At 64.2% G+C, this 57,671-nt stretch carries 47 protein-coding genes and 1 pseudogene (2 of these 48 running past the window's edge); 25 read left to right on the top strand and 23 right to left on the bottom strand.

Translation table 11 applies throughout. From position 1 onward, the window contains the following. From AB4Y92_RS02385 to AB4Y92_RS02375, 3 genes are all read right to left on the bottom strand, one after another. Positions 1-288, bottom strand: partial view of an acetyl/propionyl/methylcrotonyl-CoA carboxylase subunit alpha gene (locus AB4Y92_RS02385; RefSeq protein ID WP_441818187.1) — the beginning only. Its footprint begins 1,731 nt before the window's first position; 288 of the gene's 2,019 nt are visible here — the first part of the coding sequence; the start codon lies at positions 286-288; its stop codon lies off the left edge, out of view. A gap of 241 nt (positions 289-529) precedes the next feature. Next, the gene (locus AB4Y92_RS02380; RefSeq protein ID WP_441818186.1) at positions 530-919 is read right to left on the bottom strand and encodes a VOC family protein; all 390 of its coding nucleotides are present in this window, start codon (positions 917-919) and stop codon (positions 530-532) included. 220 nt (positions 920-1,139) lie between these two features. Further along, the gene (locus AB4Y92_RS02375) at positions 1,140-1,922 is read right to left on the bottom strand and encodes an enoyl-CoA hydratase-related protein (RefSeq protein ID WP_441818271.1); all 783 of its coding nucleotides are present in this window, start codon (positions 1,920-1,922) and stop codon (positions 1,140-1,142) included. Positions 1,923-2,053: 131 nt separating this feature from the next. Here AB4Y92_RS02375 and AB4Y92_RS02370 point away from each other — a divergent pair, with 131 nt between their 5' ends. The 3 genes from AB4Y92_RS02370 to AB4Y92_RS02360 are packed head-to-tail and all read left to right on the top strand — an operon-like array spanning position 2,054 to position 4,510. After that, positions 2,054-2,302: a FeoA family protein gene (locus AB4Y92_RS02370; RefSeq protein ID WP_441818185.1), complete on the top strand. Its 249-nt coding sequence runs from the start codon at positions 2,054-2,056 to the stop codon at positions 2,300-2,302. Positions 2,303-2,361: 59 nt separating this feature from the next. Next, on the top strand, positions 2,362-4,263 hold the full coding sequence (gene feoB / locus AB4Y92_RS02365) for a ferrous iron transporter B (RefSeq protein WP_441818270.1): 1,902 nt from the start codon (positions 2,362-2,364) through the stop codon (positions 4,261-4,263). Positions 4,264-4,267: 4 nt separating this feature from the next. Continuing rightward, complete coding sequence (locus tag AB4Y92_RS02360; protein WP_441818184.1) at positions 4,268-4,510, top strand: DUF6587 family protein; 243 nt, start codon at positions 4,268-4,270, stop codon at positions 4,508-4,510. 72 nt (positions 4,511-4,582) lie between these two features. Here AB4Y92_RS02360 and AB4Y92_RS02355 read toward each other — a convergent pair whose 3' ends face one another. The 10 genes from AB4Y92_RS02355 to AB4Y92_RS02310 all read right to left on the bottom strand — a co-directional run bounded on the left by AB4Y92_RS02355 (position 4,583) and on the right by AB4Y92_RS02310 (position 14,827). Next, a complete protein-coding gene (locus AB4Y92_RS02355) occupies positions 4,583-5,122 on the bottom strand; it encodes a hypothetical protein (protein ID WP_441818183.1) in 540 nt (179 codons plus the stop codon). A gap of 40 nt (positions 5,123-5,162) precedes the next feature. Next, positions 5,163-5,537 carry a hypothetical protein gene (locus tag AB4Y92_RS02350; protein WP_441818182.1) on the bottom strand — a complete coding sequence of 125 codons (375 nt, stop codon included), beginning with the start codon at positions 5,535-5,537 and terminating at the stop codon, positions 5,163-5,165. Continuing rightward, positions 5,534-6,160 (bottom strand): bactofilin family protein, encoded by a 627-nt coding sequence (locus AB4Y92_RS02345; protein ID WP_441818181.1) that lies wholly within the window; start codon positions 6,158-6,160, stop codon positions 5,534-5,536. The genes AB4Y92_RS02350 and AB4Y92_RS02345 overlap by 4 nt, the downstream gene beginning before the upstream one ends. A gap of 282 nt (positions 6,161-6,442) precedes the next feature. Next, positions 6,443-8,008 (bottom strand): hypothetical protein, encoded by a 1,566-nt coding sequence (locus AB4Y92_RS02340; protein WP_441818180.1) that lies wholly within the window; start codon positions 8,006-8,008, stop codon positions 6,443-6,445. Further along, positions 8,005-8,823 (bottom strand): J domain-containing protein, encoded by an 819-nt coding sequence (locus AB4Y92_RS02335; protein WP_441818179.1) that lies wholly within the window; start codon positions 8,821-8,823, stop codon positions 8,005-8,007. Before AB4Y92_RS02335 ends, AB4Y92_RS02340 begins: the two co-directional genes overlap by 4 nt. Beyond that, a complete protein-coding gene (locus tag AB4Y92_RS02330) occupies positions 8,820-10,511 on the bottom strand; it encodes an Hsp70 family protein (protein ID WP_441818178.1) in 1,692 nt (563 codons plus the stop codon). Before AB4Y92_RS02330 ends, AB4Y92_RS02335 begins: the two co-directional genes overlap by 4 nt. 35 nt (positions 10,512-10,546) lie before the next feature. Further along, positions 10,547-12,157 (bottom strand): carboxyl transferase domain-containing protein, encoded by a 1,611-nt coding sequence (locus tag AB4Y92_RS02325; RefSeq protein WP_441818177.1) that lies wholly within the window; start codon positions 12,155-12,157, stop codon positions 10,547-10,549. A gap of 373 nt (positions 12,158-12,530) precedes the next feature. Continuing rightward, positions 12,531-12,959, bottom strand: coding sequence for a hypothetical protein (locus AB4Y92_RS02320; protein ID WP_441818176.1), 429 nt, complete (start codon positions 12,957-12,959; stop codon positions 12,531-12,533). A 192-nt stretch (positions 12,960-13,151) separates the two neighbouring features. After that, the gene (locus AB4Y92_RS02315) at positions 13,152-13,529 is read right to left on the bottom strand and encodes a hypothetical protein (RefSeq protein WP_441818175.1); all 378 of its coding nucleotides are present in this window, start codon (positions 13,527-13,529) and stop codon (positions 13,152-13,154) included. Between the two features lie 122 nt (positions 13,530-13,651). Further along, on the bottom strand, positions 13,652-14,827 hold the full coding sequence (locus AB4Y92_RS02310; protein WP_441818174.1) for a thiolase family protein: 1,176 nt from the start codon (positions 14,825-14,827) through the stop codon (positions 13,652-13,654). A 579-nt stretch (positions 14,828-15,406) separates the two neighbouring features. Here AB4Y92_RS02310 and AB4Y92_RS02305 point away from each other — a divergent pair. Next, a complete protein-coding gene (locus AB4Y92_RS02305) occupies positions 15,407-18,208 on the top strand; it encodes a S8 family serine peptidase (RefSeq protein ID WP_441818173.1) in 2,802 nt (933 codons plus the stop codon). A gap of 280 nt (positions 18,209-18,488) precedes the next feature. Here the strand turns inward: AB4Y92_RS02305 and AB4Y92_RS02300 are convergent, their stop codons facing one another. The 3 genes from AB4Y92_RS02300 to AB4Y92_RS02290 all read right to left on the bottom strand — a co-directional run bounded on the left by AB4Y92_RS02300 (position 18,489) and on the right by AB4Y92_RS02290 (position 21,657). Further along, entirely contained in the window at positions 18,489-19,646 is a 1,158-nt protein-coding gene (locus tag AB4Y92_RS02300; RefSeq protein ID WP_057942584.1) for an isovaleryl-CoA dehydrogenase, read from the bottom strand. 1 nt (position 19,647) lies between these two features. Then, entirely contained in the window at positions 19,648-20,400 is a 753-nt protein-coding gene (locus AB4Y92_RS02295) for a carbonic anhydrase (protein WP_441818172.1), read from the bottom strand. 153 nt (positions 20,401-20,553) lie between these two features. Continuing rightward, on the bottom strand, positions 20,554-21,657 hold the full coding sequence (locus tag AB4Y92_RS02290) for a Glu/Leu/Phe/Val dehydrogenase dimerization domain-containing protein (protein ID WP_057942586.1): 1,104 nt from the start codon (positions 21,655-21,657) through the stop codon (positions 20,554-20,556). A 424-nt stretch (positions 21,658-22,081) separates the two neighbouring features. Here AB4Y92_RS02290 and AB4Y92_RS02285 point away from each other — a divergent pair, with 424 nt between their 5' ends. Continuing rightward, positions 22,082-24,250, top strand: a complete 2,169-nt coding sequence (locus AB4Y92_RS02285; RefSeq protein ID WP_441818171.1) for a C1 family peptidase — start codon at positions 22,082-22,084, stop codon at positions 24,248-24,250. A gap of 241 nt (positions 24,251-24,491) precedes the next feature. On the opposite strand, the gene AB4Y92_RS02280 is transcribed toward AB4Y92_RS02285, so the two are convergent. Then, positions 24,492-24,809: a YXWGXW repeat-containing protein gene (locus AB4Y92_RS02280; RefSeq protein WP_057942587.1), complete on the bottom strand. Its 318-nt coding sequence runs from the start codon at positions 24,807-24,809 to the stop codon at positions 24,492-24,494. A gap of 527 nt (positions 24,810-25,336) precedes the next feature. Here AB4Y92_RS02280 and AB4Y92_RS02275 point away from each other — a divergent pair. The 14 genes and pseudogenes from AB4Y92_RS02275 to AB4Y92_RS02210 all read left to right on the top strand — a co-directional run bounded on the left by AB4Y92_RS02275 (position 25,337) and on the right by AB4Y92_RS02210 (position 43,714). After that, complete coding sequence (locus AB4Y92_RS02275) at positions 25,337-28,897, top strand: methylmalonyl-CoA mutase family protein (RefSeq protein ID WP_441818170.1); 3,561 nt, start codon at positions 25,337-25,339, stop codon at positions 28,895-28,897. 256 nt (positions 28,898-29,153) lie between these two features. After that, positions 29,154-31,286: a phosphocholine-specific phospholipase C gene (locus tag AB4Y92_RS02270; protein WP_441818169.1), complete on the top strand. Its 2,133-nt coding sequence runs from the start codon at positions 29,154-29,156 to the stop codon at positions 31,284-31,286. 346 nt (positions 31,287-31,632) lie between these two features. Continuing rightward, on the top strand, positions 31,633-33,411 hold the full coding sequence (locus AB4Y92_RS02265) for a proprotein convertase P-domain-containing protein (protein WP_441818168.1): 1,779 nt from the start codon (positions 31,633-31,635) through the stop codon (positions 33,409-33,411). A gap of 445 nt (positions 33,412-33,856) precedes the next feature. Continuing rightward, the gene (locus AB4Y92_RS02260) at positions 33,857-34,249 is read left to right on the top strand and encodes a hypothetical protein (protein WP_441818167.1); all 393 of its coding nucleotides are present in this window, start codon (positions 33,857-33,859) and stop codon (positions 34,247-34,249) included. 38 nt (positions 34,250-34,287) lie between these two features. Continuing rightward, positions 34,288-35,058 (top strand): zeta toxin family protein, encoded by a 771-nt coding sequence (locus AB4Y92_RS02255; protein ID WP_441818166.1) that lies wholly within the window; start codon positions 34,288-34,290, stop codon positions 35,056-35,058. Between the two features lie 126 nt (positions 35,059-35,184). Then, entirely contained in the window at positions 35,185-35,532 is a 348-nt protein-coding gene (locus AB4Y92_RS02250) for a hypothetical protein (RefSeq protein ID WP_441818165.1), read from the top strand. A gap of 93 nt (positions 35,533-35,625) precedes the next feature. Next, entirely contained in the window at positions 35,626-35,979 is a 354-nt protein-coding gene (locus AB4Y92_RS02245) for a hypothetical protein (protein ID WP_441818164.1), read from the top strand. Beyond that, positions 35,976-38,417 carry a zeta toxin family protein gene (locus AB4Y92_RS02240; RefSeq protein WP_441818163.1) on the top strand — a complete coding sequence of 814 codons (2,442 nt, stop codon included), beginning with the start codon at positions 35,976-35,978 and terminating at the stop codon, positions 38,415-38,417. The genes AB4Y92_RS02245 and AB4Y92_RS02240 overlap by 4 nt, the downstream gene beginning before the upstream one ends. Positions 38,418-38,621: 204 nt before the next feature. Beyond that, on the top strand, positions 38,622-39,179 hold the full coding sequence (locus AB4Y92_RS02235) for a DUF3228 family protein (RefSeq protein ID WP_441818162.1): 558 nt from the start codon (positions 38,622-38,624) through the stop codon (positions 39,177-39,179). A gap of 134 nt (positions 39,180-39,313) precedes the next feature. Further along, the gene (locus AB4Y92_RS02230; protein ID WP_441818161.1) at positions 39,314-40,312 is read left to right on the top strand and encodes a hypothetical protein; all 999 of its coding nucleotides are present in this window, start codon (positions 39,314-39,316) and stop codon (positions 40,310-40,312) included. A 4-nt stretch (positions 40,313-40,316) separates the two neighbouring features. After that, positions 40,317-40,485 (top strand): annotated as a pseudogene (locus AB4Y92_RS02225) (DUF3228 family protein); the annotation flags it as partial. A 591-nt stretch (positions 40,486-41,076) separates the two neighbouring features. Next, the gene (locus tag AB4Y92_RS02220; protein ID WP_441818160.1) at positions 41,077-42,435 is read left to right on the top strand and encodes an AAA family ATPase; all 1,359 of its coding nucleotides are present in this window, start codon (positions 41,077-41,079) and stop codon (positions 42,433-42,435) included. A 155-nt stretch (positions 42,436-42,590) separates the two neighbouring features. Next, on the top strand, positions 42,591-43,289 hold the full coding sequence (locus tag AB4Y92_RS02215) for a DUF4435 domain-containing protein (RefSeq protein WP_441818159.1): 699 nt from the start codon (positions 42,591-42,593) through the stop codon (positions 43,287-43,289). Beyond that, on the top strand, positions 43,289-43,714 hold the full coding sequence (locus AB4Y92_RS02210) for an XAC0095 family protein (RefSeq protein ID WP_441818158.1): 426 nt from the start codon (positions 43,289-43,291) through the stop codon (positions 43,712-43,714). The genes AB4Y92_RS02215 and AB4Y92_RS02210 overlap by 1 nt, the downstream gene beginning before the upstream one ends. A 240-nt stretch (positions 43,715-43,954) precedes the next feature. Here the strand turns inward: AB4Y92_RS02210 and AB4Y92_RS02205 are convergent, their stop codons facing one another. The 3 genes from AB4Y92_RS02205 to AB4Y92_RS02195 all read right to left on the bottom strand — a co-directional run bounded on the left by AB4Y92_RS02205 (position 43,955) and on the right by AB4Y92_RS02195 (position 47,219). After that, entirely contained in the window at positions 43,955-44,653 is a 699-nt protein-coding gene (locus AB4Y92_RS02205; protein ID WP_441818157.1) for a hypothetical protein, read from the bottom strand. Positions 44,654-44,937: 284 nt separating this feature from the next. Next, positions 44,938-46,152, bottom strand: a complete 1,215-nt coding sequence (locus tag AB4Y92_RS02200) for a S1 family peptidase (protein WP_441818156.1) — start codon at positions 46,150-46,152, stop codon at positions 44,938-44,940. Between the two features lie 527 nt (positions 46,153-46,679). Beyond that, entirely contained in the window at positions 46,680-47,219 is a 540-nt protein-coding gene (locus AB4Y92_RS02195) for a hypothetical protein (protein ID WP_441818155.1), read from the bottom strand. A 321-nt stretch (positions 47,220-47,540) separates the two neighbouring features. Here AB4Y92_RS02195 and AB4Y92_RS02190 point away from each other — a divergent pair, with 321 nt between their 5' ends. Both AB4Y92_RS02190 and AB4Y92_RS02185 read left to right on the top strand, forming a co-directional pair. Next, positions 47,541-47,753 carry a hypothetical protein gene (locus AB4Y92_RS02190; protein ID WP_441818154.1) on the top strand — a complete coding sequence of 71 codons (213 nt, stop codon included), beginning with the start codon at positions 47,541-47,543 and terminating at the stop codon, positions 47,751-47,753. 152 nt (positions 47,754-47,905) lie between these two features. After that, on the top strand, positions 47,906-49,165 hold the full coding sequence (locus AB4Y92_RS02185; RefSeq protein WP_441818153.1) for a glycosyltransferase: 1,260 nt from the start codon (positions 47,906-47,908) through the stop codon (positions 49,163-49,165). Between the two features lie 88 nt (positions 49,166-49,253). On the opposite strand, the gene AB4Y92_RS02180 is transcribed toward AB4Y92_RS02185, so the two are convergent. After that, positions 49,254-50,279, bottom strand: a complete 1,026-nt coding sequence (locus AB4Y92_RS02180) for a VOC family protein (protein WP_441818152.1) — start codon at positions 50,277-50,279, stop codon at positions 49,254-49,256. A gap of 274 nt (positions 50,280-50,553) precedes the next feature. Between AB4Y92_RS02180 and AB4Y92_RS02175 the strand changes: the two genes are divergently transcribed. After that, positions 50,554-50,805, top strand: a complete 252-nt coding sequence (locus AB4Y92_RS02175) for a hypothetical protein (RefSeq protein ID WP_441818151.1) — start codon at positions 50,554-50,556, stop codon at positions 50,803-50,805. Positions 50,806-50,846: 41 nt separating this feature from the next. Here the strand turns inward: AB4Y92_RS02175 and AB4Y92_RS02170 are convergent, their stop codons facing one another. Beyond that, positions 50,847-51,689, bottom strand: a complete 843-nt coding sequence (locus AB4Y92_RS02170; protein WP_441818150.1) for a class I SAM-dependent methyltransferase — start codon at positions 51,687-51,689, stop codon at positions 50,847-50,849. A 449-nt stretch (positions 51,690-52,138) separates the two neighbouring features. On the opposite strand from AB4Y92_RS02170, the gene AB4Y92_RS02165 reads away from it, so the two are divergent. The 3 genes from AB4Y92_RS02165 (at position 52,139) to AB4Y92_RS02155 (ending at position 57,232) form a co-directional block, all read left to right on the top strand. After that, entirely contained in the window at positions 52,139-53,608 is a 1,470-nt protein-coding gene (locus AB4Y92_RS02165; RefSeq protein ID WP_441818149.1) for a trypsin-like serine peptidase, read from the top strand. Between the two features lie 358 nt (positions 53,609-53,966). Continuing rightward, a complete protein-coding gene (locus AB4Y92_RS02160) occupies positions 53,967-56,027 on the top strand; it encodes a M13 family metallopeptidase (protein WP_441818148.1) in 2,061 nt (686 codons plus the stop codon). Positions 56,028-56,311: 284 nt separating this feature from the next. Further along, positions 56,312-57,232, top strand: coding sequence for a M14 family metallopeptidase (locus AB4Y92_RS02155; protein ID WP_441818147.1), 921 nt, complete (start codon positions 56,312-56,314; stop codon positions 57,230-57,232). A 174-nt stretch (positions 57,233-57,406) separates the two neighbouring features. On the opposite strand, the gene AB4Y92_RS02150 is transcribed toward AB4Y92_RS02155, so the two are convergent. Next, on the bottom strand, positions 57,407-57,671 hold the 3' end of the coding sequence (locus AB4Y92_RS02150; RefSeq protein WP_441818146.1) for a peptidoglycan-binding protein. Its footprint extends 1,343 nt past the window's final position; 265 of the gene's 1,608 nt are visible here — the last part of the coding sequence; its start codon lies off the right edge, out of view — the gene reads right to left on this strand; the stop codon is at positions 57,407-57,409.

Here is a 57,671-nt window from a genome sequence, read left to right as displayed (position 1 = left end):
TTCCACCGCGTCGGCGAAATCCGCGTTCTCGCTGAGGAAGCCGTAACCCGGATGGATCGCCTGCGCGCCGCAGCGGCGCGCCACTTCGATGATCGCGTCGCCGCGCAGATAACTGTCGGCCGGACGCGGGCCGCCGATCGGATAGGCCTCATCGGCCTGGCGCACGTGCTGGGCGTCGGCATCGGCGTCGGAATACACCGCGACGGTGCGGATGCCGAGCTTGCGGCAGGTGCGGATGACGCGACAGGCGATTTCGCCGCGGTTGGCGATCAGGATCTTTTCGAACATGGCGTGCATCGCAAGTCGGGGCGCGTGTGCGCATGGAAAGAAAGACGGTCGGAACCGGTGACTACGCCGGCCAGCCGACGCGATGCGGGGATTTTCGCCGATTAGCGGGCGTCGTGTCGCCTGATCGGACGGGCGAAAACGCGACGTAGCGCGACGATGCACGCGTTTGCGTGATCTGGTGGTGCCGGCGCTCGCCCATACGCCGAGGTGTTGATGACCATCGCCCGGTCGCTGCCGCGGCTCACTGCGCGGGTATGCGGCAGACCGCTTCGATGTTGTTGCCGTCGGGATCGAACACGAACGCGCCGTAGTAATCGGGCGAGTAGTGCGGACGGATGCCCGGCGCGCCGTTGTCGCGTCCGCCGGCGGCCAGCGCGGCGGCGTGGAAGGCATCGACCTGCTCGCGCGATTTGGCTTTTATCGCCACGTGCAGGCCGCTGGAGGTGCGCTCGCCGGTGCCGATCCAGAACGCGGGCTCATGCTGCGGGCCGAAGGCGTGGCCTTCGTAGCCGCCGGTCTGTTCCTTGCTGAGCGACATCACCAGGCCGTAGCCCAGCGGCGCCAGCGCGCGCAGGTAGAAGTCGTGGCTGCGGCGCAGATCGGAAACGGCGAAACCCAGGTGATCGAACATGGCGGACTCCAGGGCGGAAGTGGGGCGGGCGGTGAGGTTGGGTTCGGGATGCGGGATCGCCTAGGCCTGACGCGCGGCTGTTGCCGGGACGACGGGCTTGGGTTTATGCGGGGCGGTTGAGGCCGGCAGGTTGTGGGGTCTGCCGGGGTGAGGGGTTTGGGTTTACGCGGTACTGCGGGGGCCGGTCGATTGCGGCTTCGGCCGGAGCGACGGGCCTGATTTACGCGATCCAGTTTGGCTTTCGCTTATCCAGAAACGCCGACAACCCTTCCTGACCTTCGGCCGATACTCGCAGCCCGGCGATCAAGGCCGCGTTGTCGGCGTCCAGGCGGGCGCCGTCGCGTTCGCCGGCGACCCGGCGCACCAGCGCCTTGGCCTGCGCGGCCGCATGCGGGCCGGCCTTGAGCAGCAACGCGATCTGCTGGTCGATCGCCGCGTCGAGCTGATCGGCCGCGACCACCTCGTGCAGCAGGCCGATGCGCAGCGCGGTGGCGGCGTCGAAGATCTCCGCGCTGGCGAACCAGCGCCGCGACTGGCGCGCGCCGATGGCTTCGATGACATATGGCGAGATCACCGCCGGCAGCAGGCCGAGCTTGCTTTCGGTCAGGCCGAACTTGGCCTGCGGCGCGGCGATGGCGATGTCGCAGCAGGCGACCAGGCCGACGCCGCCGCCGAAGGCCGCGCCCTGGACCCGGGCCAGGGTCGGCTTGGGCAGTTCGTTGAGGGTGCGCATCAGCCGGGCCAGGGCCAGCGCGTCCTCGCGGTTCTCCGCTTCGCCGGCCGCGGCCATGCCGCGCATCCAGTTGAGGTCGGCGCCGGCCGAGAACGAAGCGCCTTCGCCCTCGATCACCACCACCCGCACGCCGTCGTCGGCGCCGACCGCCTCCAGCGCGCCGGTCAGGGCCGCGATCAGGATGGCGTCGAACGCGTTGTGCAGCTCGGGACGATTCAGGCGCAGGCGGGCGACAGGGCCCTCGCGCAGGCTCAGCAGCGGGTGGCTCATCGGCATGGGGAGAGTTTGTGGGAGTTGGCGAATGATACCGTTCAGCTTGCCGCATCCGCCCCTGTACGGCGGTCGGTGCTAGAATGAGAACAATTCCCATTTGGGACGCCACCCTCCGTGGAAGCCACCTCTTGAAGCTGTCCGAACTGCCGCATCGAACCGCGGCCACGGTCGAATCCGTCGATGACCACACGCCCAACGACACCATTGCCAGACGCCTGCGCGAATTGGGTTTCGTCAGCGGCGAGCGGGTCGAAGTGATGGCCGCCGGACCGGTCGCCGCCGAGCCGCTGCTGGTGCAGATCGGCTACACCCGTTTCGCCCTGCGCCGCAGCGAGGCCGCGCGGGTTCGGGTCAGCGTGCTGGAGAACCAGGCATGAGCGCCGCCGCGCCCGTCGCACCCGCCGTCGCCGCGCCGCACGAGGACACCGCGCAGACCATGCGCGTGGCCCTGGTCGGCAATCCGAACTGCGGCAAGACTGCGTTGTTCAACCTGTTGACCGGCAGCCGGCAGAAGGTCGCCAACTACGCCGGCGTTACCGTCGAGCGCAAGGAAGGCCGCCTGCACGCGCCTTCGGGCCGCCACTACGCGGTGCTCGACTTGCCCGGCGCCTACAGCCTCAGCGCCGCCAGCCTGGACGAAGCGGTGACGCGCGACGTGCTGCGCGGCTTCTATCCCGGCGAACGCGCGCCCGACGTGCTGCTGTGCGTGGTCGATGCGACCAATCTGCGCCTGCACCTGCGCTTCGCCCTGGAACTGCGCGAACTCGGCCGGCCGATGGTGATCGCGGTCAACATGATGGACGCGGCCAAGCGCCGCGGCATCGACATCGATCTGGTCGCGCTGGAGCGCGAACTGGGCGTGCCGGTGGTGCCGACCGTCGCGGTCAAGCGCCATGGCGCGCGCGATCTGGTGGCGATGCTCGACCGCATCGCGGTCGCGCCGCGCGAACCGCACGAGCCGCGCGCGCATCTGCCCGAAGGCGCCGATCTGCACGCCGAAACGCGGCGCCTGCTGGAACTGACGGTGAGCATGCCGACCCGCACCGCCAAGATCGACGATGCGCTCGATCGCTGGCTGCTGCATCCGGTGCTCGGCCTGATGTCGCTGGCGCTGGTGATGTTCCTGATCTTCCAGGCCGTGTACGCCTGGGCGACGCCGTTGATGGACGCGATCGAGGCCGGCACCGCCTGGGTCGGCGGCAGCGTCAACACGTTGATGTCGATGGACGGTCCGCTGCGCGGATGGGTCTCGCAGGAAACATTGCGCAGCTTATCGGAAGGTCCGGTGCGCAGCCTGCTGGTGGACGGCATCATCGCCGGCCTGGGCGGGGTGATCGTGTTCCTGCCGCAGATCCTGATCCTGTTCGCCTTCATCCTGGCGCTGGAAGAGTCCGGTTATCTGCCGCGCGCGGCGTTCCTGCTCGACCGGATGATGGCCGGCGCCGGCTTGTCGGGCCGCTCGTTCATTCCGCTGCTGTCGAGTTTCGCCTGCGCGATTCCCGGGATCATGGCCACGCGCTCGATCCAGGACCCGCGCGACCGCCTCGCCACCATCATCGTCGCGCCGCTGATGACCTGCTCGGCGCGCCTGCCGGTGTATGCGTTGCTGATCGGCGCGTTCATTCCGCAGCAGAAGATCTGGGGCGTGTTGAACCTGCAGGGGCTGGTGCTGTTCGGCCTGTACATGGCCGGCATCCTCAGCGCGCTGGTGGTGTCGTGGGTGATGAAGAAATGGCGCCGCGACAAGAGCGAGCACGCCCTGCTGCTGGAGCTGCCGTCGTACCGCATTCCGCATCCGCGCGATCTGCTGATCGGTTTGTGGGAACGCGCGTGGATCTTCCTGCGCCGGGTCGGCGGCATCATTCTGTCGCTGACTGTGCTGCTGTGGTTCCTGCTGTCGTTCCCCGGCCCGCCGGACGGCGCCACCATGCCTGCGATCGACTACAGCTTCGCCGGACGCATCGGCCATGCCCTGACCACGGTGTTCGCGCCGATCGGCTTCAACTGGCAGATCTGCATCGCCCTGATTCCGGGCCTGGCCGCGCGCGAAGTGGCGGTGTCCTCGCTGGCGACGGTGTACGCGCTGTCGGCCGCCGACGACGATGCCGCCGCGCAGGCGCTGACGCCGATCATCACCGACAGTTGGTCGCTGGCGACGGCCTTGTCGCTGCTGGTGTGGTTCATCTATGCGCCGCAGTGCATCTCCACTTTGGCCACGATCAAGCGCGAAACCGGCTCGTGGAAGCAGGTGGCGATCAGCGCCGGTTATCTGTTCGCATTGGCCTATCTGGCCTCGCTGTTGACCTATCAGGTCGCGGTCGCGCTGGGAGCGGGGTGAGCCGATGAGCGCCGGACTGTTCGCACAATACGTGGTGATCGCGATCGCGGTGCTGATCAGCGCCGTGGTCGTCGCGCGTAAGCAGTTCCCAGGCGGTGTGCGCCGCTTGCGCATCGCCTGCGCCTTGCCGCTGGTGCGCGACGGACGCCCGCAATGGATGCGCAACCTCGGCAAGCGCATCGCGCCGGCGCCGAGCGCGTCCGGGCCGAACTGCGCGGGATGCGACAATTGCGGGCCTTCGGACTGAGGCGGCGATAACGCGCGCGCCGTGCCAATCAGGCGCGGCGTGGATTCACATTGGATCGGACCGGCGCGCGGCTCAGCCGGTGCGGTCGCGCATATAACTTAGCGCCTCGCGCAGATAACCGCCGGCCTCCTGCAGATGCGCGGGCGGGCAGTCCTCGACGAAGCGGCTGGCGCCGTCGCGCAGCTGCAGATATGCGCTGATGTCGCCCTCGTCCCAGAGGAAATCGAAGATCACGATGAAATCGTCCGCGCCCGGATCGTTGTAGGCGCTGGCGCCGCGCAACGGCGTCAGCAGCCGCAGCATCTCGTGGAAGTTCTCCGAGGCCTGCAGCATGGCGATGCGCAAGGTGCGCTTGATCTCGTCGTATTCCACCGGCGGCGTGCCGGTCCAGTCGTCCTCGCGCCAGGCCTTGATGACGTCGGCCACGCGGGCCGCGTCCAGGTCGCCCAGCAGCGCCGCGGGCACGCGGTTGTCGCCGGCCATGGGGTGGCGGTCGAACCAGGATTGCCAATCGCCGAACGACGCCGGACGCGCCGGCGTGGAGTTCATGAAGGCCTCGTACTGCTCGTGGCTCAGGGTGAAGCGCGCATACAACGAAGCGGGTTCCGACATCGAGGGGGATCCTTTCCTTCTGATACCGGCGCGCCGCCGCTCAGCGGCGCAACCGGCCCTTGTTCGCGGCCTTGTAACCGACCGCTTCGAACGCTTCGACCGAGAGAGTGAAAGTGCGCTCATCCCCGGGGAACAGCGCGCCCACGCCGACGACCTGGCGGGTGATTTCCTCGCCACGATCGTTCTTGATCGACAAGACCATCGAGTATTCCCAGGCACCATCGCTGGGTGGGTGGCGAATGGTGCCTTCTACGTGCAGCGGCGAAAATCGTTTCGCCGCTTGCGCGTTTGCGTCGGAATCGAATCGCAGATGATGCCGGCACGCAGGGCAGACGCTCGCGGTTTCGAGAATCGTCGCCTTGCAGTGCGGACAGACGCGTGTCGCCCCGGGCATGCCCTGGCGAACAGCGCTCATGAGTCGGCGCCGGTCTCCGTCTTGGCGCCGTTCTTCTCGCCCTTGTCGTTCTTGTCGGCGTTGCGGTCGGACTTGCCGGCGTCGTTGCGGGCGACCGACTTGCCGCTGTCTTCCCAGCCGAACTCGACCTGGCCGCGAACGCGCGCGCCGGCGGCGACGGTGACCACGCCGGCCTTGACGTCGCCGATCATCACGCCGCTTTCCAGCAGTTCAACCCGCTGCGCGGCTTCGATGTTGCCTTCCAGTTCGCCGGCGATGACGACCTTGCGCGCGCGCACGCCGCCGTTGAGCTTGGCGCCGAGTTCGACGGTGAGATCGCCGTCCACTTGCACGTCGCCCTTGAAGCGGCCGGCGATGCGGATGTGGCCGGCGCCGTGGATCTTGCCTTCGATCGACAGGTCCGAGGCGATCAGCGATTCCTTGACGACCGGCTGCTCGGCCTGACGCGGCGCGGGGGCCGGAGTCGGGGCGGGCGCGGCGATCGGGGCCGGCGCCGGCGTGGACGGCTGGCCGAAGGAGAATTCGTTTGCGGTATCGGGCTCACGCTTGAGCGCGGTTTCCGGCTGCAGCGGCGGAACCGGATTGTCGCGCTTGGGCGGGGCGGGCTGGTTGAAGATTGCCATGACGCGGTGTTCCTCAGGTCGGGGGATCAGGTGATGACACGCGTGAACTTTGGAGCCTAACACGCTGATACGAAGCGCCCACTGTGATGCATCTCACCAATCCGAGTTACGGGAAAAGGCGACTCCAGTTCAGTTTTCGCAGGCAGCGGCGCGATTGAGAAACAGCCTGATCCGGCGCGCATTCATGCAAGCGCGCCGCTTCCTTGATGGCAAAAATAATTCAGAAGTCTTTCAGGACGATGAATGGGGTGGGCCGATGTGACCGAGCGCGCAACGAGGGTGTCAGCCCGTCACCATGGCGCTCACCACCAAAGCCACCACCGCCGCGATCATCGCCGGCCACAGCCATGCGGCCTGTTCGCGGGCGGCCCGCAGGCTGATGCGGTGACGCCTGGCGTGGTGCAGATCCTGCAGCACTGGCGTGGTCACGCCGATCAGCACGAAGAACGGCATCCACGCGCCTGGTAAATCGGTATCGCCACGTACGCCGAGCAGGGCGTCGATGCAGGAGGGCAGGTAGGAGGCGACAAGTGCGCCCGACAGCATCGCGACGAAGGTGCGCCCCATCAGCCGCCGGCCGCGCGCGATCAGCCAGATCAGGCCCATCACCGACACGATCAGCAAGGCGAACTGGCTGGCGGCCGGTATCAGCAACAGCGCCGCGACTGCCAGCGCAGCGAACAGCCACAGCGGCCCGTCCCGGTCGATAGGCAAGGGTGGCTCGCGATTGGCCGGCCTGGGCCGCCGTGCCCGCCGATACAGCCATGCCTGCACTATGGTTACCGACAGCCATGACGCGGCGGCGACCCACCAGATCCTGGGCAAGCCGCCGAGCACGTCGGTGCGTTGCCCCAGCGCCGCGATCGCGCCCAGCAGGAGCGAGGGATACAGCACGATGCGCGCCAGTACTACGAAGGCGCGGCGCCAATGCAGCCGGCTGTGGTCGCAGATCTGATGCCAGAACTCGATGGTGCCCAGGTTCAGCCGCTCCGCCGCCAGTTGCGGATCGAGCTGGCGCAGCGTGCTCGCCATCTCCATCAATCGCGTCGGCAGGCCAGCGACCAGTGCAATGATCAGGCGCCGGCCCAGTTGCGGAGATTCCAGCAATTCGCGCAACAGCAAACGATCGACCGGCCGCGTCTGCGGCGACTGCAACTGCACCAGCGCCTGTTCGAACGCGCGTGTGGATTCGGCGCGCAACTGCGCTTGATGAGCCTGTTCCAGCAGCCAGCCGTCGTTCGGGCCGACGACGTTGAGGGCGAAGAAGTCGAACACCGTCGCCAGTGCCTGCGGCGACAACGCCGGTTCGGCCTGGCTCGCGGTCTGCGCCACCGGCCCGCGCAGCGCGCGGGTGAGGTCGAGCGAGTACAGTGGCTCCAGGCCGAGCAGCCAACGCTTGAGCTCCGCCGGCGATTGGGTGCGCGCGCGTTGCAGCAGTTCGTCCAGGAAGGCGTGCAGGTCGAAGGACCGCGAGGTTTGCTCGGTCGGCTCGGACGCCGCGGCTGCCGGTTGGTATCGCGAGGTGGCTTCGGGTGTGGATTCGACCGCGGCCGAGGCCTGCGGTGCGCGATCGCCGCGCGACTGCCATGCAGTATCGAGGTCGTCTTCGTTTTCGTCCGCGACCTCGGCGAGTTCGTCATCGCCGCTCGCATCGGTGCCGTCATCGAGCGAAGCCTGCTCACGCCGATACTCGGCATAAGCCAGACACTGCTGATAGGCCTCGTTGAGCGCCTGGAATCCGGCCGGGTCTTCGTCCGGACGCGTGCGCCTGAGCTCGCGCGCATTGGCCCGCTTGATCTCGCGCTCATCCGCCGTCGGTTCCAGGCCCAGCCGTTCGAATGCGGTCATAAGGTGGAGTTGAAACCCTTGAACGCCCGCATCACCGTCATGCACACGAACAGCAGCACCAGCAGCCACATCCACGGCGGCTCTTCGCTGCTGCGCTGGGGAGCCGGTTGGGCGAAGCGCAACTCGCTGAAGTCCGTGCCGGTCGAACGCGCGCGTTCGCGCAATTCATCGACGGCCGCGTGCATCCACGGCCGGCCGGGGTGCAGGCCATCCAGTTCGAAGAAACGCAGGATCACTTCCAGCGGCCGCATGTACAAGGTCGGCCCGTCGCAGAGATACTCCAGGACATGCCGGCCCACCGCTTCCTTGCGTTCCAGGTTGTACAGCGCCGGATGCGCGCGCAGCCATGTATCCAGCTGCTCGGGCGAGTGCCGGGCCTGATAGCGGAACAGCTCGCGGGTGAATTGATCGAGGTCGAAGGCGGTCTCGTCTTCGGCCGGCGCCTGCGCGATGTCGATCGCCGGCGCCGGCCAGTGCGGCGGCTCGTGGGTTTCGCTGCGATGGCTGTAGCGCCACAGCGTCGACGGCGCCGCCGCCGGCCAGCGGGGATCGATCGCGTCCAGCGGCTGCAACGCCGGCGCATCGAATTGCAGCGTTACATCGTCGAAAGCGGCGACAGGCGCGTCGGCGTCGCTGAAGTCGGCGGCATCCTCCGGCGCCGCCAGTTCCAGGCATCGCAGATACGCCTCATGCAATTGCTGGAACGCCTGCGGGTCTTCGTCGGGCCGCGCCAGCCGCAGCTCGCGCGCGTAGGCGCGCTTGATCTGCGCCTGGTCCGCATCCTCGGACAGGCCCAGCCGCGCGAACGGGCTCACGTATAGCCTTGGGCTTCGATCGCGTCGAGAAAGCGCGCGAACTCGCCGCGGTGTTCGGCGATCAGATCGCGGTCCTGCAGATCGAGCACGCCGCGGAACCGCACCAGCGCGCCTTGCAGGTCTTCGCGCGCCCACAGCAGTTCTTCGTACAGGCGCTCGGCGCGCGCGACCAGGACGATGTTCTCCTGCTGCTCGCGCGGATGCACCTTGATCGCCGACAGCGCGGCCAGGCGTTCGCGGATCTGCTCCTGGGTCATGACGCCGGGGTTCTTCTCCAGCACCACTTCGCGCTTGAGCCCCGTCGACAGCGCGACCGCTTCGACCTGCAGCAGGCCGTTGATGTCGTAGGTGAAACGCACGTCGATCGGATTTTCGTCGCGGCGCTTGGGCGGCAGGTCGATCGAGATCATCCCCAGGCGCACGTTGTTTTCCACGCGCGGGCTTTCGCCCTGGTAGATCTCGATTTCGACCGCGCGCTGCTGGTCCTGGGTGGGGTAGTAGCGCTCGACCCGGCTCACCGGCACGGTGCTGTTGCGGTGGATGATCGGCGAGAACACGCCGCTGGTGTAGCCGTGCTGCGATTCGCGGCTGGTGTTGACGCCCAGGGTGTGCGGGCACACGTCGGTGAGGATGATTTCCTCCAGCGACTGATCGCGCGCCTTCATTCCGGCGGCGACGCAGGCGCCGAAGCCGATGGCTTCGTCCGGATTGACGTGGCGCAGTGGCAGCCGGCCGAACATGCGCGAGACCAGCCGTGCGCACAGCGGCATGCGCGAGGCGCCGCCGACCAGGACGATCTCGTTGAGCTGGCCCGGGCTGAGCTTGGCGTCGCGCATCGCCCGTTCCAGCGGCGCGCGCAGACGCTGCACCAGCGGTTCGCACAACTGTGCGAAGCCGGCTTCGTCCAGGCGCCAGGCGCGGTTCTGCCCGGCCAGCGGCAGTTCCAGGGCGATTTCGCCGCCGCGCGCCAGCTCATGCTTGAACAGCTCGATGCGGCGTTCCAAGGTCGCCAACTCGCCCAGCGACAATTGGCTGGCGCTGAGCGAGTGCTCGTTCAAGAACGCGTTGAGCAAGGCCGCGGAGAAATCTTCGCCGCCGAGAAAGTTGTCGCCGGCGCTGGCGTGCACTTCCATCACGCCTTCGAACAACTCCAGGATCGACACGTCGAAGGTGCCGCCGCCCAGATCGAACACCAGATAACGGCCGCCGCCGTCGCGTTGCTGCAGGCCGTAGGCCAGCGCCGCGGCGGTGGGTTCGTTGATCAGCCGCTCGACCTTGATCCCGGCCAGCTCGCCGGCGATGCGCGTGGCCTTGCGCTGGCTGTCGGAGAAATACGCCGGCACGCTGATCACCGCTTCCTGGACTTTTTCGCCCAGGTCGGCTTCCGCGTCGGCGATCAGCGATTTGAGGATCAGCGCCGACAATTCCTCGGGCCGGAACCGGTGCGAGCCCAGCGCGGTGATGCGCTCGCTGCCCATCCAGCGCTTGAACGCGGCGACGCTGCGCTGCGGATGCGAGACCAGACGCTCGCGCGCGGCGCGGCCGACGATGACGCGTTCGTCGTCGCCGACGCTGACCACCGACGGCGTCAGCGATTCGCCCAGGGCGTTGCGGATCAGGCGCGGACCGTCGGCGCCGTAGACGCCGATCAGCGAATGGGTGGTGCCGAGGTCGATGCCGACGATCATGGCGTAACGACAATCCGTTGCGGTTGGCCGAAAGCTTACATGCGGAACACGCCGAAGCGGGTTCGCTCCTCGATCGGCGCGTTGAGGCTGGCCGACAGCGCCAGACCGAGCACGCGGCGGGTGTCGGCCGGATCGATGATGCCGTCGTCCCACAGCCGCGCGCTGGCGTAGTAGGGATTGCCCTGGCTTTCGTATTGGTCGCGGATCGGCGCCTTGAAGGTTTCTTCTTCCTCCGGCGTCCACACCTTGCCGGCGGCCTCGATGCCGTCGCGGCGCACGGTGGCGAGCACCGATGCGGCCTGTTCGCCGCCCATCACGCTGATGCGCGCGTTCGGCCACATCCACAGGAAACGCGCGCCATAAGCGCGGCCGCACATGGCGTAGTTGCCGGCGCCGAAGCTGCCGCCGATGACCACGGTGAACTTGGGCACGTGCGAGCAGGCCACCGCGGTGACCATCTTGGCCCCGTCCTTGGCGATGCCGGCGTTCTCGTACTTCTTGCCGACCATGAAGCCGGTGATGTTCTGCAGGAACACCAGCGGAATGCCGCGCTGGTTGCACAGCTCGATGAAGTGCGCGCCCTTGAGCGCGCTCTCGGCGAACAAGATGCCGTTGTTGGCGACGATGCCGACCGGATAACCGTGGACGTGGGCGAAACCGGTGATCAAGGTCTTGGCGTAGCGCGCCTTGAATTCCTGCAGATCGCTGCCGTCGACGATGCGCGCGATGACTTCGCGGATGTCGAACGGGCGGCGCGTGTCCTTGGGCACGATGCCGTACAGCTCGTTGGCTGCGTACAGCGGCTCGCGCGAGGGCTGCGCGGCGACTGGCAGCACCTTGCGGCGATTGAGATTGCCGACGATCTCGCGCGCGATCTGCAGCGCATGGCGGTCGTCTTCGGCGAAGTGATCGGCCACGCCGGACACGGTGGTGTGCACTTCGGCGCCGCCGAGCGCTTCGGCGTCGACGACTTCGCCGGTCGCGGCCTTCACCAGCGGCGGGCCGCCGAGGAAGATCGTGCCTTGTTCCTTGACGATGATCGACTCATCGCACATCGCCGGCACATAAGCGCCGCCGGCGGTGCAACTGCCCATGACCACGGCGATCTGCGGAATGTTTTCCGCGCTCAGCCGGGCCTGGTTGTAGAAGATGCGGCCGAAATGTTCGCGATCGGGGAAGACTTCGTCCTGCAGCGGCAGGAACGCGCCGCCCGAATCGACTAGGTAGATGCACGGCAGGCGGTTCTCGCGGGCGATTTCCTGCGCGCGCAGATGCTTTTTGACCGTCATCGGGAAGTAGGTGCCGCCCTTGACGGTGGCGTCGTTGGCGACGATCACCACTTCCAGGCCTTGCACGCGGCCGATGCCGGCGACCATGCCGGCGCCCGGCGCGGCGTCCTCGTACATGCCTTCGGCGGCGAGCGGGGCGATTTCCAGGAACGGCGAGCCCGGATCGAGCAGGGCGGCGATGCGGTCGCGCGCCAGTAGCTTGCCGCGTTCGGTGTGCTTGGCCCGGGCCTTGTCGCCGCCGCCGTGCGCCGCGCGCGCCAGGCGCGCGTCGAGTTCTTCGACCAGGGCCTGGTGATAGGCGACGTTGTCGCGGAAATCTTGCGAGCGCGGGTCGAGCTGGGAAGTGATCGCGGGCATTGCTGGGACGGCCGGATGCTTGGACGCGGCATCAAAGCATAAAGCGCCGGGGCCGGCCAATCACTTTTGGCGGCGGTGTGGCAACGAACGCAGGCGTATGCGCACAAAACTGACATTGTTTGAGTGATTGCGATGAAATCTGAGTGTCGTGGCGCCGATAAACATCGGTGGCCCGGCAATTCAGGAGCGTTCGCAACCGTTCCCTCTCCCGCTTGCGGGAGAGGGCTAGGGTGAGGGCGTCACGGCGAGGCATCCCCTCCATCGCGCGAAAATCAGGCCCGCAAAAAAACAAAACCCGCACAAGCGGGCAGGCACCACACAAAAAGAAAGGCCCGCAGATGCGGGCCTCTCAGTGAACGATAGCGCAAGCCGATTAGTGCTTGGCTTCTTCCTTCTTGGCTTCGGCGGCAGCGGCGTCGGCCTTGTCGGCAACCTTCTGCGCAGCGTCGGCGGTCGCGTTGGCGGCCTTGGCGGCGGCGTCGGTGGCGCCAGCAGCGGCGGCATCGGCGGCGTTGCCGGCAGCAGCAGCGGCCGAATCGGCAGCGGCGGCGGCGGAGTCGGCAGCCTTGCCGGCGGCGTCGCCAGCAGCGGCGGCGGCGTCGGTGGTCGCGGCAGCGGCGGCGTCGGCGCCAGCGGCGGCGGCGGTGCCGGCGGCGTCAGCGGCCTTGGCAGCGGCGTCGCCAGCCTGCTCGGCGGCGGCCGAAGCTTCGGCAGCGGCGTCCTTGGCTTCTTCCGACTTCTGGGCGCAGGCCGACAGTGCCAGGACGGCGGCGGCGAGCAGGACGTAGAGATGGGTCTTCATGAGCTGTCTCCTGAGGAGTTGTCTGAGAATGAAACGTGTGGTGGATCTGTCAGGCAACGCCAGTGCTCGCAGCGGTCCGGCAAGCCGGCTTCGATCGTTCACTGACCTTACGGAAAAAGCCGCCGGAAATCCGGCGGCTTTCCCGTTCGACGCGAGATTCGCGTCGGAACTAGCAGTATCGCTTGCGCGATATTACTTCTTCGCTTCTTCCTTGGCAGCTTCCGCCGGAGCGGCAGCGTCCTTGGCGGCGCCAGCGGCGTCCTTGGCAGCGTCGGCAGCGCCGGCGGCAGCGTCGGCAGCGGCGTCGGCAGCAGCCGGGGTCGCAGCGTTGGCAGCGGCGTCGGCCGAGGTAGCGGCAGCGTCGGCAGCGGTAGCAGCGGCGTCAGCCGAAGCAGCAGCGGCGTCGGCGCTGGCGGCGTCGCCGGCGGCAGCGGCGGTGTCAGCAGCGGCCTGAGCTTCGGTCGAAGCGGCAGCGGCGTCGGCGGAAGCTTGTTCGGCCTGCTTCTGGTTCGAGCAAGCGGCCAGGGCCAGGCCCAGAGCCAGGGCGATCAGCGCCTTGTTGAAATTCATGATTCGGTGTCCTCGTCGATTAGTTAGGCAACGCGCAGTTGCGCGCCGATAACATGATGACAAGCCGGTGACGTGTGTCAAGCGGCATGCCGGTTTTTTTTGTGCAACGCGTTTTTAACTTTTTACACTAATTCGATCGCAATCGCGGTGGCTTCGCCGCCGCCGATGCACAAAGACGCGACGCCGCGCTTGCCGCCGCGAACGCGCAGGGCGTTGATCAGGGTGACCACCAGGCGGGCGCCGCTGGCGCCGATCGGATGGCCCAGCGCGACCGCGCCGCCGTGCACGTTGATCTTCTCGTGCGCGATGCCCAGGTCCTTCATCGGCGCCATGGCGACCACCGAGAACGCCTCGTTGACCTCGAACAGATCGACGTCCCCGACCGTCCAGCCGGCCTTTTCGAGCACGTTTGAAATCGCTTTCACCGGCGCGGTGGTGAACCATTCCGGGGCCTGCGCGTGGCCGGCGTGGGCGACGATGCGCGCCAGCGGCTTGAGCCCGCGCGCGGCGGCTTCCTCGGCCGACATCAGCACCGTGGCGGCGGCGCCGTCGGAAATCTTCGAGGACGCGGCCGCGGTCAGCACGCCGTCCTTGCCGAACGCCGGGCGCAGGCCCGGGATCTTGCTGACGTCGATCTTGCCCGGCTCTTCGTCGGCGTCCACGACCACATCGCCCTTGCGGCCCTTGACCGTCACGGAAACGATTTCAGCCTTGAAGTGGCCGGCGGCCTGCGCGGCCTGGGCGCGCTTGACGCTTTCTTCCGAATACGCGTCGATTGCAGCGCGATCGAAGCCGTATTGCGCGCAGGTGGCGTCGCCGAATACGCCCATCGCCTTGCCGTCGTAGGGGTTGGTCAGGCCGTCCCAGGCCATGTGGTCGAGCATCTCGGCGCTGCCGTAGCGGATGCCGGTGCGCGAGTTGTTGAGCAGGTGCGGGGCGTTGGTCATCGACTCCATGCCGCCGGCGACGACCAGCTTGGCCGAGCCGGCCTTGATCAGGTCGTGGCCCAGCATGATCGCCTTCATGCCCGAACCGCAGACCTTGTTGATGGTGGTGCAGCCGGCCGAGGTCGGCAGGTTGGCGCCGAGCGCGGCCTGGCGCGCCGGGGCCTGGCCGAGGCCGGCCGGAAGCACGCAGCCCATGATCACTTCGTCGATCTGATCGGCGGCGACGCCGGCCTGTTCGAGCGCGCCGGTGATCGCTGCGCTGCCCAGGGTCGGGGTCGGGACGCCGGTGAATTGGCCAAGGAAGGAACCGATGGCGGTGCGCTTGGCACCGACGATGACGACATCGCTCATGGAGGAACTCCGAAAACTGTGGCGTTGTATGGGCCGGTGGCCGGCGCGGCCGGGACCGGAACCCATCGATTATGCGGCGGCATGCTGCGGTGCCGCAAACATGCGCCGCGGGATGGGACGCGATGCCGGCCGGGCTAACGAAAATTGAACGAATCGGAGGCGATATCGGGCCGGCAAACCGGCGCGCAACTGAATGCCCGCGGCGGGGGTTTGGTCGGGAAACCGATTACATGCGCGAAGGCTCCGGCCCGGGCGGCGGGATTATCGGGGTCGAAATTCGCCCGATCCGGGGGCTGAGTATCGAATCGCGCCGAACAGGCATTGCGGGTCGGTCGGCGCGGCGGCTCCGGGGTCGGCCGATTTTCCGTCAGCGGTTTCAGCCGGCCTCAATCCCGATTCCGCACCGAACTTCGGCCCAAACCCGCCGCCGAGCGCGCCCTGCATCTTGTTTCCTCCAGATTTGCGTAATAACTCCACGAATCGATTGTCGGTTCACAAGGCTTGGATTAAAACGAATCTAAAGGTGCGATCGATCCGCTGGGGAGCGGCGACGCATCGTCCCGCAGCGGGGTTAAGGCCATGAAACGTTTCGAATCGGCAGTCCGTCGTAATTCGCGGCTGGTCCTTTGCGCGCTGAGCGTCGCCATCCTGACCGCCTGCGGCGGAGGCGGTGGAGGCGGCGGCAACGTCAAGCCCACGCCGCCGCCGACCAATAACCCGCCGCCACCGCCGAGCACGCCGCAGCCGCCGATCGGTGCGCATCTGGATCTGACCAACACCCGCGCGGCGCAGGCGCTGGGACTCACCGGCGCCGGCATCCGCATCGGTGTGGTCGACAGCGGCGTGCGCCGCGATCATCCCGCGCTCAACGGCCGGGTCGGGCCGCACCTGATCTACACCGATCCGCGCACCAACAACCATCGCGTGGACGATGTGCTCGGCCACGGCACCTACGTTTCGCAAATCATCGCCGGCACGCCGGTCGGCGCTTGGCCGGGCGGCATCGCCCAGGGCGCGACCATCGTTTCCGCGCGCATCCTCGCCGACACCCGTCCAGCCGACGACGGCTCGGGCATGGGCAACGAAGCGCGCGACAACGGCGGACTGGACATCGTCAGCCGCGATCTCATGAACGCCGGCGTGCGGATCATGAACAACTCCTGGGGCGGCCTGTACTGGACCGGCGACAACGTCACGCAGAGTTTCATCGCCGCGTACCAGCCCTTCATCGACAACGGCGGACTGGTGGTGTTCGCGACCGGCAACGAATCCAAGCCGCAGCCGTCCGACAACGCCTCCTTGCCGAGCCAGGGCGCGGGCGCGAACGTGCTCGAACGCGGCTGGATCGCGGCGGCGGCGCTGGACACCAACAATCCGACGCAACTGGCGAGTTATTCCAACGCCTGCGGCATCGCGATGAACTACTGTTTGGTCGCGCCCGGCGACGTGCAGGCCACCGGCGTCAACGATGCGGTCGGCAGCCCCAGTTACTGGATCGTGCGCGGCACCTCGTTCGCCGCGCCGCAGATTTCAGGCGCGGCCGCGCTGGTGTGGCAGGCGTTCCCGTACTTCAACAACGATCTGGTCCGGCAGGCCTTGCTCGGCAACGCCAAGGACCTGGGCGCGCCCGGAGTCGATCCGGTGTTCGGCCAGGGCCTGCTCGATGTCGGCGCGGCGGTGCGCGGTTTGCGCCGGCTGGATTGGGGCGATGTGCGGGTCAACTTCGACGGCGCTTCGACCTGGAGCAATCCGATCAGCGGCGCCGGCGGCCTGATCAAGGAAGGCACCGGCACGCTGCGCCTGGATGCGACCAGCGCCAACACCTACACCGGCGCGACCGATGTCGCCGGCGGCACCTTGCGCTTGAACGACAACGGCAGCCTGGCCTCGCCGGTCACCGTGCGCGCGGGCGCGATCTTCGCCGGCGGCAACGGCGCCAAGGTCGCCAATCGCGTTGATAACCAGGGCGCGGTGCGGGTGGAAGGCGCGAGTCTGCGCATCGACGGCAACTACGCGCAGTCCGCGGCCGGGCAGTTGCAGTTCTTCATCGGCTCCAAGCTGGATGTCGGCGGCAGCGCGAGTCTGGCCGGCGATGCGCGCGTGCTCGGCCAGTTGCCGGGCTATGTGCGTTCCAATCGCGAAGTGTTCCTCAACGCCGGCAGCGTGAGCGGGCAGTTCGCCAGCCTGTCTACCGCGCCGGGCGTGTTCCTCACCGCCACCCTGGGCTACAGCACGACCCAGGCCTGGCTCGACATCTCCGCCTTGAACATCACCGCCACCGCGCAGGCGCTGGGCATGCAGGCCTCCGAGACCGCGGCCGCCGCGCGCGTGGACGGCGCCTTGCGCGGCCTGGACAACGGCGCGGTGGTCATCGGTGGCGCGGGCGCGCAGGGCGCGTTCAATGCCGCCGCCGGCGCCTTGCAGCAATCGGCGACGCCGCAGATCGCGCAGCGCTCGCTGGCGAGTCTGTCCGGCGAACTGCACAGCGCAGATGCCGCGTTCGCGATGATGGCCATCGAAGGCAACCGGCGCGCGCTGGAATCGCGTCTGGATGCGCAGTATCTGGATCGCCACGACGGCGCCTGGTCCGATCGCATCGACACGCAGCGCGTCGCCGCCGGCCGTTTCGATCTGGACGCGCGCGGCTGGATCGTCGGCCACGATCAGCGGCTGGGCGCGTTGAGCGTTGGCGCCGCGGTCAGCCAGACCGACGGCTATGCCTATACCCAGTTGCGCCGCGATCGTGAGCGCAACCGCCAGATCGAAGGGCAGTTCTACGCCTCGTGGGATCGCGGCGGCAGCTATGTGATGGGGCGCGCCGCGTTCGGCAACATGGACCGTTACCTGCAGCGCGAAATCCAGTTGGGCGCGGCGCAGTTCGGCACCGGTTCCAGTTACGCCGACCGTTACATCAACCTGGGCGTGCAGGCCGGCCATCGCTTCGAACTGCACAACGGCCTGCTGACGCCGTACGTGGGCGCGCAGAGCTTGCGCTTGAATCGCGACGGTTTCCAGGAGGCCGGCGCCGCCGGCTTCGGCCTGAGCGCGGGCGACTCGAACCTGAGCGCGACGCAGTTGTTGGCGGGCGCGAGGCTGGAGCGCGAATGGCGCCTGGGTTCGGCCCTGCTGAGCCTGAGCGGCCGCGCCGAATGGCAGCGCACGGTGGCGCAGTCCGGGCGTTTCATCGACGCGCGCTTCACCGGTCTGGAAGTGTGGTCGCCGATCGTCAGCGATCCGTTCTCGCGCGAAGCCGGTGTGCTTGGGGTGGGATTGAGCGCGCGGTTCGCGCGGGGCGGGGTGCTCAGCCTGGATCTGGATAACCGGTACGAGTTCGGACGGCAGTATCCGCGGGCGTTGGCTAATTGGTCGTTTTCGTTCTGAACGTGGTGGGGCGCGCAGGTTTGGCGGAAGAGCGAAGAGCAAATCTCCCCTAGCCCCTCTTTTTTAAAGAGGGGAACGCATTCGCGGCTTGTTGGGTGAGCGCGGGATTTCAAGTGGTTCGCGATCCGACTTCGGCCGCAACGCAGCTGCGCAACCCCAAACCCAGGCAGACAGGTTCCCCTCTTTAAAAAAGAGGGGCTAGGGGAGATTTGCTCTTCGCTCAAACAAAAACGCCGCCACGTCCCCGTAGCGGCGTCTTGCACCGAAGCCTAACCCCGCCTCAGCTCTTACCGTCGAACAACTCGCGCCCGATCAACATGCGCCGGATCTCGTTGGTCCCCGCGCCGATCGCATACAACTTCGCATCGCGCAGAATCCGCCCGGTCGGGTACTCGTTGATGTAGCCGTTGCCGCCCAGGGTCTGGATCGCCTCCAGCGCCACCTGCACCGCCGCATCGGAGGCATGCAGCAAGCACGAAGCCGAATCGATCCGGCTCTTATGCCCGGCATCGAAATCGCGCCCGACCTGATATGCGAACGCGCGGCTGGACTGCAGCGCGGTGTACATGTCGGCGATCTTGCCCTGCATCAGGCTGAAAGTGCCGATGGCGACGTCGAACTGCTTGCGCTCGCGCACGTAGGGCAGGGCGATGTCCAGCGCCGACTGCATCAGGCCTAACGGGCCGCCGGTCAACACCAGACGCTCGGTGTTGAGGCCGCTCATCAGCACCTTGACGCCGTGGTGCACTTCGCCGAGCACGTTCTCGGCCGGAATCTCGCAGTCCTCGAACACCAACTCGCAGGTGTTGGAGCCGCGCATGCCCAGCTTGTCGAGTTTCTGCGCGGTGGAAAATCCCTTCATGCCCTTTTCGACGATGAACGCCGTCATGCACTTGCTGCCCGCGCTCTTGCCGGCGGTGCGCATGTACACGATCAGCACGTCGGCCTCGGGGCCGTTGGTGATCCACATCTTGTTGCCGTTGGCGACCCACACGCCGTCCTTGAGCTCGGCGCGGCAGCTCATCGAGCCGACCACGTCGGAACCGGCGCCCGGTTCGCTCATCGCCAGCGCGCCCTTCCACTCGCCGCTGCACAGCTTGGGCAGGTACTTGCGGCGCTGGGCCTCGTTGGCGTTGGCGTAGAGGTTGGATACGCACAGGTTGGAGTGCGCGCCATAGGAAAGACCGACCGAACCGGACGCGCGCGAAATCTCTTCCATCGCCACCAGATGGGCCAGATAGCCCATCTCGCTGCCGCCGTATTCGCCCGGCACGGTCATGCCGAGCAGACCCATCTCGCCCAATTTGAGCCACAGGTCTTGCGGAAACGCGTTGTCGTGATCGATCTGCTCCGCGCGCGGAGCGATTTCGGCGTCGGCGAAACGGCGCACTGCATCGCGCAGCGCGTCGATCTCTTCACCCAGGGGGAAACTGCGCATATCAGCCCTCGTAACGAATCAGCGGCCGCCCGTTGAGCGGTTGGATGTTGCGGTTGTTGCGACGGTAATGGGACAAGAATCCGTCGATCTGCTTCTTCGACATCGTCACCGGTGCCGGCAGCACGTACCACTCCACATTTTCCGTCAACGGCGGGGTCGTGAGCGAGCCCAGGTAGTGGAAGTAGCCGCGCGACTTCGGCAGCAGGCCTTCGATGTCGATCTCTTGCTGGGCCGGCTTGGCCTTATTCTTGCGCGGCTTGAGGTCGTCGAGCACCTCCTGCGCGACGGCGTTGGCCTTGCCCTGTTCATACATCACGCCGACCACCGCCAGGCGGCCGTCCTGGGCCTTGAACACGAAGTGGCCTTCCAGCGGGAAGTGCTTGCCGTCCAGGGTGTGCTCGCTCTGGGCGTGGAAATGGAACTGCGCCAGGGTGAAATGGCGGCCGCGGATGGTCGCTTGCGTGGCATGGGTGTCCACCTGCACCGCGTGGCCGTTGTCCTCGACTTTGTCGATCCCGCCGCGGGTGTGCTGGAACTCCAGCGCGCGCGGCTCGTCGTCGGCGGCGGCGACCGCGGAGGAAGTGACGATGTCGATCGGCGACTGCGACTTGTCGTGCGCGGCCTGCCACTGTTCCTGGTGTTCGTAGTCCAGCGCGTCGTGAGCGGCGTGCGCGGCGGATTTGGCCGGCTCGCCGGCCTGCGCGGAGAAGGCCAGGCTCAGTGCGATGAGCGTGGCGAAAGTGTGTTTGCGCATATCGGAATCCTTTACGTATACACAGCGATTGGGGGACGAATCGCACTGCGGCGCGATCGCCGGACACGCCGGCGCACTCCATCAACGCAGATCCGCGGTGAAAACCCTACTCCGGATACGACGACGGGGCCGATGGCCCCGTCGAAGTGTGCGTCAGTGACCGCTGCGGATGCGTCCGCGGAAGCTGGGGTTGGAGCGGCCGAGCGGCAGCTTCAACTTGCCGATCGCGCTGATGCGCTCTTCGGCCAGACGGTCGGCGGCGGTGTAGGTCGGGATGCTGTCGCGCTCGGCGATCTCGAAGATGCGGCCGAGGTTGTGATAGATCGTGCGCATCATGCGCATGGCGCGCTCGCGGTTGTAGCCGTCGAGTTCCAGCGCCACGTTCATCACGCCGCCGGCGTTCACCGCGTAATCCGGCGCATACAGGATGCCGCGCTTGGCCACTTCGTCGCCGATGGCGTTGTTGGCCAGCTGGTTGTTGGCCGCGCCGCAGATGATCTTGGCCTTCAAACGCGGCAAGGTCTGCTCATTGACGGTGCCGCCCAGCGCGCACGGCGAGTACACGTCGGCGTTGACGTCGTAGATTTCGTCCAGGCCGACGGCTTCGGCGCCGTATTCGGACACGGCCTTCTCGACCAGGCCCTTGTTGATGTCGGTGACGAAGATCTTCGCGCCGCGCTCCTTGAGCAGCTTCACGAATTCCATGCCGACATGGCCCAGGCCCTGCACGGCGTAGCTGTACTTGCCGACTTCCTCGTCGCCGAAGCGCTTGTTCAGCGACGCCATCAGGCCCTGCAGGGTGCCGTAGGCGGTGAACGGCGAGGGATCGCCCGAACCGCCGTGGACCTGGTGCACGCCGGTGACGTATTCGGTCTCGCGGTACACGTATTCCATGTCGTTGACATCGATGCCGACGTCTTCGGCGGTGATGTAACGGCCGCCGAGGGAATCGACGAACTTGCCGAACGCGCGGAACAGCGCTTCGGACTTGTCCGCGGAAGGATCGCCGATGATGACCGCCTTGCCGCCGCCGATGTTCAAGCCGGCGACCGCGTTCTTGTAGGTCATGCCGCGGCTCAGGCGCAGCACGTCGTTCAGCGCGTCCTGCTCGGTCTTGTACGGCCACATCCGCAAGCCACCCAGGGCCGGGCCGAGCACGGTGTTGTGGATCGCGATGATGGCCTTCAGGCCGGCGTCCTTGTTGTGGCAGAACACGACCTGCTCGTGGCCGAAGGTGTCGAGGGTTTCGAAAATCATCGGGTGCTCCGAACCGGGCGGGAGTGCGCGGAAGATTGCGCTTACGCGTCGCGCCTGGCTGTGGGTTAAGTCGTTGAAATGAAATGAATTCGCTTGTGCGGCGGTGGAATGGCGGCCGGCGCAGGGGCGCTAGTCTAAAGCAATCGGGCAATACGGCTAGGTACGTGTTCCGTAGGGTGGGCGCGGCCGGCGGCGGGTTTGCCGAGGCGGTCGTTTGCCACGATCCAAAGCGCGCGGCCTGCGGGCGCCGATGGGGCGCGCGATCCGCGGCTCGGCCGCCGCTTATGCATAAAACAGCTTTCCAAGTCTCTGATCGTGTGGATCGTGGACGCGATAATGGTGGATTCGATTTGTCCGGAGCCGCCGCTCGACGGCGTTAGCCCGGATGCAGATCGCACCATCATCGCCACAGGACGCCGACTTCATGGCCACCGCAAGGAACGCCGCCGCTTCACGCAAACGCACCGCCGCCGCTCGCGCCGCCGCCGCCGCCACCGAACGCCCGGCCCGGCACGCGGGCAAGACCGCGGCCAAGGCCGCGGCGAAGAAAACCGCACCCAAACTGCGCTCGCGCCTGCTCGATGCGCGCCCGGACACCGCCGACTTCCGCGACAGCATGTTCGAGCCGACCCTGGTCGAAGTGCCCTCGCACAAACCCTTGAGCGAACACCTGAAACTGCGCCTGCCGATCCTGGACCAGGGCGACGAAGGCGCCTGCACCGCGTTCGGTCTGGCCGCGGTCGCGCACGCGCTGCTGCGCCGGCGCAATCCGCGCGCCAAGCTGGCCCCGGTCAGCACCCGCATGCTCTACGACATGGCCCGCCGCTACGATGAATGGCGCGGCGAAAAGTATTCCGGTTCCAGTTGCCGCGGGGCGATGAAGGGCTGGCATCACCACGGCGTGTGTTCGGAAAAAATCTGGCCGTACAAAGTCGGCGACAGCATCGAGACCTATACCGAGCAACGCGCCCGCGACGCCACGCTGCGCCCGCTCGGCGCCTACTTCCGCGTCAATCACAAGGATCTGGTGGCGATGCACGCGGCCTTCGCCGAAGTCGGCGTGCTGTACGCCTCGGCCGCCGTGCACGACGGCTGGGACGATCCAGTGCGCGGGCGCATCGCGTGGAAACGCCAGGAAATCGCCGGTTATCACGCCTTCGCCATCGTCGGTTACGACGAAGGCGGCTTCTGGATTCAGAACTCCTGGGGCAAGACCTGGGGCTTAAGCGGCTACGGCTACATCAGCTACGACGAATGGCTGGAACGCGGCACCGACGTGTGGGTAGCGCGGCTGGCGGTGCCGGTGCGCCTGCACAACGCCCAATCCAGCGCGGTCAGCCATTCCAGCGTGGCGCGCCAGTCCACCGGTTACTCGCAGGCCGATCTGCGCCCGCACATCGTCAGCCTGGGCAACAACGGCTGTCTGCGCGACGACGGCCGCTTCGGCACCAACGCCGACGACGTGCGCAATCTGATCCGCAAGGACTTGCCGCGCATCACCGCCGACTGGGAGAAAAAACGCGTGCTGCTGTATGCGCACGGCGGCCTGGTACCGGAGCAGGGCGCGATCCAGCGCGTCGCAGATTACCGCCAGACGCTGCTCGGCAAACAGATCTATCCGCTGTCCTTCATCTGGAAGACCGACGCCTGGACCACGCTCGGCAACATCCTGCGCGATGTCGCCAAGCCGCGCAGCGAAGGCGTGGTCGATAAAGCCAAGGATCTGCTGCTGGACCGCTTCGACGACACCCTGGAGCCGCTGGCGCGCGCCGCCGGCGGCAAGCTGATGTGGGACGAGATCAAGGAAAACGGCCTGCTCGCGACCACCGCGCGCACGCCGCTGGCCAACGGCACGGTGCAGGAAGCCGGCGGCGCGGCCTTGGTCGCGCGACTGCTCGACGAATGGATCGCGCGCGATCCCAAACTGGAATTGCATCTGGCCGGGCACAGCGCCGGCTCGATCCTGCTGGCGCCGCTGGTGCAGTTGCTGACCACTCAAGGCGTGGTGCCCAGCGGCCCCGCGGTCGGCATGCAGGGCTTGGGCCGGCAGATCGAAACCTTGACCCTGTGGGCGCCGGCGATCACCGTCGATCTGTTCCTCGACACCTACGCGCCGGCCTTGCGCAGCGGCGCGATCAAACGCATGGCCTTGTTCACCCTGACCGACAAGGCCGAGAACGACGACCACTGCGCCGGCATCTATCACAAGTCGCTGCTGTATCTGGTCGCGCACGCCTTCGAACGCCAGCCGCGCACCTGGATCAACAAGCGCTACCGGCACGGCACGCCCTTGCTCGGCATGGCCCGGTTCCTGGACCGCGACGCCGCGCAAGGCTCGATGGAACTGCGCGAACTCATCGACAGCGGCCGCATCGACTGGATCCAGTCGCCGACCGCCGGCGCGCCCGACGGCTCGCCGGACGCATCGGCCTCGACCACGCACGGCGGCTTCGACGACGACCGCGCGACCTTGGCCGCGACCCTGGCGCGCATCCTCGGCCAGACCGGCACCACCGCCAGTTTCGACATCCACCGCTCCGAAGCCGGCAACGCCGACCGGCGCAGCGCCATCGCCCGCGCTGTCAACAAATGATCATGTTGGCGCGATAACAATGGAGTCACCGGAGCCGTACCGCCGCAGGGATCGCGGCAGCCAGCAGCGGTGCGACGCGTCCACTATCGAGACGCGTCGCACCCGGCAGGCGAGACCGGCGCACCGCCGCCGCAGATACAGCGCCTCAGCGCAGCCCCCCGATCGCCCCGCCAGCAGTCTCCCCCTTTGAAAAAGGGGGATTAAGGGGGATTCGCTTCACCCCGCCGCGAACCACCGGCCCTCAACGACGCTCCCAGCGCCCCGGATGAAACCGCCACGCCGGCCCATACGCATGCCAGCGCGGCCCGACGTACACATAGCCCGGGCGCGACACCACATAGGCCCCGCCGACCCAGTAATAGCCGCGGCCGTCCCAGCGCCAATGCCCCGGCGCCCACACATAGCCCGGCCGCACCCGCACCCGCTCGTACCGCGGCGGCGGAGGCGCCACGCGCACGTCCACGCCCACATAAGTGCGCGCCTGCGCCAGCGGCGCATGCGCACCCGCCAGCGTCGCCACGCCCAGTACCGCCGCCAGCATCAAAGGACGCATTGCCATGACCGTTCTCCTCGGATTCGGCGGCCACCCGCCGTTACCGATGGCAACGCCGCGGCTCCGGGCGTGTTGACGCGGGCCGGGAAAACGTTCAGAGGCGTGCCAGATTGCTGAAGGGCGGCTGCATGGATTGGGCGAATGTGCGTGCGGGCAATGCGGCTGCAGTGGCGGAAACACTGCCGGATATTGCCGCGTAGTTTCAGATCGTCGCGGGTCTTTCCAGTCCGTCATTCCCGCGAAGGCTGGAATCCAGTGCCTTTCGTGCGAGAACGTTTGAAGTCTCTGGATTCCCGCCTTCGCGGGAATGACGGACTGAAAGGCGGCGTTGAAGTCTCCGGCTATTCGGCTCCTCCGACGCAAACCGCAGCCGCGTTCGCGAAACCACGGCACGAAGATTCCGCACCCCCCATTGACACCGCGTCCCATCCCCTGCCAAAGCCGACCATCCTGCACCGCACGGCCACCCGCCAAACCGGGCCTGCTTCACGGAGCTACAATACGCACAGCCAGACCCGCGTATCGAGAAGCCGATGAGCACGACCGCCGCCAAAATTCCCGCCGCCCAGCCCGACGCCACGCCGCTGCGTTTCGTCACCGCCGCCAGTCTGTTCGACGGCCACGACGCCGCGATCAACATCATGCGTCGCCTGATCCAGGGGCAGGGCGCCGAAGTCGTCCACCTCGGCCACAACCGCTCGGTCGAGGACGTGGTCCGCGCCGCGCTGCAGGAAGACGCCGACGGCATCGCCCTGTCCAGCTACCAGGGCGGCCACGTCGAATACTTCAAGTACATGGTCGACATGCTGCGCGAGCGCGGCGCCGGCCACATCCGCGTGTTCGGCGGCGGCGGCGGCACCATCACCCCGGAAGAAATCCGCGAACTGCAGGCCTACGGCGTCGAGCGCATCTACCATCCCAACGACGGCATGCACATGGGCCTGGTGGCGATGATCGAGGATGTGGTCCGCCGCGCCAGCGAAGGCCGCATCGCCGACACCACGCCGGACAAGCCGGCCGCGATCGACGACGAAATCACCATCGGCAAGATGCTCTCGGCGATCGAAGAGGGCACCCTCGACGAAAGCCAGCTCGCCCACCTGCGCAAGCAATGGCAACTGGCCGGCGGCAAGACCCCGGTGGTCGGCATCACCGGCACCGGCGGCGCCGGCAAGTCCTCGGTCACCGACGAACTGCTCAACCGTTTCCTGGCCAACTTCCCCGACATGCGCATGGCGGTGATCTCGGTCGACCCGACCCGCCGCCGCACCGGCGGCGCGCTGCTCGGCGACCGCATCCGCATGAACTCGCTGCGCAGCCCGCGCGTGTACATGCGCTCGATGGCCACCCGCCGCCAGAACGCCGCCACCAACACCGTGCTCAAGGACTGCATCGGCTTGCTGCGCGGTCTGGGCTACGACTTGGTCATCGTCGAAACCGCCGGCATCGGCCAGAGCGATTCGGAAATCGTCGATCTGGTCGATTTCCCCATGTACGTCATGACCAGCGACTTCGGCGCGCCGAGCCAGCTCGAAAAGATCGACATGCTCGACTACGCCGAGCTGGTCGTGCTGAACAAGTTCGACAAGCGCGGCGCCGAAGACGCCTTGCGCGACGTGCGCAAGCAGTGGAAGCGCAACCGCGTCGCCTTCGCCACGCCCGACGAAGACGTGCCCGTCTACCCGACCATCGCCAGCCAGTTCAACGACCCCGGCATCAGCTGGATGTTCGTCAACCTGTGCCGCCTGCTGCGCGAGAAGCTCTCGCTGCCGGCCGAGAAGTGGTCGCCGCAAGTCGATACTTCGTTGAAGGAACCGCGCGCCACCGTGCTGATTCCGGGTGCGCGCGTGCGTTACCTCGCCGAAATCGCCGAGCAGGGGCGCTCGATCAACCGTCAGATCGAAAGCCAGTCCGAAGTCGCCGATCGCGCGCAGTCGTATTGGCAGTCGCTGCACGATCTTGAAGACCCCGAGCTGCCGAAGGCGTTGAATCTCTACGCCGCCGAGGCGTTACTGCCCGGACACCCTCACCCCAGCCCTCTCCCGCAAGCGGGAGAGGGAGCCGACGCTGCATCGAATACCTCTCCCGCTGGCGGGAGAGGTCGCGCCGAAGGCGCGGGTGAGGGCACCCCGGCCGCCGCGGACCGCACCCTGCTGACCCTGCGCCAGCGCTACAACGACGCCGTCCAGACCCTGTCCTCGGAAGCCCTGAAGCTCCTGCGCGACTGGCCGCAGCGCCTGAAGTCCATCACCGACGACATCACCGAATACGAAGTCCGCGGCAAGGCCATTCGCGTCGAAAACTACCGCGACTCGCTGAGCCACCAGAAAATCCCGAAGATCGCCGCGCCCACCTACAAGAGCTGGGGCGAGCTGCTGACCTTCTTGCAGAAAGAAAATCTGCCGGGCTATTACCCCTACACCGGCGGCGTCTACCCGTACCGCCGCAGCGGCGAAGACCCCATCCGCATGTTCGCCGGCGAAGGCACGCCCGAGCGCACCAACCGCCGCTTCCATTACCTGTCGGTCGGCCAGCCCGCCGCGCGCCTGTCCACCGCGTTCGACAGCGTCACGCTGTACGGCGAAGACCCCGCCGTGCGCCCGGACATCTTCGGCAAGATCGGCAACTCCGGCGTCAACATCGCGTCGCTGGACGACATGAAGAAGCTGTACTCCGGCTTCGACCTGTGCGCGCCGACCACGTCGGTGTCGATGACCATCAACGGCCCGGCGCCGATGCTGCTGGCGATGTTCATGAACACCGCCATAGATCAGCAGGTGGAGAAGTACCTGCGCGAAGACGGCGCCCGCTGGGACGCCGCGCACGACAAGATCGAAGCCATCTTCAAGGACCGCAAGCGCCCGCAATACAGCGGCCTGCTGCCGGAAACCAACGACGGCCTCGGGCTGGGCCTGCTCGGCATCACCGGCGACCAGGTCGTCGAACCTGATGTCTACCAGCGCATCAAGGACAAGACCCTCGCCACCGTGCGCGGCACCGTCCAGGCCGATATCCTGAAAGAAGACCAGGCGCAGAACACCTGCATCTTCAGTACCGAATTCGCCCTGCGCATGATGGGCGACATCCAGCAGTACTTCGTCGACAAGAACGTCCGCAACTTCTACTCGGTGTCGATCAGCGGCTACCACATCGCCGAAGCCGGCGCGAACCCGATCAGCCAGCTGGCTTTCACGCTGTCGAACGGCTTCACCATCGTCGAGTACTACCTCGCGCGCGGGATGAAGATCGACGACTTCGCGCCCAACCTGTCGTTCTTCTTCAGCAACGGCATGGACCCGGAGTACACCGTCATCGGCCGCGTCGCCCGCCGAATCTGGGCCCGCGCCATGCGCGAGCGCTACGGCGCCGACCCGCGCAGCCAGATGATGAAGTACCACATCCAGACCAGCGGCCGTTCCCTGCACGCGCAGGAAATCCAGTTCAACGACATCCGCACCACCTTGCAGGCCCTGTACGCGCTGTTCGACAACTGCAACAGCCTGCACACCAACGCCTACGATGAAGCCATCACCACCCCGACCGAAGAAAGCGTGCGCCGCGCGGTCGCGATCCAGATGATCATCAACAAGGAACTGGGCCTGAACTTCAACGAAAACCCCTGGCAGGGCAGCTTCGCCGTGGACTACCTCACCGACATCGTCGAAGAGGCCGTGTACAAAGAGTTCGAAGCCATCAGCGAACGCGGCGGCGTGCTCGGCGCCATGGACACCATGTACCAGCGCGGCAAGATCCAGGAAGAAAGCCTCTACTACGAACACAAGAAGCACGACGGCAGCCTGCCGCTGGTCGGCGTCAACACCTTCCTGCCGAAGGACCACGGCGGCGATATCGTCACCGAGATCGAACTGATCCGCTCCACTCCGGAAGAAAAGGGCCAGCAGATCGACAACGTGCTGTCGTACCAGCAGGGCCGCAACGACTACGCCAGCGAAGGCCTGCGCAGCCTGCAGGCCGCCGCGCGCGACCGCAAGAACGTGTTCGCGTCCTTGATGGAAGCGGTAAAGACCCACAGCCTGGGCCAGATCAGCCACGCGCTGTACGACGTGGGCGGCGAGTACCGCCGCAACATGTAACCCCGTATCCCTCTCCCGCTAGCCACCCAAGGTGACTTCCTTCGGGGCGCGGGAGAGGGCAGGGGTGAGGGCCCGCGCAACCAACACGACCCAGACGAAAAGCCCGCTCACGCGGGCTTTTTTGTTTTCTGCGCGAGACCCGCAGCATTTCACCGCGATTTCCAGATACCGACAGCCCGCCGCCGAGGCGGCCCGCGGTCATCCCCACGTCATCCCACGCACCTAGCCTCCTGCGTTTTGACCCGCAGGCTCCCGCATGTCCGACCATAGCCGCCGCGACTTCCTCCGCCTCGCCGGCCAATCCGCCGGCGCCCTCGCGATGGGCGCGGTCCTGCCGCCATCGATCGCCAAGGCCCTGTCCATCGCCCCCGCGCGCGTGATCGGCAGCATTCAGGACGTGCAACACGTCGTCATCCTGATGCAGGAAAACCGTTCCTTCGACCACTACTTCGGCCGCCTCAGCGGCGTTCGCGGTTTCAACGACCCGCGCGCGATGAAGCAGCCCGACGGCAAACCGGTGTGGCAGCAGAACTACAAAGGCCGCGACTACACCCCGTATCACCTGGACACCAGCAAGACCTACGCGCAGTGGATCGATAGCAACGACCACGGCTGGAGCGGCCTGCACGACTGCTGGAACCAGGGCCGCAACGATCGCTGGATGCACGTGCAATGGCCGCAGGCGATGGGCTACTTCACCCGCGCCGACTTGCCGTACTACTACCCGCTCGCGGACAGCTTCACCATCTGCGACGCCTACCACGCCTCGATGTTGGGCCCGACCAATCCCAATCGCCTGTACCTGATGAGCGGCCGCGCGTCGGCGCAGGACGGCGGCGGCCAGGTGCACACCAGCAACGACATGGCCGACACCGGCGGATCGGTAAGCTGGACCACCTACGCCGAACGCCTGCAACAGGCCGGCGTGTCGTGGCGGATCTACCAGAACGGCGGCGTCGGCTCGTACAACCCCGCGCTCAACTTCCTGCTCAGCCGCTACAAGATCGACGACAACAACAACTACGACTGCAACGCGCTGGCGTGGTTCAGCCAGTTCAAGAGCGCGCCGCGCGCATCGCAGCTGTGGGAACGCGCCATGACTGTGCGCGGCCTGGACAAGCTGCGCGAAGACGTCGTGCAGAACAAACTGCCGCAAGTCTCGTGGCTGGTGCCGCCGTTCTCTTCGTCCGAACACCCGTGGTGGGGCCCGGCGTTCGGCGAGCTGTACGTATCGAAAGTGATCGAAGCGCTGACCGCCAACCCGGAGGTCTGGTCCAAGACCGTGTTCCTGCTGACCTACGATGAATCCGACGGCTTCTTCGACCACATGCCGCCGCCGACGCCGCCGTGGGCGATCGGCAAGGGCGCCTCGACCGTGCACACCACCGGCGACATCGAAGCCGCCTCCGGCCTGCCGATCGGCCTGGGCCATCGCGTGCCGATGCTGGCGATCTCGCCATGGTCGAAGGGCGGCTGGGTGAGCTCGGAAGTGTTCGACCACACCTCGGTGATCCGCTTCCTGGAAACGCGTTTCGGCGTCGCCGAACCCAATATCAGCCCGTGGCGTCGCGCCGTGTGCGGCGACCTCACCGCCTTGTTCGACTTCGCTGCCGCCGACATCGCCGTGCCGCCCGCGCTGCGCGACACCGGCGCGACCGATGCGCACATGAACGACGCGTACTGGAAGCAGTACTACTACGCCAAGCCCGCCTACCCGGCAACGACGCCGGCGTTGCCGGGGCAGGAGCCGGGCATGAAGCTCGCACGCGCCGTGCCGTACGAGCTTTACGTCACTTCATGGAGCGAACCGGCGCGACGCGAGTTCTGGCTGGAGCTGTCCAACGAAGGCCGCAACGCCGCCGTATTCCAGGTGTACGCCGCCGGCGCCGACACCGGGCCGTGGACCTACACCGTCGGCCCCGGCAAGCAACTCAGCGACTACTGGAGCGTCGACGCCCAGGGCGCCTACGACCTCACCGTCTACGGTCCGAACGGCTTCTTCCGCCGATTCACCGGCACCGTGGCGCAGGACAGCGCTCAACCCGATGTCATCGCGATCTACGACAAAGCGCGTTCGCGTCTGGTCCTGTCCATCCGCAACAGCGGCGCCCGCGCCTGCACCGTTCAAGTCGCAGCCACCGCTTACAGCGACGCACCCGCGCGCAGCTACCGCTTGAACGCGGGCCAGTCGGTGAGCGTGAACTGGTCCTTCGCCGCCAGCGACGGCTGGTACGACCTCACTGTATCCAGCGACGCACCCGCCGGTTACACGCGGCGCCTCGCCGGACATATCGAAACCGGTTTGCCCAGCATCACCGATCCCTTGCTGAATACGAGTGCGAGCGCAGCGGCTTCAGCCAACGAGGCGATTCCCGCGACGGCGAGTTGAGCGGCGTGTATCAGCGCGATGGCCTCCAATGAGAGGCCATCGCGATCTCGCGCCCGCGCCGCAAGCAATATCCATCATGGCGATGCGAACACCGATCCGATCCGCGACGCGGGTCACGCCGCCATGCGTTTGCGTGATCGCCCGCAACACCCGTCCCGAAAAACGCGCAGACGTTGTTGAACGCGGCTGCGAATGCCGCGCAATCAGACCGTGCCGCAAGCCCGTTTATGAACTTCAAACCATGCGGCTTTTCTCATTAGCCCGGTTTGCATTCTGAGAAGATCGCCGCGCGTTACCGCGCCGGCAGGGGACGGCGACCCTTCGCGTCTTCCTCAGGAGAGGGCACATGACTATCCCCAAGCGGCGTTTGCGCGCATTGGCTTATCGCGCCTGCGCGCTGGTACTGGTGGCGCTCGCGGCGACGGTCGGCGCGCATGCGCAGGCCGCCGTTCCGTCCGCGGCCCGGGCCATCGGCGATTTCAGTCTCGGCATGGAACCGGCGGCCATCGCCACCAGCCGCGAAAGCGCAGTCAGCACCTATGTCGTGCTGACCAGCATCGACCAGTACAACAAACCCACCGCGCTCAGCGTCGCGAATCTGCCGCAAGGCATCACCGCGAGCTTTTCGCAGTCATCGATCACGCCGCAGGCCAATGGCAGCGTGCGTTCCAGGCTCACCCTGGCCGTCGCCGCCGGCGTGGCGGTGGGCCGCTATCCCATCACCGTCACCGGCACCTACGGCGAACTCGCGCACAGCGCCGCGGTGAATCTCACCGTCACCGCCGACTCGGGTTTCAAAGTGACGGTGGCCGGAACCCAGCACATCGCCTTGATCGGCGAAAGCAGCCGACTGCCCGTCACCGTCGCCGGTTACGCCTTCAACGAACCGGTGACCCTGGCCGTGAGCGGAGTGCCCGCCGGCGTCAGCGCGAACTTCAGCCTCAACCCGGTGAACCCGGGCGCCAAGGCCGCGGTGAATTCCACCCTGACCTTCAACGCGTCCACGCAAGCGGCGCAGGGCCAATACCCGATCACCATCACCGGCACCGCCGGCAACATCGTGCGCAGCGCGTCGCTGACGCTCTTCGTCAACCCGAAGCCCGACTTCGCGCTCTGGACCATCGGCCGCAGCCGCGCGCTGGTGGCGGTGACCCAACACGCCGGCATCAGCGGCTGGCTGGAGATCAATGCCCGCCCGCTGCACGCCTGGGACCAGCCCATCGCGTTCTCGATCGAAGGCCTGCCGCCCGGCGTCAACGCGACCTTCAGCCCGGCCATCGTGAATCCCTACGGCCCCACCAGCATCGCCTTCACCGCATCGGCCGAAGCGCCGGTGGGCAACTTTGAGGCGACCATCGTCGGCACGGGCGGATCGACGATTCATCGCCTGCCGGTGCAACTGACCGTGCTGCCGTACCTCGATCCCAACCGCCTGCTCAACAGCGTCACGCGAGTCGGCATCTCGTTGCGGGCCGGCGAATCCATGCTCTTCAACATCATGAAGCCCGAGAGCAATGGCCGCTTCTACTCCTTCACCTCACAGATCGGCTTCGGCACAGGCACCGGAACGTTCTACGTGCGCGAAGGCGCGCCGCCGACCGAGACCGACTTCCATTGCCGCTCGACCGGACGTTGGGGCACCTACTGCGAAATCGAGCGCAACCCACGCGCCTACTTCCCCATGACGTACTTCCTGCTCATCAAGGCCGACACCGACATGACCGGCGCCAGCCTCATGGCCAACTACGGCTACGACGGCCGCTCATCCGAATGGCGCTCCAATCCGACCGACTACCTCATCAACGACAACACCGTCGTCGAAAGCCCCATCACCGCCAGCGACTTGAGCGGCAACGCCGGCTTCGTGTCCGTCACTTACCGCCTCAACCACCCGTACCGCACCGACCTCAAAGTCGAACTGATCGCCCCCGACGGCCAGGCCTACCTGCTGCGCGACCACGTCAACGGCCCGATCAATCCCAGCGTCGTGCACACCTTCGACTTCACCGACAAAGTGGCCAACGGCGTGTGGAAGCTGCGGGTAACCGACGACACCTTGGGCGGCTCGGGGGTCTTGCTCGACTGGGGCGTGAGTTTCTTTGGTATCGCGCCACCTAGCCGATAGTCGCAGCCAGCGATCCAAGCAAAAACAGGCCCGCATCTGCGGGCCTGTTTGTTATTGGGCGATACCATCGATCGCGCGTGTTCTTGCGTATGCCTGGGTGAGTGCGCATCGCGATATCGGCGCTGGCGCAACTGCCAGTTGCGAAATGTGTGCCAGAGATTGCGCAGGATACCGAAAAGCCCCGCTTCGACAGGTTTTCTGTTCCGCATGTTGAATGGCCATAGGCACGCTTTTACGATGGCTAGTTCTTCTCGGCGAACGGGCGAGTCAGATTTTCCGCAACCGGCAGTTGCGCTAAATCGCGATCACGGCAACCAGTTAACATCTCATTCGAAATATTCAATGAAACAGGCTTGCAACGCCGGCCGCAATGCACGATGTTGCCTCCGTATCAGGAGGCTCAGACCATGCGAACACAGATGCCTCGCGAGGAAAAGGATTTCAAATGAGCAACTTCGGCCGGATGTTGAAGAACATCCTGAGTCCCGGTCGTTCTTCAACACTGATTCCTCCAGAAGTTCCCGCTCAACTGCGTGAACTGCTCAAGGACTACCCGGCGTATGTCGAAAACTTACAAACAGTCCTGAATGAATTCGCAGAGCCGACGCCCCGAGTGCAGCCGTTGGACGAGGCCATCTGGGCGCTTCAGAACCGGCTCGACTGCTTCCTTCAAGAGGCCGTTCGACAGCTTGAAGCCGCGCAGGCCGACGGATATCTCTTGTTGATCGACGAGGCTAACCGCGCAAGATCGACGATGGGCCGTGCGCTCCTGAGTTTCGACAGCGATCCTGACGGGCTTGGGCGTTACTTCAAGCTGCACAAGAAGGCATTCGAATGACTTCCCAACAGCGAGCGTTGGACATAAGGATCGGCGAGATGATTTTCTGGGATCGGATCGTTCCTGACAGCGGTATGGAGCAGGCCGCATCCCACTCCCAACCCAAGGCGATCTTCTTGGCGGGCCAGCCGGGCGCAGGGAAAAGCGCTCTGATAGGCATGGCCAGAGCAGACCTGGGCAATGATCTGATCGTGATCGACCCGGACAGGCTCCGGAGCTATTGGCCGGATGTGCGTGAACTGCGCAACGCAAGCCCATATACCTGGCCTCTGGATACCGACCACGATGTCGGTCTATGGGCCGCTGCCTTGCAAGAGGTAGCGGTTCGAGGCCGTAAGAACATCATCATCGATACCACGTTGAACGACGCGGAAAGCCTACTCGAACAGATACGGCTACTGCAGGCCGAGGGCTATGAAGTTCAAGTCCGAGTCGTGGCCGTGCATAAATTGGAGAGCGAGCTCGCCGTCGATGCGCGCTTCTTCAGTGGCTTCCTCAGGGATGGTCACGGTCTTTATCACCTAGCGACCTTTCGTAAGCAATGCTACGAGAACATGCCAAGCAGCTTGGACCATGTGCGCAGTCAAACAGAAATCCCGATCCGCATCTTCAATTGCGATGGTCTGGAGATCTATGACGGCCGCATCAACCCAGCGCCGCCCGGAGCCGCGCTTGAACAAGCCCGCGAGGCCCGGCTTACCAATCCAAAAGTGACCAAGGCAGTGCATATGAGGTTGCAAAAGCAATTGGCCCTGCACCGGGACCTTCCGGAGATACTTGCTCGCATGACCGAACCGCCAATGCCATGAGGTGGGAGTTTTGATGCCGGATTGATTCCTTCCGAGGTTCTGTTCAAATTGCTTGAACTGCTCCATTGCCGGTCAGGCTGTGGCCATGCATTTCCCAGCTTTGCTTTACATGGAATAAGGATCTTTATGTCTAGACTGACTCCCCCGCCGGTTCCCTTCAAATTGCGAGAGATGCTTAAGGGCTATCCCGAATACCTTGCGCGGCTGCAAGAAGTTCTGAATGAGTTTGCCGAGCCTCAATCGCGCGTTCAGCCGTTCGACGAGGCCGTATGGGCGCTTCAAGATACCCTCGAAGCCTTCATGCATGAAGCAGAGGCCGAACAGCAAGTGGCTGAGTCCGATAACGATCCTGAGGCTGTCGAGAAGGCAAAAGAGAAGACATCGTTGATGTCGCGCGCGAGCTTCAAGCATCGTTGGATCGATGATGAGGGGCTGGAGAAATACTTCGCAGAGAATAAGAAGGCCTTCGAGTGAATGCTTTGGGGTCGCGATTACGGCCTGTATTTCTAAAGTCGGTTCTAACTGATAGCTAATTTTTAGTGTCGCCTCATAGGAGTAAGGAATTCCATGTCTAGACTGACTCCCCCCCCGGTGCCAGAAAAATTGCGTGAGCTGCTCAAAGACTACCCTGGGCACATTGATCGTCTGCAGGAAATTCTCGATGAGTTCGCTGTTCCTCAAATGAGGTTGCAACCGCTCGATGAAGCCATATGGGCGCTTAAGAACAGAATTGAGGCATTCATCCAGGAGGCCACTGAGGAACTCAAGATTGCAGAAGCTTCGGGTGACGTGGCGGAGATAGAGAGGGCAAAGGAAAAGAGAGAGCTGATGTTCTCTGCGTACTCTAACAACGGTGGTATGGGTGGGGCGCTTGTTGAACTCTGGCAATACTTCGAGAAGAACAAGGAGGCCTTTGAATGAGCGCCTCAGATACGGCGCTGGATGAGGCGACGCATGCGCGGATTCTGCATGAGGTCATCATTCCGGGTAGCGGTTTGCACTCGACAACGCAACAAGCCAGGCCGAGGGCGATTTTTCTCGCGGGTCAGCCTGGTGCTGGCAAAAGCAATGTGACGGCGGCGGCCTACGTCGAGTTCGCCGGTGACGCTGTGATAATCGATCCGGACGCGCTACGTAGTCGCCATCCCGATGTGAATAAATTCCGGCACGACCGGCCATTCGATTGGGCTGATGATACGCACCCGGACGCGAGTCGATGGGCCAAAGAGTTGCGCAGTGTCGTGGCCGAAGGACGAAGAAACATCATCGCGGACACGACACTCGGGAATGCCGAATCTGCGTCGAAGCTGATCAAAGAACTACAGGGTATGGGCTATGACGTTGAGATTCGAGCTTTAGCGACACATAGACTTGAGAGTGAGCTGGGCGTCGATAAGCGTTTTACGGATGGCGTCGCAAAGGACGGCTTCGGCCGCTATGTGCCTCCAGGTATCCGCACGGAAGTCTATAAAAATCTTCCCGGCAATCTCGACCATGTAAGTGCCGAAACAGGTGTCCAAATCCGCATATTCAATCGCGAAGGCGCCCAGCTATACGACAACCGCACCAGTCCGCTCACACCCGGAGCCGCGTTGGAGCAAGCACGCGAAGCCCGGCTCCAAGATCCGAAGGTCACACGATTCGTCCACGAAGGTCTCAAAGCTCAGCTAGAGGTGCATCGAAACCTTCCCGGAGATTTGGAGCGTAACTCCAAAGTTCCACCTCCTATGGCGGAGGCCTTGCTCGTTCGTCGTGGCGAGTACGGTCCAGTAGAAACGCTCCAGCATTTCAAAAACGAAGTGGCTCCCATCGATCATGCCGTCCGAGTGCGGCCCGTCGTACTAAAAGCCGGCGCCATCGCCGGCACCGCAGCCGCCGCCTACGACATAGCCACCACCGCCCACGACGCCTCCCGTCAGTACGACCAAGGCAACCTGACCGGCGTCGAATCCAAAATCGTCGGCACCGCATCGCGCAGTGTCGGCGGATTCGGCGGCATGGCGGCGGGCGCGGCGATCGGCGCGAGCGTCACGGCGGAAACCGGGCCCGGTGCGCTGATCGGCGGCGCCGTGGGCGGTATTGCCGGCGCAATCGCCGGCGACAAAGCGGCCGAGTGGATCGACCAATACCGCATCAACCACCAGAAAGATAAAGACGGCAACACCTGGACGTTCCTCCCCGCACAACCGCAGCAAGGTTGGACGCGGCGAGAACTCGACCTGGACGCGATGAGCCGCAGCGACGGCGCGCCGGTCTACAAGCCGCAAGTGCTCAAGGCCGATCCCGCGCTCACCGACCGGCTCAACTTCCAAGCCTCCGGTCGCGCGGTTGAATTGGCCTTATCGGCGCCGCCGAAGCCGCAGAATCCCTACAGCCTTCCCGCCAGCGCCCAAGATGCGCGCGGCATCGAAGAGAGCAATTGGGAGCGCAACGCGGCCACCAAGCAATGGACGCGGCAGGTCGCCATCGGCCAAGTCGACCTCGGCGCCACCAGTTATCGCACCGACCTCGCGACCCCGCAACGCGCGGCGGAACTCGAAAAGCAGTCGCAGGCCGTCATCGCCGACAACGCGACCCGAACACCGCTCGCGCTCGCGGCCAACTACAAAACCGCTTACGACCAATACGACTGGTCCCGCCAGGGCGAAATGCCGGCAGCGGTAAAAGACGCGATCAAACATCCCGGCCGCATGCTGGCCTCCGACGGCGACACCTACGAGCGCAGCGCCGACGGCCAATGGACCAGCCCCGGCATGGTCTGGGACAGCAAAGCCCAAGGCAACATAAAACAGGAACTGGACGCGACCTATCAGCGCCAGCAATCCGGTCCCAAGATCACCACGCTGGAACCGGTGGAAGTGCACGCCGATCCCGAGCCTACGCGCACCGCATCGGCGCCCCCCGCGCCGACCCTGCGCTCCACGCCCGAAGACCCCGGCCATCCCGATCGCGCCTTGTACGAGAAAGTCCGCGGCGCCGTCGAACAACTCGATCGCCAAGCCGGAAAACCCTGGGACCAGCAGAGCGAACGCATGACCGCCAGCGCGCTGGCGATGGCCGCGGAGAAAAAGTTCGAAGCCAAGGACGACATCCGTCTGGCGTTCAACCCACCCACCGCGAATCTGGCCGCGGGCGAGATGGTGCACGTGTACCGAGTCGGCCACCCATCGCCCGATCCTGCCGCGCACCACGCCAGCATGAAGACCGCCGACGCGTTGTCGGTGCCGGTGGAAGCGCGCTATCAGCAAGTGGAGGCGACGCGCATCGCGCAGGCCGAGCAAGTGCAGCGCGAGCAGCAACAAGCGCAGACACGCGCGCAGGATCAATCGAACCAAAGCGCGCCCAAGATGACGGCCTGAGGCCGTCGCCTCGCGCGGCGTTCCGGCTAACGCATGCCATCCCGACGCGACACGGGATGGCGCGACAGACGCGGCACCGACATGCCGTGCCCTCGTACCAACCCGTCGCGGCACCGTCCCGCCGAAAGCGCCCACCACCCGATCCACCCGCAGCGGACACCACCCACCCGTGCCCGCATCCCCTCGGTATTCGATAATGCGTCCATGACCATCATCCTCACCGACTTCGCCCGCACCCGCCTGTTCCCGCGCGAACCGCGCCGCAACACCATCCAGGACTGCACGCCCGAGCAATTCGAGCGTCACCTCAACGACGTCCCGCCGCTGACCGTCCTCGACGGCTACGCCCCGTTCTGCAAACTGCACGTGCATCGCAACTGGACCAGCACCCGCTGCCTGACGGTGCCGATCACCGACGACAACCGCCACCTGCTGCGCACGGACTACGAGGCGCGCACCAAGGACGAACTGCCCGTGCTGGTGCGCTGGTTCGAAGGCATCGACCCGCCCGTGGCCGACTACCTCATCGTCATCCTCTACAGCCGCGAGCAACTGGCGAAAGAGGGCACCGACACCACCGCCGACTGGGGCGTGGTCGGCTGCATGTACACCGCCGAGCCGGTCGAGACGCCTATGGCGCCGATTACGATGATGCGTAATGCGCTAGGGGTGGAGGAGGGCGGGTCGGGGGTGGGGTTGGATCGGGAGGCTTATTTGCGTGCCGTGGAGTTTTGGCGGGGGCATGCTAATTGGCGAGGGTAGGGTGATACGAGTCGCCTATGAAACAAAGTCCGTATCTGTCGGATTTTTTATAATTTAGGATTCGCCTTAATTGTTAACAATCAGCGTACTCTCTTGCTGAGCAAGGTTTCGTTTGGGCTCGGGACGACTGACTAATGGCTACTCAAGATCGTTTTAAGCAATCGACCGTTATTACACTGGCAAAACGAGCTGCTAATCTTTGTTCCAATCCCGAATGCAATGCAATCACAAGTGGCCCGGGCGTTGAAACGACAGATACGGTGAATGTTGGTGAAGCCGCCCACATCTACGGTGCGAACCCTGGCTCAGCACGCTACGACCCAGATATGGCGTCTATTGATCGCAGTGGCATCAATAATGCTATTTGGCTTTGCGCCAATTGTCACAAGATCGTAGATGACGACCCTAATAGATATCCGGCGGGACTGCTGTTCGAGTGGCAGCGCGAACATGAGAGCTGGATTGCACGGAAAGTCGGAAAAGTATCTGCTGAAGCGCGACAGCGATATGAGAAGCGACACCTCGAAGAGTTCGGTAAGTTGAGTTATCTCGCTGAACGATTGATTCTTGAAAAAGGAGCGGATTGGGAATATCTGCTGACAGCCGAAGTTCTGCGTTACGAAATTGCCCCGATTGTACGAAGGTGGAACGCGCTTAAACGAGGTCTGTACGTTAAGCCCTATCATCGTGTGGATAAATGGGGTTTTTTTACATGGATGCATGGTAAGTCTGATGAAATGCTTCGCATCGTACGGGCTTTCACTGCGCTGACGAATACGGAGTTCGCGCGTGCGTGGGGTGCGCCCGGTATCGCGGGAAATGATGTTGATATTGTCTCTGTGTGTCGACTATATGGAGAGGTATGCAGTAATACGCTCGCCTGGGAAGAGTCGGTACGGTTTACCCATGTTGATGAGGAGCTTGCGGAGGTCCGTGATCTCTACGTGGGCGTGGCGGGGGATATCATTGAGCAGGCCGAAAGAATACCTAAATTTATAATTGATCTTTTCGATGGTGCGCCTAAAGCAGGTACACATAATTTGGTTCTCAAGATTGAGCTTCCCGCCGGATGGACTGATGCTGTTAACACCGCAATGATTCGATCCAGTCGCGCATTGGGGATCGATGCATAGGCGGCTGCGCACGAAATACGAAGTGCGCGAAGGACGAACTGCCTGTGCTGGTGCGCTGGTTCGAAGGCATCGACCCACCCATGGCCGACTACCACCTCATCGTCATCCTCTACAGCCGCGAGCAACTGGCGAAAGAGGGCACCGAGAGCACGGCCGACTGGGGCGTGGTCGGGGGGGGGCATGAGTGACCGCGATCTCTCAGTAGCCGAGGCCTGCACCAGGGGAGCACTATTCACTCCGGCGTGAGCCAGTGCCATGGACAAGCTCCCAGCCCCACGGCACCATCGGCCTCCAGTTGCTATCAAAGGGAATGACGAAATGTTCGTCGCAGGATTGCAAGGACGGTCCGCGCTGCCCAGACGTGGTAGCAATCCGCAGCACCATCAATGTCGAGATCTCCCAGTAAGCGGACATGTCGCGTGAAGGGCCGAACGTATTGATCGGTCCGCGATGGTGTGCTGTCAATGTCCGCGCTAATTCAACGGAGCCCCCGTTGCAAAAAATCTCGACCGAGGAGATGTTTGTCCTGCGAGAGGGCGAGCGGTAGCTTGATGCGAGGAGACGAGTTCCATTCGTTGTCTTTGTGGCCGCTGCGCTAGACGGGTTGGGCGCCGCCAAAGAGTGATAGCTGGCCGGATAAGTGTTCTTCGTGCGTTTTCGGAATGCACTAGCAGCGTATAGATCGATCTTTCCGGAATGTGCGATCGTCTGCCCCGCGGAAGAGTGTCCATCCAAATTTGTAATTAACAATTTGCGAGTAGGTCATGAGGATAAATAAGTTTAGTGCTCGTGGTGTTTATGGATATTTACGTTTTGATTTCGATTTCTTGCGAAATCCCACAATCCTGACTGGCCCAAACGGGAGTGGTAAAACTACCGCCTTAAGAATGATGCAGGCCCTTTTGACCCCTTCACTCAGAGATCTTTTATTCATTCAGTTTGTTGAGGCCTCGGTCGAGTTCAGTGATGCGAGTGGGGTGAGGGCCATAATTGCCCGAAGGCAGCGTGACAAGCTTGTAATATCTATCTCAAGTGAAGGCGCTCCTTTGGAAATTTCTAGAAGCTTGATGGAGAGTATTGAGCCCGAACTAGGTGACTCGAGGCGCGTTGCTGAATCTAATCGAATGATGAGAGTGAAGTTTTCAGATAATCCAACTTATCGAGCAATAAGTGACCTCCAGGCTCCGGTTTTTTTAGGATTGGATCGGCGGCATATGGGGCTTCAAGATGAGTATGCGTCGGGTCCGGAAAGAGAAAGTCTGTTCATTAGAGAGTACGGGCGTGGGGCTGGGCCTATAAAAGGCTCTCTTGCTGCGGGCTTAATAGAAACGCAAGCTCTAGTTTTGGATGCTTTTCGTCGTGTGCGTCAAGTCAAGGATCAGCAGTCTGAACGATTAAGGAGGAAATTGCTCTTAACAGGATTTAGGTATGTGGAAGTCTCAAAGGCGAAGATATTTGATCAATTTAGGCTTGGCTCGCAGGTTGCTTCGGTAGAGGACCTAGCGGCACAAAGAAGTGCGCTGATTAGAGCGCTTATATCCGTGGGTATTGATGAGTCTGAGTCAAAAAAGGAATTGGACCCCTTTTTCCACCAAGTAACGGAGTTGTCCAAAAGGCTGCAAAGAGCAGGCGCAAAAAAAAATGCGGAGGATGCAGGAGATGCGATATTTGAGGCGCTGTTGAATCAGTCGAATCTTTTTAGATTGAAAGAGCTAGTTGAGACTGTTAGAGAGTTTGATGCAAAAAGCGACCAGTTATCATCGCGATTTGTTTCATTCGTTTCCTGCGTCAATCGTTTTTTTTCAGACTCGGGGAAGTCAATTAATATTGACGCGGTGGGTCAGATAAAGGTTCATCGTCCCGATGCGACTGAAGTTCCATTGGGTGCATTAAGCTCCGGCGAGCGGCAATTGCTTGTGATGTTCGGGCATATTTTCTTTAATTCTTTCGGGCATAGGAGTAATGTTTTTATCATTGATGAGCCCGAGTTGTCGCTGCATCTTCGTTGGCAAGAAATCTTACTCGGTGAGATGCTTGAGAGTAGTGCTCGGGCACAATTTATAATAGCGACTCATTCCCCTGAAATTGTGGGGGAGTTTGTTGACAATTGTGTGGATGTTTAACCTATGTTGCGGCGTAGCGCGGCAGCTAAATACGCAAAGCATGTCTTCTTTACGTCATTTAATGACGTCGATGTTTTTATTGAAGATACGGCTGTTGAATCAAAAAAAATATACATGGAGATAATTCAGCGTGCCTTGGGGGGGGGGAGGTCGCTTTGGCGCAAATATTTCCCATTGGGAGCAAATCAAAAGTGCTTGCTCAGTGTGCTGCAGATCAGGGGCACAGGAAAAGGCGATGCGTATACATCGTTGATGGTGATTATGATGTGCTTCTTAATGTTCCTGGGCCAGCTTTAATTCGCTTGTTTCGGTTGAGTCGGTACTGTATTGAAAATTATCTGGTCGATGAGGACGCTGTTGTTTCAGTTCTTGACGAGGAAATTTTCTCTATGGATAAGGAATCTATCCGTAAGGGTCTCGATTTCCCTCAGTGGATTGCGGACATAGCCTGCCATTTGTCGAAGTTCGTTGTGGCTAGTGGTGTCGCATCTCAGCGAAAGTGCGGTATCGCCACCGTTAATATCCCGCTTTCAGAGCTGTCGAGTTGCCACACCGGACTGGTCGATGGGCATAAAGTATCGCAGAAGATTAGTGACTTTGAGTTGTGTACGGATACTAAGTGTGGCGCGGGCACCTTTGCGGCTGATTTTGCGCGAATTAAAGCTATGCATTCAATTGGTGATCATGAAATGACGCTGTTTTTTTGTTCTGGAAAGAGCCTAGTGCTTCCTCTCTTAAAGAGAAGACTCCAAAGTATTTTTGCATTTACCCCCAGCTCGGCAAGTTTCAAGCTTCGCGTGGCTAAACGATGCAATATTGATGATTTTAGGTTGCTTTCTACGATTATTTCTTAATGTTGTGTTGGGCGTATATAATTTATTTGACTTCGTTCTCGAGGTGGTGGCCAAGTGACGCTGTCGAGTATTTTTTTGTGATGGTGGTGCGCGCAAATAAATCAGATTTTAGTCTTTATTCGGATTTTGAATATAAAGTGCTTATGGTTAGATTTGACGCCTATCTCGAAAGTTGGAACGTTATGCGAGACGGATGCCGCTGCTCCACGCCCCTTCCTCTTACCTACCTTCTCCCTGCCACCGCCTACTTGGCCCTAATTCAAACCCGCGACCACCTGCGCCTATTTGCACAGCTCACTGAGCCACAGAGCGAGGCGGGTCCTGATGTCGTCTATCTCTCGGCGCAAGCGCTGGCTCACTGCTTCGATCGTTTGGCTGATCACATGGACCGGGTCGCAGAAGCTGTCGATCCGGTCGCATCGTAGCGAAGCAGCGTTTCGCCTTCTTATTCGCGTAACGCAGCTGGGCTTGTCTTGGAGGGTATGCGCTTTGAAGGCGTGCACTTTCGTGACTGACCAGCAGATGCCGCGCGCATGGCCTTCATTGCCTCGGCGCACGACTCAGATCATCAGGTATAGACCATCCCGCATCCCGCGTTAACTGCCATTCGCGCTACTTGTTAAAAGACTGCGTCTGATGCCATGCCTCTTGTGTGACGGTACTGGCTAGGATGTGCGCTTGCAGTTCAACTCGGCGATGACTTCCGAAGGTCGGTTTCGGGTCAGCTTGAATACGGTGTAGCCCGCGGTGTACTTGCCACCCTCTTCCTGACTGGCCTGCACGTAGATGGTGCCTTGGCCGGTGAGCGACACAGCGAAGAACGCACCTTCGCCAGCGCCTTCCTCAAATTCGCCTGCGGAACATTTTTCGGCGATCGTCGAGATCAATGCCTTGGCTCCGAACTGCTGTTTGAGGATGCTCAGATAGTTGTCGGAGTAGAGGGGCTTGCTGATCGAAATAGAGTCCACTTCACTCTGTGAGCCACTAATGGAGAGCGTGGACTTACCCTCATTACGCCTGATGACTTCGAAGTCCAGTCCGGGCCTGCCGTTGGGGATGTCTTTGACCGAAAACCCAACCAGAAGAATTTTTCCGGCGCGCGAATAGCGGCCAGAGCCGTACTGCTTTCGCGACGCGTCGATCCATTTGATCTGCGGTAGCGAACTGTATGCATCCCAACGCCGGCCTTTGTCGCTCGCAAACAGCTCGGCTGCGGCGAGCATGTCGCTCGATGATGTCAGTGTGGCGTGTTCGCTGTCGGACTTGTGCTTGTCGGCATTGTCTGCCGCAGTTGCTCCCTTCTGACAAGCAACCAAGCTTGATGCGACAACGGCAACTACTGCGATCAGATGTTTGAGATTCACGTTATCCGCCTCTTGGCGCGGGCCACCGCGAAGACAGCATCTGTATCGACGTGCGGTTGGTCAAGACGACTCGCGCAGCACGTTTCTTTTGGGAGGGACGATATGTGCCTTGTTGTGTAATTGACTGTGGCTTGATGTGGAGGAAGCTTAGTGGACACCTCCGAAAAGTCCGGGGCGTCAGGCGAGGACAAGACCCTCGCTACTCTCGCAGTCAGTAGCCTGCGATAAGAAAAAAAAGCGCCCCGGAACCCGGGGCGCTCGACTCGCACTTCGTCAACGATGAATTACGGGCTGGTACGCAACGTCAACGCATACGCGCTCAGGATCGAGTTGATCGGCGTGTAGTAGCTGTTGCCGCCGCCGTTGTTGCCCTGGCTGCCCGAGCAGCTGCCGCTGCCGCCGGAGAGCACGCCCTGCGCCTGGCCGGCGCCGGTGATGAACGAACCGCCGGAATCGCCGCCTTCGGCGCAGGCGCTGGTGCGGGTCAGGCCGGTGACGGTGCCGTCCGGATTGCCCGCGTCGTCCACGTACGACACGGTGTTGTTCTTGCTGCGAATCGCGCCGCAATGCCAGCCGCTGGTGCGGCCGGAACGGCACAGCGCGGCGCCGACGGCGGCTTCGGTGCTGCCGCGCACGGTGACATCGCCGTTGCCGTAGCCGTAGACGCTGGGCGACAGCGTGTGCGTGGTATCGACCTTGACCCAACCGCGATCCGGGCCGGTCTGGTTGCCGCTGGGCATGGTCGAAGCCGAGAACGTGCCGACGCGGACGCCCGGGTTCCACTGCGAGACTTCCTGATAAACGATCTCGCCCGCGGTGCCGCAATGGCCGGCGGTGGCGTAGCCCGGCGTGCTGCCCTTGGTCACGGTGAAGCCGACCGAGCAGGCATACAGATAGCCGTCGCCGGGATCGCGCAGCATGCCGCGGCCGCCTTGCACGGCGATGCGGCGCTGCGGCGCTTCATTCAAGGTTTCGAAGCGCACAACGCGCGCATCGAGCCCGCTGCGGGCGACGAAATCGACACCGGCTTCTTCCGCGCCCGGCGCAACGCCGACGACCACGCTGTTGCTGGGCAGATCGACCGTCCAGCTGTACACGCCCTTGGGCACCTTGGCGCTGCGCGCGAGCAGGCTGTCGAGTTGTCCCTTCGCCGAGTTGAGCGCGGCGAGGCTGTGACGCGCCTGACGCGTTTCGACGCCGGCGACGGCCTTGGCGTTCTTGATCGACGTGCTGGCCGCGACGAAGCCGAAGGAACCATCGGCCTTGCGCTCGACCCACGCGCCGGCGAAGTTGCGGCCCAACTGCGCCTGCACGGTTTTTTCTTGCTGCTCGGCCAGACGTTCGACCTTGAGGTACTGGCTCAGCTGCGTGCTGGACAGGCCCAGATCGCGCTGCATAGCCGTCTTCAACGCGGGGGAGAGATCGTCGGCGGCGAAGGCCGCGCCGGATACGGTCATGGCTACGGTGGCAGCGAGAACCGACATACTGAACTTACGCATATCCAAAAGCTCCTTAAGCAAAGAGAGGGATGCGAACAGAAGTTGCGGCGGGTCTGGGGCAAGTCGCGGATGTGTGCAGTGGAATGTCTAAACGCTCAGTCGGGCCGCATTGACTAGAACGGGCCCTCATCGCCGCACCCCTACGCGGAAAGTGAGACGTTATCGGTGGTTCTGGAAAACGCGCAAAAAGCGGGGTTTGGCGCACGCTTTTTTGCACTCGTTGTTTGCCGAATGAGGCGTGTGCGGGGCGTTGTGTTCATTTACCGCGGTGTGGGCGCGCTCCGATCATGTTTGGGAACATGAACCGCTGTGACGTAGACACGTTATCGTGTCGGAGCGGCTTGGCTTGGATCGCTCGGATTTTTTAGCGCCTGGAATCTTCGCGACTGTCTTTACACTCGGCGAACGGGCAGTGACTCAGGTGTTGCGCGGAGATACCGATATCTACTGCTGATCCCGTTTTGGCGTCGATTCAAGTTGCGCGCTTTTATTCATCCGATGAGCGTTGCCGGAGTCGAGCCTTGCATTCACGGCCGTTCCGTCGGTAGAGGATAGATGTGGATCGCGGTGACGCAGCGATAAGTTACGGGCGTCGTGTTGATGCGCAATGCCATTGCGTTGCCGGTAACGTCGTACTGTTTTCCGCGATCTACGCCATGAGTGTCTTGATCCACGGAGTTCAACATGGCGCCGGTAACGGCAGCGGCCCAATCGGGGTCGATGCATGATTTCGCGTCGATGCCGATGTCAATGTCGCCGGACAGATTTCGCACGTGTGCGAAGCTCAGTACGTGGCCATCCACAAGTCGTACCGGACCTTCTCCGGAAGACTGCGAAGCGCGCAGCGGTTTCATTTCGAACAACCGACTAAGCGCCGCGACAACTTTGTCCCTGCCGGCAGCGCCATCTAACGGCCAGCGCAGCAAGTTTTCGATCGTTATCGGATCAACAAGCGAGACGGTGGGCTTCGTCACTGCAGTTGGCGGCAGGGTGCATTGTCTGGGGCCGACCGTATTGCATGCTTGCAAGGTGAGGGCGAGTGCGAGAGTGGCGAGAATCTTCTGCAAGCAAAGCTCCCTTCAAGATCCTTGGACAGCGCGGGCAAACACGGCGATGCGCTCTTGCCTTCGCTCCTGACATGTAGCTTTTTCGAGAGCATCGGCATCGACGCCTGACCGGTCAAGACAGCCCGCTAGCCGCGCACGCTTGAATGAGGACGATGTGTGCTTCCGCATGCGACGCGATGTGACTCGCCGCGAACCCCGAGCCTATGTTCGCTACCCGTGAAGAGCAGCCCACCGCGACTAGACCCGCTATTAACCGCCCAGCCCTCAGCGTGAACCATCGCCGGATCCAGCCGGAGCCGACGTCTTACGAGGACGACTCAGATGGGCAACGACACGAAGCAGGCCGGGCCGAAGCCGCAGCGACAAGGGAACGGGGACGGGCCGCCGGGCGGGCAGGGGCATCAGCCGCTGCCGGGCGAGAATCCTTCCTCCGACGACGCGAAGGCCAAGCGCAAGCACGTTCAGAATGCGGACTTGCCGCCGGGGAAAGGGCATCAGCCGTTGCCGGGCGAGGACTCGCAGCCGGACGATTAAAGAGGCGATCGGGGGTGGGTTCGACTGAATCGGCCGCGTTCGGCCCTGTTCCCACAATCAATTTATAGCGCGCCGGGGGGCTTGCGGCAAGACCCTTGGCGTGCAACACAATCCGCGCCCTACGCCGAAACCGGCGGATTGGGAGCAGCGAAATGCGGATTTTGTTATCGACGTACGGGTCGCGCGGAGATGTCGAGCCGATGGCGGGTCTGGGGGCGCAGTTGCAGGCGCTCGGGGCGCAGGTGCGGGTGTGCGCGCCGCCGGATCAGGAATTCGCGGACTTGCTGGAACGCGCCGGGGTGCCGCTGGCGCCGGCGTTCTCTTCGGTGCGCGAGTGGGTCGGCGAGGCGCTGAAGCGGCAGGCGGCGGAACCGCCCGGAAGCAAGGGCACGACGATCGCCACGCACGCGGCCCGGATCGTCGCCGCGCAGTACGATGCGATCTCCGCGGCCGCGCAAGATTGCGACGCCATCGTCGCGGCGGGGCTGTTTCCGTCGACCGCCGCCGCGCGCTCGGTGGCCGAGCGCATGGGTATCGGCTATGTGTATGCGGCCTATTGCCCGCTGTTCCTGCCGTCCTCGCACCAGCGGCCTTACGAATACCCGGGCCATCCGCTGCCGGCGGACGTAAGCGACAACAAGCTGTTGTGGGAGTACGACATCCAGGCCAAGAACGCCTTGTTCGGCGCCGGCGTCAACCATCTGCGCGCGTCGGTCGGCTTGCCGCCGGTGGACAACGTGCGCGATCACGTCCTGACCGATCGCCCATGGCTGGCCTCGGACCCGACGCTGTGTCCGTGGCCGCCGACCAGCCTGCGCGATGTCGTGCAGACCGGCGCGTGGATCCTGCCCGACGAACGTCCGCTGCCGGACGAACTGCTCGCGTTCCTCGATGCCGGCGCGCCGCCGGTGTATGTCGGCTTCGGCAGCATGCCGATGCAAGGGTTGAAGGAGTCGGCGCGCGTGGTCATCGAAGCGATCCGTGCGCAGGGCCGGCGCGTATTGCTCTCGCAAGGCTGGGCCGAGTTGGCGTTGAGCGACGATCGCGCGGATTGCTTCGTCGTCGGCGAGGTCAACCAGCAGGCCTTGTTCCGCCGCGTCGCCGTCGTCGTGCATCACGGCGGTGCCGGCACGACCACGACCGCCGCGCGCTCGGGTACGCCGCAGGTGGTGGTGCCGCAGATCGCCGATCAACCGTACTGGGCCGGCCGCGTCGCCGACCTGGGCATCGGCGTCGCGCACGCCGGGCCGAATCCGAGTTTGGAGTCATTTTCGGCCGCGCTCGATACGGTGTTGAGCAGCGGGGTTCGCGCACGCGCCAGCGCGGTCGCGGGCATGATCCGCAGCGACGGCGCGGAAGTGGCGGCGAAGTTGTTGGTCGATGCGTTCGGGCAGGGACCGCGCGGCGGGTAACGGCAAGAGGCACCGCCCCAAACGAATTGGGGCGGTGTCGGCAAGGTTCGGACTGAGTCGGCGGATTACGGCGACTCAGTCCGCGCCGTCAATCGACACTGCCGCCGCAGGCCGCCGCGGCTTTCGACGAAGCATGAAACTCGATCAGCAATCCCAGATCGCTCTGGGTCGGCGCCAGAAACGCTTCGCCCAAGGCGCCGCGATAACCGCTGAGCTGGGTTTCGTACCCGCGTTCGACCTGTCGCTTTGCGATGTCGAGATCGGCCACGCCGATGCTGAGTCCCAGCAGCTGCGGGCCGCCTTCGCGCAGGGCGTCGGCGGCGATGCCCGGGCCGTCGGGTTGCAGCGCCAGCAGGCGTTTGCCGTTCACCGGTACGCAGTAACCTTGGGCGGCGATCTGCGGGAAGCGAATGGGCTTCGCGCCGGCAATCCCGAGCCGCTCGAATTGTTTGCGGTCGGCGTCGGCGTCGGCGGACAGCAGCCAGATCGACGTCAAGGCTTGCGCGCTGTTGGGGTGCTGCGGCGCGATCTTGTGCTCGGACACGCGCGCTGGCGTGGTCTTGAGCGTGGCGTAGTCGATGAAGAACAGGTTGCTCGACAGCGGTGCATGTTCGAAGGCGAACAGGCGCCAGCGCGGCGGCGCCGACGGGCCGTCGCCGTCCGGGTCGTTGAGCGCGGCGGTGAAGATCGGCGTGGGCGCGAAGGATTGTTGTTGCAGGAATGCATGCGCCTGTTCGAGCACGGTCGAGCGCAGGCCGAAGGTGCGGGCGCCCGCTCCGCCGCGTAGCGAAGCCTGGTCGGCCTTCATGCCCGGGTCCATCGCGGCGTCGGCGCGGGCGATGCCGAACAACTCCATGTAGCTGCGATCGGCCATGCGCACATAGCGGTTGGCGACGCCGTCGGGGTTGCGTCCGGGGCGGACCTGGAACCCGAGTTTCACCGCCATGACCGCACTGATCTGGTCGATGTCGCGTCCCCACAGCAGGGCGTGGTCGATCTCGTTGCTGTGTTCGGGCGGTGCGGCCGCGCCGACGGCGGACGGGGCGACGCCCAGGATCAGGGCGGACAGCAGGACGAACCTGCCGGCGATGCGTTTGCTGCGCTGGAACCTCATTCCGACTCCTAGTGGCCACGGTGCGATTGCCGCGCAGCATGCGAGGACGCGCGGGGCGCAGGCGAGCACAAACGGCCGGTGGCGGACATGGATGGATGATTTTGCTCGACGCGGCCGCGGCGGGCGGGGGGATGGTCCCGCTTCGGTGAACGGGCCTCTGCGCTTCGCTGAGGCCGGGATAGCCAATCTGTTTACGGTCCGCTTACTCGTTTTTCACGGTCGCCTCCCCGGCGCATGCTCGAATGCCCCCGGACTCACCCTCGGGAGCGCGAACATGAGGAGGCATTGCGTCGTCATCGCTTTAGCGTTGCTGTTGCCGGTCTCGGGCGGGGCCCTGGCCGGCGTTATCACCGTCAGCGGTCACGGCCAGAGTTACGACCCCGGCATCGCCCTGAGCGACGCGCGCGCCGATGCGGTCGGCAAATGCACCGCGCAAGGCGGGACGCCGGTGGAAGAGATCTACAACCACATCACCCGCGCGAATCTGTGGCTGGCCGATTCGATCTGGAAATGCGAGGTGCCGTGATCCGGGGGGGCGGGCTGACCCAGCCAGATCGCCTGGAACCTTCACCGCCGGATCGCCAACACGCCGTCCAGCGCCAGCTGCGCCTTGAACCCGGCCTTTTCCAGGCGCTTGGCCACTTCGCGCGGCACATCGCGGCCGCTGGTGAGTTTGTTCGGGCTGCCGGTGTAGTGGAACATGCGTCCGCCGCGGCGCAGCACGCGCGCCAGCTGATCGTAGAACGCCTGCGAATACAACTCGCCGGCGATGCCGAATCGCGGCGGGTCGTGGAGCAGGGCGTCCACCGAGTTGTCGGCGATCTGCGTGATCGCCTGCGACACGTCGGCATGCGTCAGGCGCAGACGGCCGCCGCTGGTGTCGGCGTCGGGATCGGGCGACCACGGATTGAGCGTGCGCAGCCACAGCACGTCTTCGTTCTTCTCGAACGACTGGATGCCGGTCGCGCCCGCTTCCAGGCAGCACGCGGCGAAATACCCCAGCCCGCCGCAGGTATCGAGTACCCGCTTGCCGCGCGGCTCGATCAGCGCCACCTTGGCTCGCGCGTCTTCCAGCGGCGAGGCCTTCATCGTCGGCAGCATCTTGATGCCGTCGATCTCGAAGGTGGGCGCGCCCCATTCGGTCGGCACCAGCTTGATCAGCGAACCGGAGAAGCGCGACACCGGCGCGAAGTCCTCGCCGTCCCAGTAATAGATCGTGCGGTCCTTGAGCACGGGCGGATACGGATACTCGCGCTCGCGCCATTGCCAGACATCGGCCTGCAGCCGCGCTTCGCCGCTCGATCGGCCCAGATCCAGCGAGCCGGTCCACGCCGGCGCTCCGGCGTCGCGCGCCGCCCGCAGTTGTTCGGCGGCGGGGCGGGTGAGCAGGGGGCCTGAGTAATGCGGCATGTGGGCTTGCTTGGCAGTGGAATTGGGAGAGTTTAAAGGGGCAGCGGATCTTTCGTGGCGAAGATCCGACAGTTCCAGCGATGCGTTCGGCCACGGCGCTTCGTGCGATGGGATGCGGTGCGTATTCGACGGGGGCCGCCGAGTCGGGTGCCGCTTTGCGTTCGCGGACACGGCGTGTGGAGCGCCAGTGAGGTCGTGCGCATCAGTGGACGAATCTGCGCGCTCTACTCCCAACCCGTATTCGATGCTCGTGAATCGGCGGCATTTGCAGTTGATTTCACGCTTTCGGACATTGGTGTTTCGCCAATCCACCAGAACTGCACACATGGGGTAGGGCGATTGCGAACGAGCGCGTTTGTGCATGAGTCCCCGTCGTATCGCACCGACAAGGTCGTGGGCCGGATAGGGGGATGTCCGGTCTGCGGCCGCGCTCAAGGAGTTGCCCACTAATGAATCGCAAGAATCCGCTGTCTTTGGCGTTGCTGGCCGGCTTGACCGTACTGGCGCCCGCCGTCGCCGCCGAAGAAATGCCGGCTGTGCCGGTCGTCGCCCCCATCATGCAAATGCCCTCCGCGCCAGTCACCGCCAGGCCGTCTGCTAGCGCGTTCGGCGATGCCGACTTCGCTACCACCGACAAGGCGCGCGTCACCCGTATCCTCGAGCTGGGGCAGCCGGCCCGGCAGGTTTTGAGCGCTCTCGGCGAACGTCGCGCGCGCCAAGGCGAATTGGGAAAAACCTTGGAAGTCGGTATCGGGCGCGCCGTGCAGCGCAGCAACATCGATCTGAACTCGCTGAGTTGGCAGAGCTTGGCCGACGGTTCGCGCGGCGCTCGTTTCAGCCTTACCTCGACTAAGGCGGCGGCGCTGCGTGCGGGTTTGCAACTGCGCGGCAACGCTCGCTCCGGCGGCGATCCCGCGGCGGTGTCGCTGCGCTTCGCCGGCAACGACGGCCGTGTGTTCGGCAAAAGCGGCAGCGATTTCGCCAAGGGGCCGCTCGCATGGTCCCCGGTCGTGGCGGGCGATACGCTCACGGTGGAAATCGTTCTGGCGCCGGGACAGCGGCCCGACGGCCTGAGCTTGAAGGTGCCCATGCTGTCGCATCTGGACATGGATCCGGCTGCCGCTTCGGGCCGGCTGCCGCCGTTTGGAACGGGGCAGGGAGCCGCGATGTGCCAGCGCGATATCGCGTGCCGGAGCGTTTATTTACAGAGCTTCAAGCCCACAAGCTCAGCGGTTGCGCGGATGGTGTTTACCATGCCGGATGGTAAAACGGGCTATTGCACCGGCACCTTGCTCAACAACTTCTTCGTGCCAAAGAAGCACTTGTTCTGGAGCGCTGCGCATTGCATCGAAACTCAGGCCGTGGCCGACTCCCTGCAGACGTACTGGTTCCTGGAAGCCGCTGACTGCAGCGAAGACACCTTCATCAACACGAAATACGCAGCGCTCAGCAATGGTGCGAAGCTGCTGCACGCCGACACTGCCCACGATACGGCCTTGCTGGAACTCAGGCAGGCCCCGCCGGCCGACGCGGTCTATGCCGCCTGGAACAGCGCAGCGTTGACGTCTCCCGGCACTAACATCGAAACCATCCATCATCCCCAGGGAGATCGGAAGAAATATTCACTGGGCACAGTGACCAGGCTGAAGGTGCCGAAGCAGGGGCATTCGTCGCTGACCGAGGTGAAGTGGGATGTCGGTGCCGTTGAAGAGGGGTCGTCGGGTGCGGGCTTGTTCACCGTGAACGCCAATCTCGATTACGAGTTTCGCGGCAGCGCGGTCGGTGTTACCCCGATGGCGGTCTGTTTGAACAATACCACTCCGACGCCGGAATTCCGGGCTTATTATTCGCAGCTCAGCGATGTCTGGTCGGACGTGTGGAAATTCTTCACTCCTTTCACTCTTGAGCCTGGTAAGTAAGGCATGACGCGCCGCGTCTTGCCGCTGATGGGAAGACGCGGCTTGTGCGCCGGGCGGCCGCGGAGCGTAGCGCTTGCGGTGTCGGTTTCGCGCAGGGGCCGAATCGACAACAGGACGGAAGAGGTTCGGGGCTTATGTTCGCTGGCCGATGCGCCCGCGATGCCCGGCGTGGCCCCGGCCTTCGGGGCGGGTGTCCACAGCGCGGTCGGGTTCACCGCCGCCGGGACAGGCGAGGGGGCCGCGAAAGGGCATCGGACTTTGCCAACTCGGTGGTAACCCGGGCTTGTGCCCAACCAACGGCCCACGACACCCGCGCGCCCACTGAGCTAGGCTCCCCCCTTTCCACCGGGGACCACCCATGAAGCCTTCACGTTTGAGCCTGAGCCTGGCGCTTGCCGCCGCGTTCGCCGTTTCCTCCGCCCACGGCGCCGACAGCGCGGCCAAGGGCAAGCCGCAGTTGGGCAGCTTCGGCGTGGACCTCAGTGCGCAGGACAAGAGCGTTAAGCCGGGCGACGATTTCAATCGCTATGTCAACGGTCACTGGCTCGACACCTACCAGTTGAAGGACTACGAGACCACCTACGGCTCGTTCAACATGCTGCGCGATCAGTCCGAGGCGCAGGTGCACGCGATGATCGAGTCGCTGCAAAAGCGCAAGGATCTGGCGCGCGGCAGCGACGCGCAGAAGCTGCGCGACTACTACGCCAGCTACATGGACCGCGCCGCGCGCGACGCCGCCGGGATCGCGCCGCTGCAGCCGGTGCTGGATCGGATCGGCGCGATCAGCTCCAAGGCGGCATTGATCGAAGCCTTCGGCAACAGCGATCTGGACAACAGCGCGGCGCCGCTGCGTTTCAATGTCGAGCTGGATCGCAAAGACCCGGACCAGTATCTGGTCGGTCTGCGCGTCGCCGGCCTGGGTTTGCCGGATCGCGATTACTACCTCAACCAAGATGCGCGCTTCGCCGGCATCCGCACCGCTTATCTGGCCCATATCGAGCGCATGCTCGGCTTCGCCGGGGTCAAGGACGCGAAGGCGCGCGCGCAGGCGGTGCTGGCGCTTGAGACCGAGCTGGCCAAGCCGCAGTGGGAACGCGCGCAGTTGCGCGATCGCGACAAGACCTACAACGTCGCCACCCTGGCCGAACTGGCGAAGCAGTACCCGGGTTACGACTGGGCCGCGCAGGCCAAGGCGCAGGGGCTGCCGGTGCTGGACCGCGTCAACGTGGTCACACCGAGCGCGGTGCAGCCGGTGATCGACGTGGTCGCGCGCACGCCGCTGCCGGTGTGGCGCGATTACCTGACCTTCCACGCCGTGCGCGGCAACGCGCCGCTGCTCAGCCGCGAGATGGACGACGCCGCGTTCGCCTTCACCGGCACCGTGCTGGGCGGGCAGAAGGCGCAGCGCGACGACTGGAAGCGCGCGGTGGCCGCGGTCACCGGCACCGACGGCCTGGGCGATGCGATGGGCAAGCTTTACGTCGAGAAGAATTTCTCGCCGCAGGCCAAGGCGGCGATGCAGGCGCTGGTGGAGAATCTGCGCACCGCGCTGCGCAGCAATATCGAGAAGATCGACTGGATGGGCGATGCGACCAAGGCCGAGGCCTATCGCAAGCTGTCCACGTTCCGGCCCAAGGTCGGTTATCCGGACAAGTGGCGCGATTACTCCAGCGTGACCATCGTGCCCGGCGACTTAATGGCCAACGTGATGCAGATGCGCCGCTACGGCCGCGACGACCAGAACCGCCGCATCGGCACGCGTCCGGATCGCGATGAGTGGTTCATGACGCCGCAGACGGTCAATGCGTACTACAACTCGACCTTCAACGAGATCGTATTCCCGGCCGCGATCCTGCAGGCGCCGTTCTTCGATCTCAACGCCGACCCGGCGGTGAACTACGGCGGCATCGGCGCGGTGATCGGCCACGAGATGGGCCACGGTTTCGACGATCAGGGCAGCAAGTCCGACTACGCCGGCGTCCAGCGCAACTGGTGGACCGACGCCGACCGCGCCGGGTTCGAGCAGCGCACCAAGGCGCTGGGCGCGCAGTACAACGCGTTCTGCCCGCTGCCGGGCCAGTGCGTCAACGGCGCGCTGACGATGGGCGAGAACATCGGCGACCTGGGCGGTGTTTCGATGGCCTACACCGCGTACCAGCTGAGCCTGGGCGGCAAGCCCGCACCGGCGATCGACGGGGTGAGCGGCGATCAGCGTTTTTTCCTGTCGTGGGGCCAGGTGTGGAAGAGCAAGTATCGCGATGAAGCCTTGCTCAACCTGATCAAGACCAACCCGCATTCGCCGGGGCAGTACCGCGCTTATGGCCCGCTGCGCAACTTCGACCCGTGGTATCAGGCGTTCGACGTGAAGGCGGGCGACAAGTTGTATGTGGCGCCGGATCAGCGGGTGCGGATCTGGTGATGCGGATTCGGTAACGCCGATCCGATGACGCGGCCCGCGTGTGCGGGCCGCGTCTGACGAATGCGCCGGGATTCAAGCCGCGGCCGAAGCCTGCGGCAAGATATCCGGCCGGGCCGGGCGCGACATCTACGGGGGTTTATCGCCGCCTGCGTGGGTTCGACTGGGCGGATTCCGGCATTCAGCCAACGCCCTGCGCGCGGTATCGGACGAAAAACGGCCTGGACACGCGAGCGGCGGTGATAAAATCCCCGGTTCTTCCGTAGTGCAGCCAAGCGAGCGACGCGATGACCAGCCAAGCCTTCTACCCGATCGGTACGCCCGGCCAGCCCTGGGGGGCGGCGGAGGTCGCCGAATGGCGCTCGCGGCAGGTCCGTCATCGCAGCTACGAAGCCGAGGTGGTGAGCAAGATCGACAAGCTGCGCTCGCGTTTCGATGTGGTGGAGTACGGCCGGCTGGACTATGCGCCCGAGGGCTATCCGCTGTTCGCGATCAAGAGCCGCGACTGGCGCGACGACCTGCCTACGATGCTAGTAACCGGCGGCGTGCACGGCTACGAAACCAGCGGCGTGCACGGCGCGCTGCAATTCGTCGAGCGCCATGCCGCGGACTATGCCGGCAAGGCCAACCTGCTGGTCGCGCCCTGCATCAGCCCGTGGGCCTACGAGCGCATTCATCGCTGGAACATCGACGCGATCGATCCCAACCGCTCGTTCCGCGACAACAGCCCGGCGCAGGAATCGGCCGCGCTGATCGCGCTGGTGGCGCCGTGGCGCGAGCGCGTGCTCATGCACATCGACCTGCACGAAACCACCGACACGGACGAATCCGAGTTCCGCCCGGCGTTGGCCGCGCGCGACGGCAAGCCCAACGAGCCGGGCGAAATCCCGGACGGTTTCTATCTGGTAGGCGACAGCGAAGACCCGCAGCCGGAGTTCCAGCAGGCGGTGATCGCGGCGGTGGCGATGATCACCCACATCGCACCGGCCGACGCCAAGGGCGAGATCATCGGCGCGACGGTCGTCGCCCAGGGCGTGATCAATTATCCGGTACGTTCGCTGGGCCTGTGCGCCGGCATCACCAACGCGCGCTACCGCACCACCACCGAGGTCTATCCCGACAGCCCGCGCGCCACGCCCGAGCAATGCAACGCCGCGCAGGCGGCGGCGGTGTGCGCGGCGATCGATTTCTCCCTGGCGCAGGCCTGATCCGGGGGCTTCAAAGTTGGCCCGCGCGGCCCTGCAACGCGTCACTATCGATTGAAGGCCAGCCGGGGCTCCCGGAGGTTTGAGTTGGATATCGACGGTGGCAAGACTTGGTAGAATATCGCCGGATTCCAACATTCAGACGATGCGCTACCGGCGCAGGGACAGGTCGGAATATTAACGTCCGCCCATGCCCGGTCTGGGCTCCTCTTGCTGGGGCTGAGCCATTGGCGACGGCACTTGTTCCCGGCTCGGGACATTACCGCTGACTTGTGCCAGTTGCTCGGTGCTGGTTTGTACGGATTGTTGGATGCCTTGTTCGGTGCTTTGCGGCAAAGTGTTGCGATTAAGCGCGGGCTCGTTCATGTGTGGATAGATTTCCACGGCACGCGCGAACTTGCCGGTGTCGTTGAATTCGATGCGATCGATACGAGAAAGCCCA

Origin of the sequence: Lysobacter sp. TAB13 (assembly GCF_052113885.1) — a bacterium.
Lineage (GTDB): Bacteria > Pseudomonadota > Gammaproteobacteria > Xanthomonadales > Xanthomonadaceae > Lysobacter > Lysobacter gummosus.
This window is presented reverse-complemented; position numbering and strand designations above follow the sequence as displayed.

What these genes read in the sequence shown, in the direction of transcription:
- AB4Y92_RS02380 (WP_441818186.1), bottom strand. Translation starts at nt 919, where the DNA reads ATGTTCGATCACCTGGGTTTCGCCGTTTCCGATCTGCGCCGCAGCCAC.
- AB4Y92_RS02375 (WP_441818271.1), bottom strand. Translation starts at nt 1,922, where the DNA reads ATGAGCCACCCGCTGCTGAGCCTGCGCGAGGGCCCTGTCGCCCGCCTG.
- feoB (WP_441818270.1), top strand. Translation starts at nt 2,362, where the DNA reads ATGCGCGTGGCCCTGGTCGGCAATCCGAACTGCGGCAAGACTGCGTTG.
- AB4Y92_RS02360 (WP_441818184.1), top strand. Translation starts at nt 4,268, where the DNA reads ATGAGCGCCGGACTGTTCGCACAATACGTGGTGATCGCGATCGCGGTG.
- AB4Y92_RS02355 (WP_441818183.1), bottom strand. Translation starts at nt 5,122, where the DNA reads ATGTCGGAACCCGCTTCGTTGTATGCGCGCTTCACCCTGAGCCACGAG.
- AB4Y92_RS02350 (WP_441818182.1), bottom strand. Translation starts at nt 5,537, where the DNA reads ATGAGCGCTGTTCGCCAGGGCATGCCCGGGGCGACACGCGTCTGTCCG.
- AB4Y92_RS02345 (WP_441818181.1), bottom strand. Translation starts at nt 6,160, where the DNA reads ATGGCAATCTTCAACCAGCCCGCCCCGCCCAAGCGCGACAATCCGGTT.
- AB4Y92_RS02340 (WP_441818180.1), bottom strand. Translation starts at nt 8,008, where the DNA reads ATGACCGCATTCGAACGGCTGGGCCTGGAACCGACGGCGGATGAGCGC.
- AB4Y92_RS02330 (WP_441818178.1), bottom strand. Translation starts at nt 10,511, where the DNA reads ATGATCGTCGGCATCGACCTCGGCACCACCCATTCGCTGATCGGCGTC.
- AB4Y92_RS02325 (WP_441818177.1), bottom strand. Translation starts at nt 12,157, where the DNA reads ATGCCCGCGATCACTTCCCAGCTCGACCCGCGCTCGCAAGATTTCCGC.
- AB4Y92_RS02320 (WP_441818176.1), bottom strand. Translation starts at nt 12,959, where the DNA reads ATGAAGACCCATCTCTACGTCCTGCTCGCCGCCGCCGTCCTGGCACTG.
- AB4Y92_RS02315 (WP_441818175.1), bottom strand. Translation starts at nt 13,529, where the DNA reads ATGAATTTCAACAAGGCGCTGATCGCCCTGGCTCTGGGCCTGGCCCTG.
- AB4Y92_RS02310 (WP_441818174.1), bottom strand. Translation starts at nt 14,827, where the DNA reads ATGAGCGATGTCGTCATCGTCGGTGCCAAGCGCACCGCCATCGGTTCC.
- AB4Y92_RS02305 (WP_441818173.1), top strand. Translation starts at nt 15,407, where the DNA reads ATGAAACGTTTCGAATCGGCAGTCCGTCGTAATTCGCGGCTGGTCCTT.
- AB4Y92_RS02300 (WP_057942584.1), bottom strand. Translation starts at nt 19,646, where the DNA reads ATGCGCAGTTTCCCCCTGGGTGAAGAGATCGACGCGCTGCGCGATGCA.
- AB4Y92_RS02295 (WP_441818172.1), bottom strand. Translation starts at nt 20,400, where the DNA reads ATGCGCAAACACACTTTCGCCACGCTCATCGCACTGAGCCTGGCCTTC.
- AB4Y92_RS02290 (WP_057942586.1), bottom strand. Translation starts at nt 21,657, where the DNA reads ATGATTTTCGAAACCCTCGACACCTTCGGCCACGAGCAGGTCGTGTTC.
- AB4Y92_RS02285 (WP_441818171.1), top strand. Translation starts at nt 22,082, where the DNA reads ATGGCCACCGCAAGGAACGCCGCCGCTTCACGCAAACGCACCGCCGCC.
- AB4Y92_RS02280 (WP_057942587.1), bottom strand. Translation starts at nt 24,809, where the DNA reads ATGGCAATGCGTCCTTTGATGCTGGCGGCGGTACTGGGCGTGGCGACG.
- AB4Y92_RS02275 (WP_441818170.1), top strand. Translation starts at nt 25,337, where the DNA reads ATGAGCACGACCGCCGCCAAAATTCCCGCCGCCCAGCCCGACGCCACG.
- AB4Y92_RS02270 (WP_441818169.1), top strand. Translation starts at nt 29,154, where the DNA reads ATGTCCGACCATAGCCGCCGCGACTTCCTCCGCCTCGCCGGCCAATCC.
- AB4Y92_RS02265 (WP_441818168.1), top strand. Translation starts at nt 31,633, where the DNA reads ATGACTATCCCCAAGCGGCGTTTGCGCGCATTGGCTTATCGCGCCTGC.
- AB4Y92_RS02260 (WP_441818167.1), top strand. Translation starts at nt 33,857, where the DNA reads ATGAGCAACTTCGGCCGGATGTTGAAGAACATCCTGAGTCCCGGTCGT.
- AB4Y92_RS02255 (WP_441818166.1), top strand. Translation starts at nt 34,288, where the DNA reads ATGATTTTCTGGGATCGGATCGTTCCTGACAGCGGTATGGAGCAGGCC.
- AB4Y92_RS02250 (WP_441818165.1), top strand. Translation starts at nt 35,185, where the DNA reads ATGTCTAGACTGACTCCCCCGCCGGTTCCCTTCAAATTGCGAGAGATG.
- AB4Y92_RS02245 (WP_441818164.1), top strand. Translation starts at nt 35,626, where the DNA reads ATGTCTAGACTGACTCCCCCCCCGGTGCCAGAAAAATTGCGTGAGCTG.
- AB4Y92_RS02240 (WP_441818163.1), top strand. Translation starts at nt 35,976, where the DNA reads ATGAGCGCCTCAGATACGGCGCTGGATGAGGCGACGCATGCGCGGATT.
- AB4Y92_RS02235 (WP_441818162.1), top strand. Translation starts at nt 38,622, where the DNA reads ATGACCATCATCCTCACCGACTTCGCCCGCACCCGCCTGTTCCCGCGC.
- AB4Y92_RS02230 (WP_441818161.1), top strand. Translation starts at nt 39,314, where the DNA reads ATGGCTACTCAAGATCGTTTTAAGCAATCGACCGTTATTACACTGGCA.
- AB4Y92_RS02220 (WP_441818160.1), top strand. Translation starts at nt 41,077, where the DNA reads ATGAGGATAAATAAGTTTAGTGCTCGTGGTGTTTATGGATATTTACGT.
- AB4Y92_RS02210 (WP_441818158.1), top strand. Translation starts at nt 43,289, where the DNA reads ATGTTGTGTTGGGCGTATATAATTTATTTGACTTCGTTCTCGAGGTGG.
- AB4Y92_RS02200 (WP_441818156.1), bottom strand. Translation starts at nt 46,152, where the DNA reads ATGCGTAAGTTCAGTATGTCGGTTCTCGCTGCCACCGTAGCCATGACC.
- AB4Y92_RS02190 (WP_441818154.1), top strand. Translation starts at nt 47,541, where the DNA reads ATGGGCAACGACACGAAGCAGGCCGGGCCGAAGCCGCAGCGACAAGGG.
- AB4Y92_RS02185 (WP_441818153.1), top strand. Translation starts at nt 47,906, where the DNA reads ATGCGGATTTTGTTATCGACGTACGGGTCGCGCGGAGATGTCGAGCCG.
- AB4Y92_RS02180 (WP_441818152.1), bottom strand. Translation starts at nt 50,279, where the DNA reads ATGAGGTTCCAGCGCAGCAAACGCATCGCCGGCAGGTTCGTCCTGCTG.
- AB4Y92_RS02175 (WP_441818151.1), top strand. Translation starts at nt 50,554, where the DNA reads ATGAGGAGGCATTGCGTCGTCATCGCTTTAGCGTTGCTGTTGCCGGTC.
- AB4Y92_RS02170 (WP_441818150.1), bottom strand. Translation starts at nt 51,689, where the DNA reads ATGCCGCATTACTCAGGCCCCCTGCTCACCCGCCCCGCCGCCGAACAA.
- AB4Y92_RS02165 (WP_441818149.1), top strand. Translation starts at nt 52,139, where the DNA reads ATGAATCGCAAGAATCCGCTGTCTTTGGCGTTGCTGGCCGGCTTGACC.
- AB4Y92_RS02160 (WP_441818148.1), top strand. Translation starts at nt 53,967, where the DNA reads ATGAAGCCTTCACGTTTGAGCCTGAGCCTGGCGCTTGCCGCCGCGTTC.
- AB4Y92_RS02155 (WP_441818147.1), top strand. Translation starts at nt 56,312, where the DNA reads ATGACCAGCCAAGCCTTCTACCCGATCGGTACGCCCGGCCAGCCCTGG.